Genomic DNA, 44,323 nt, shown 5'->3' on the forward strand with positions numbered 1-44,323 from the left:
CCGAGCGTGCCGAACGTGGTCCCCGACGCCGCGACCACGTCGAACCGCAGGTCGAGCGCGAGCACGCCGACCTTGACGAACGCGTAGCTCGCGCCGGCCTGGGCGCCCGCGCGCAGGCTGGCGTCGCGAAAGCCCGGGCTCCACGCGATCACCATCGCCGGCCCGGCACGCAGCCACAGCCGGTTGACCGGCCACCACTGGGCCGCCATCCCGGTGGCCAGGCCGAGCGCGCCGCCGGTCGCGCCGGTGCCGGCGGCGAGCGTGTGGGTCGCGACCAGGCCCAGCGTCGGGGTCAGCATGCCGCCGAGGTAGACGCCGCCCGACGGCAGCGGCGTGGCGGTGGTGTCCATGCGGCCATGCTAACGGCGAATCCGGTCAAAAATCCAGCCCGGCGGTCAAGTCCCGGACACTTCTGTTTTGATAGCTGGCGGTGGCCAACCGGCGCTGAAGAGGCGACATTTTGACGGTTAAAACAGCCGCCAAACGGCCTTCCGGGCCGCCGCGCGACCCGGTTCCGCCGTTTCACGGCACCACGATCAGGAACAGCCAGGTGGCCAGCATGATCAGATGCACCACGCCCGACAGCAGGGTGGCGCGCCAGTCGCGCAGGAACAGCAGCACGACCAGCACGGCCAGGATCGCGCCGATGATCAGGGCTTCCATCGAGGCGACATAGCTCTCCTCGATGTACTTCACGTTCGAGGTGATTTCCTGGATCTCGATCTCGGGGTGGGCCTTGTCGAGCTTCTCGATCGCCTTGCGGACCTTCTCGGCGGTCTGCACCTCCGAGGCGCCGCGACCGCGCACCATGTTGAAGGTCACCACCTCCTGGCCGTCATAGCGGGCGCGCGAGCGGGGCTCGGCCCAGTGGTCGGTGACCGTGCCGAGGTCGGCCAGGCGCACGGTGCCGCCCGAGGACAGGGGCACGCGAGTCTCGCGCAGCTGCTCGACCGAGCCCGCCGCGCCCAGGGTGCGGATGGCGCGCTCGGAGCCGGAGATCGTCACCCGGCCGCCGGGCAGGTCGGCGTTGGACGAGACCAAGGCCTGGCTGACGGCGGCGGCGGTGACGCCCCGCGCGGCCAGGCGGTCGGGATTGAGGGCGATCTCGATCTCGCGGTCGACGCCGCCCTGGCGATTGACCTGCCGCACGCCCTTGATGGCCAGCAGGGCGCGGCTGACCTCGTTGTCGACGAACCAGCTGCGCTGCTCCGGCGTCAGGGTCGGTGCCTTGACGACATAGGTGATCAGCCCGCCGCCGGTGACGTCGATGCGGTTGACGATCGGCTCCTGCATGTCCTGGGGCAGGGAGCCGCGCAGGTTGGACATGGCGTTGCGCACGTCGTTGGTGACGCGCTCGTGGTCCACCCCCAGCTCGAACTCGATGAAGGTGGTCGAGGCGCCGTCGACGACGGTGGAGTTGATGTGGCGCACCTGGCCAAGGCCGGCGATCGAGTCCTCGATCAGGCGGGTGACCTGGGTCTCCAGCTCGCTGGGGGCGGCGCCGGGGCGCACGGCGGTGACGACGACGAACGGGAAGTCGACGTCGGGATTGTTGTTGATCCGCATGCTCTTGAAGGCGGCGACGCCGGCCAGGGAGAGCAGCAGGAACAGCAGGATGACGGGGATCGGGTTCTTGATCGCCCAGGACGAGATGTTGCGCATCGGGGCGTCCTTTAGCGAGCGGGCTTGGGCGTGGCGGCGCTGATGCGCACCAGATCGCCCTCGCCCAGGAAGCCCGCGCCGTCGACCACCACCCGCTCGCCGGCGTTCACGCCGGTGGCGGCGATGCGGTCGCCGGTGTTGGCCAGGATGGCGATGCGGCGGAAGTGGACCTTCTTGGCGGCGTCGACCACGAACACGCCGGGGCGGTTCTCGCGGTACAGCACCGAAGCCGAGGGCACGACAAGGGCCGGCTGGTCGCCGGCGTCGATCGTGGCGCGGGCGAACATGCCCGGGCGGAAGCCGCCCATCGACGACAGGGCCACGCGGGCCACGCCCATGCGGCTGCTGGTGTTGACCTCGGAGGTGACGATCCGCACGCGGCCGGTCATCTGGCCGACCTGCTCGGAATAGACGGTGGCCGGCATGCCCGCCTTGACGGCGGCGAGGTCGGTCTCGGGGATCTCGGCGTCAAGCTCCAAGCGGCTGTCGCGGACGATGCGGAAGAGCTCCGAGCCGGCGCTGACGATCTGGCCCTTGGTGACGCTGCGGCGGCTGATCAGGCCGCCGACCGGCGCGCGGACCGAGGTCTGAGCCAGGCGCGCGGCGGTCTCGCCCCGGGCGGCCTCGGCGGCGGCGAGGTTCGCCGCAGCCGTGCCCTGCTTGGCGGTGGCGGTGTCCAGCGAAGCCTGGGACAGGTAACCCTTGGCCTGCAGCTCGCGGGCGCGGCCCAGGGCGGCCTGGGCCTCGGCCAGCGTGGCGCGGGCGCTGGCCACGGCGGCCTCCTGCTGGCGCAGCTGGGCGGTGATCAGGGCGTCGTTCAGCTTGACCAGCACCTGGCCGGCCTGGACGACCTGGCCTTCCTCGGCGTTGACCGAGACGGCCGTCAGGCCGCCGGTCTCGGCGCCGACCGGCACCTCTTCCCAGGGCGAGATCGTGCCGGTGGCGTTGATCTGGCGAGCGATCGGTTGGCTGGTCACCACGGCCACGCTGACGGTCGCCGACGCGGCCGGCGTGCTCTTGACCTTCGTGGGCTTCTTGTCGCCGCATCCGGCTAGGGCGATCGCGCTCACCCCCAGGACCAAGACCAGCGCGCTCAAAGTCGGGCGGCGCCCATTGATCCGGTAAAGCACGTTCATCCCCAGCGACAGTTGTTCGTCGTCGGCCTTCTAGCCGACAAACCCCCGGTCGCTGAGTTAATTTGCCGTAAGACGATAAAAACGTTCAAACGCTCGCTGGAGCCGCGCCTTGCGCCGCCGTGGCGCGGGCGAAGGCTGGGCGTTGGCTGACGCGAGTCCAGTAGTCGACGATCGCCGTCGGGAACTCGCCGTCCAGCTTCAGGGCGCGGGCCAGCAGCAGGGCGTAGGCCACCGAGATGTCGGCGCCGGTGAAGCGGTCGGCGGCGACGAAGGCCGATCTTTCCAGGATCGCCTCCAGCCCTTTCAGCCGCGCCAGGAACCAGCGGGCGTAGTCCTCGGCGACCTGCGGCTGGCGGCGCGCCTCGGGTTCGAGCCGCGCGTAGCGCAGCACCAGGGTCTGGGGAAAGGTCAGGGTGGCCTCGCCCTGGACGAGGCCGTTCAGATAGGCGCCGTAGCCAGGCTCGTCGGGCCGAACCGACAGCCGCCCGCCGCCGTGACGCATGGAGAGATACTCGATCATCGCCGCGGACTCGGTCATCCGCGTGTCGCCGTCGACCAGCAGCGGGATCGTCCCCAGCGGGTTCTCGTCCAGATATTCGCGCGCGTGGAAGCGCGGCGGGAACGGCAGGAGCTTGAGATCGTAGGGGATCTCAAGCTCCTCCAGCGCCCATAGCGGCCGGAACGAGCGGGCGTCGCGGCAGTGCCAGAGGGTGATCATGGGGGCTCCGATCCCGTCAAATCAACGAAGCCGTGTCATCCCGGCCGTAGCGAAGCGTAGAGCCGGGACCCAGGGGGTGCGGGAACGCCGCGCTTGCGGCCCCTGGGTCCCGGATAAGCGCTGCGCGCTTTCCGGGATGACACGAATTTATGACCTTGAAGGGACGCTACAGACGCTCGACGATCGTGACGTTCGCCAGACCGCCGCCTTCGCACATGGTCTGCAGGCCGTAGCGCGCGCCGCGGTCCTTCAGGGCGTGGACCAGCGTCGTCATCAGCTTGGCGCCCGAGCCGCCCAGCGGGTGCCCAAGGGCGATGGCGCCGCCGTTGACGTTCAGCTTGGCGGGATCGCCGCCGGTGACCTTCAGCCAGGCGGTCGGCACAGAGGCGAAGGCCTCGTTGACCTCGTAGAGGTCGATGTCGCCGATCTTCATGCCGGCCCGCTCCAGCGCCTTCAGGGTGGCGGGGATCGGGGCCTCCAGCATGATCACCGGGTCGTGGCCGATCACGGTCATGTGGTGGATTCGCGCCAGCGGCTCGACGCCCAGGGCTTTCAGGCCGCGCTCATTGACGATCATCACGCCGGCCGCGCCGTCGCAGATCTGGCTGGAGGTGGCGGCGGTGATGCGGCCGTCTTCGGCCAGCAGCTTCACCGAACCGATCGACTCCATCGAGGCGTCCCAGCGGATGCCCTCGTCGACCTCGTGGCGCTCGGTCTTGCCGTCTTCCAGCTTGACCTCGATCGGCACGATCTCGGCGGCGAACTTGCCGGCCTTGGTGGCGGCCATGGCGCGCTGGTGGCTTTGCAGGGCGTAGGCGTCGAGGTCGGCCCGCGAGAGGTCGTACTTCTTGGCCATCATCTCGGCGCCCATGAACTGGCTGAACTGGACGCCCGGATACTTGTCCTCGATGCGCGGGCTCTTGTAGGTGCCAAAGCCGTTCTTGTAGGGCAGCTGCGAGGACAGGCCCATCGGCACGCGGCTCATGCTCTCGACGCCGGCGGCGATGACGATGTCCATGGCCCCCGACATCACGGTGGCGGCGGCGAAGTGAATGGCCTGCTGCGACGAGCCGCACTGGCGGTCGACCGACGTGCCGGGCACGCTCTCGGGCAGCTTGGAGGCGAGGATGGCGTTGCGGGCGACGTTCAGGCCCTGCTCGCCGACCTGGCCGACGCAGCCCATGATCACGTCCTCGATCAGGGCCGGATCGGCGCCGGTGCGATCGACCAGCGCATCCAGGATGACGCCGCCCAGATCGGCCGGATGCCAGCCCGAGACCTTGCCGCCCTTGCGTCCGCCGGCCGTCCGCGCGGCCGCCACGATATAGGCTTCGCCCATTGGTTTCCTCCTGTTGTTTGGAGGGAGTGAAACAGGCGTTCGAGGCTATGTCAGCGGTGACGCGGCGTCAGGCCGACGACGGCGCGGCAGGGCCCCGCAGAACAGCGCGGCCATGGTCAGGTAGCTGAACACGCCCCCGCCGGCGACCAGGCTGGCGCGGTTGGGGATCCTGGGATCGGCCAGGGTGGCCAGCATCAGGATCAGGCTGAGGGCGTGAAAGCCGCAGGCCCACATCGGCCACCATCGGTTCGATCGCAGGGCGATGAACAGCAGCACCATCATCAGGGCGACGTCGACGAAGAACGCGGCGCTCTGCGGTCCGAACCGCAGTTTGCTGTCATACAGCCACCCGGTGGAGAACCACGCCGCGATCATGGCCGCGGCGGCCAGCCGCTCGGGCCAGCCGCCTCGCCAAAACGCGAAACCGGTTGAAACGAGCAACGCCGCGAGGCTGGCCCACTGATAAGGATGGTTGAGCGCCATCGCGTTAGGTTGGCGTCCTTCCGCCAGATTGCAAAGATCCTCGCCGACCGAAGCCGACGAGGATCATCGTTTAATCGAAGCCCGCAAGCTTCGCTACCTGTGGGCGAACCCGAAGGGTTAGGCGGCGACGGTCAGGCGGCGCTTGGTCTTGGCCATGCCCGCCGGCTTTTCGGGCGCCTGGCCGAACTCGTCGATGTCGTCGAAGCTCACGGCCGAGAGGCCAATGTCGTGCTGGGCCACCGACAGGTGCTTGTGGGTCGTGACGATGCCTTCGCGCGCCGCGGCCAGGGCCTGCATGGTGTTGACGGCCGACATCAGCGCGTCTTGGCCGATCAGCGCCGAGAGGTTCGCCGCCTGGCGGCTGGCGGGCATCAGGGCGGCCAGGGTGGCCGTGGAGGAGAGGGCGGCGTCGATGGCCTTCTCCGCGGCGAACAGGGCCTCCGCCACGGACTGGGCGGCTTGGCGGCGTTCCTTGAGCATGAGCGGTCTCCTTCACGCCGGCGAGACCGGCGCGTTGCCAATGTTGATGGTTGGAGTAGGCGCCCGGCTCCTCGGGCGAGGTCTCTTAGGGCAGCAGGCCTTCGAGTGCGTGGAGCCCCGCCAGGATCGAACCGAACGCGAGCGCGGTCACGATCATCACGGCCGCGATGAAGGCCAACCGGAGCGGGACGCTCAGATGGTTAGGTCGTCCGCTTCCGAGTCCGAAGACGAGAAGTCCGACGGGAACGTCTCGTCCATCACGGCGCTCGCGATGCAGAGGATCTCCCGCATCACCAGCTCGCTGGGCTTGAAGGAAGCTTGCTTGCGCGTGGCCGCCACCAGGTCGTGGACCATGGCCGCGCCACTCGCCGTGGCCGAAAGGCTCATCAACTGGCGCTCGAGCTCGCTCCAGGTGATCAGCGGCAGGGCTTCGGCGGAATTCAGCGCCGGCCAAGTGTTCCGGAAGCTCGCGATGTCCTGGCGCATATAGGTCGCCCGGCCAATCGCCTCTTTCTGATAGGGGGTCAGTTCGGTCACGGAAAGCTCCTTCCTCAGCGAGGTCAGGAGACCGTGAAGAAGGATGTTCGCCTAGCCGCGCCGGATCGGACCCCGACGCGATCGGAGGGGGGGTGACAGGGGTAGGCGGGATCGGGGAGGCGTCCGTCGGGCGGGCCCGATCAAAGACGCGGCGCGCGGCGTCGTAGCGATCGACCGCGCCCAGGCGGCGGCGGGCCTTGTCCAGGTGCCAGTCGACGGTGTGCTTGGAGAGGCCGAGCTCCCGGGCGATCTCCTTGGAGCTCATGTGCCGATCGACCAGGCGCAGGCACTCACGCTCACGCTCGGTGAGACGGTCGAGCGCCTCGACCTGGTCCGTCACAGAGGGATCGCCCTTGTCCATGCCAAGAACTTTAAGGGTCCGACGCCTTTAGGCCAAGCGTCGCCACATTAAACCTTAGCCATAGGGCGGGCGAGTCGTTTTCGAGGCGCTCACCGGTCGCGGCGGGCGGCCTCGGATTCCGTGGCCGGCGAAGCGGCCCGGATCAGCTCCAGCACGTCGACGATGATCTCGCGCATGGCCGCCTGAGCCTTGTCCGCGTCGCGGGCGATGATCGCCTCGGCTACATCCTCGTGCGAGGGGATCGAGGCGGTGCGACCCTTGATGCGGTTGGTGAAGCGGATCGAGATGCGCAGGGCCGTGTTCACCAGCTCGTGCAGCTCGCGATAGAACGGGTTCTTGGTCGCGTCGAGGATGGCGATGTGGAAGGCGATGTCGGCCGACAGCGGGTCGTCCTCGCCGTCGGCGGCCGCCTTCATCCGGCGCAGACCCTTGCGGATCTCTTCCAGCCCCGCCTCGTCGGCGTTGCGCGCGGCCAGCGCCGCGGCGGCCGGCTCGATGCCCAGCCGCATCTCGGTGAAGTCGGCCAGCAGGCGTAGGGAGAACTTGCGCTCCAGCAGCCAGCGCAGCACGTCCGGGTCGAGCATGTTCCACTCGGCTTCCGGCTCGACAACGGTGCCGTGGCGGGGGCGGGCGCTGAGCAGGCCCTTGGCGGTCAGCATCTTGACCGCCTCGCGGGTGACGGTGCGGCTGGCGCCGAACTGCTTGGACAGCTCGCCCTCGGTCGGGAAGCCCACGGCGGCGTATTCGCCGGTGACGATCGCTTGCCCCAGCTGCTCCACCAGGCCGTAGGTCAGGCTCAGGCCAGGCTGGGTGCGCATTGACGGATCTTCTTTCCTCTGGCGGCGGCCGTGAAATGGCCGCTGCTCCCTATGGTGTTCGGGTCCGCCGAACCGCGGAATCTATTGGGGCGAATACAGCCGCGCCGCCCGTTTTCGGCAAGAGCGTTCACGTGGAGGGCAAGGCCAAAATGCGAGGGGACTGTCGTAGCCGATCCCCTTGCGTGCTTGGCCTGGCGTCGTCGCCTCCCCGTCAGGCGCCCCAGGCCGAGACCAGGGCGGCGGCGCGTTCGCCGACCTCCTGGGCCGTGTAGCCCGGCCGGTACAGTTCGCCGCCGACCCCGATGCCCGCGACGCCCGCCGCGCGCCAGGGCTCAAGGTTGGCCGCGCCCACGCCGCCGACGGCGTAGACGAGAATGTCCTTGGGCAGCACGTCCTTGACCGCCTTGATGTGGCCGGGGCCGAACGAGCTGGCCGGATAGAGCTTCAGCGCCTTGGCGCCGGCCTTCACGGCCACGAAGGCTTCCGAGGGCGTGGCGAAGCCCGGCATGGCGGTCAGGCCCAGTTCCACGGCGCGCGCGATCACGGCCGCGTCGGTATTGGGCGTGACGATCAGCTTGCCGCCGACGCCGGCCACCTGGTCCACGACCTCGGGCACCAGCACCGTGCCGGCGCCGCACAGGGCCTGGTCGCCGAAGGCGTCGCACAGCTTGCCGATGCTCTCCAGCGGATCGGGCGAGTTCATCGGCACCTCGATGCCCTTGATCCCGGCGGCGACCAGGGCGGCGGCGATGTCGACGATCTCGGTCGGCTTCACGCCGCGCAGGATGGCCACGATGGGGGGCGGAGCGGCGTGGGTCATAAGCTTCACTTCTCTTGAGATCTGGAGATTGCCGAGAGGCCGGCGAGCACGGCCGCGTCGCCGTCGACGACGGACGCAGCCACGTCGATCTTGGCCAGGGCCTGGACATAGAGGTCGCTGAGCGCGCCCGCGCCGATCACGGTCACGGCGTCCATCGGCCCGAACCAGTCACGGGCGGCGGCGACGTCGGCGCCGATCAAGAGGCCCGACAAATAGCCCATGGCGTCGGCGGGGCTCATGCCGTCCAGCAGCTGGCGGGCGCGGGTCTCGAACATCAGGTGCGGCAAGCGCGCGGCGCCGTGCTCGGCGATGCGCGAGAGGCCCAGGGCGAAGCCCTCGGCCGAACCGTCGGCCTGGCTTCCGCCGCCGGCCGCCAGGGTCGAGTGCTTCTTCAGCAGGGCGAAGGCCTCGCCGACCGGGGCGGTGACGAAGCCGGTGACCTTGCCGTCCTCGACCACGGTCCACTTGTTGTGCGTGCCGGGCAGGACCAGCAGATGGCGGCCGGTCTGCAGGGCCGGGTTCAGCGACAGGGCGCCGAAGACCTGGGTCTCCTCGCCGCGCATCACGTCGGGACCGCCCAGCGGATTCACGCAGGAGAGGCCGGGGACCAGGGTCACCGGCAAGCCGTCGGCCTCGAGCCGGATCGTGCGCTGGGCGATCGCCGCCGGATCGGCCGGGCAGGGGGCGTAGGGCGCCAGGGTCCAGCCGATGCTGGAGCCGACCATGCCGCACAGGATGGCGCCGGAGGGCCTAGCCTCGCGCCAGTCGCCGACCAGGTCGAGGAAGGTCTTTTCGGGGGTGTCGGTCAGGGCCGAGACGCCCGGGCCGTCGCGGCGGTGGATCACGCTCTTGCCCTGGCGCAGCCATAGCCGCAGACGCGAGGTGCCCCAGTCGCCGACGATCACGACATCCTGGTCCATCAGGCTTTGACCTTCGCCGTCGCGCGTCGCCGTCCCGTGTTCCCGTCGCTCATGATCGTCCCTAACGCGGCGCTGATATCGTCCGCTCCGCGTGTGGAATTATAGTACAATATAAGGCCGCGCAATCGCGCTGCATACGACCACTTGGGGTCTGGCCAAGCCGCCTTTGCCCGGCGAGTGTCCCTCAAAGGATTGATAGCGCTATCAAGGCGCTCGGCGAGGGAGAACGCGGATGGGCGCTTGGCGTGTGGCGGCGGTGGTTTCGTGGGGGGCTCTGATGGCCTCGACCTCGGCCCTGGCCCTGGACTTCGAGCGGACCGCCGACGGGGTGATCGTCACGCCCGCGTCCGGGCCGGCCAAGAAGGTCCGGCTGCAGGTCATGGGCGATCGCATCATCCGCGTCACCGCCTCGCCGACCGACGAGATCAAGGCCCCGCCGAGCCTGATGGTGATCGCCGCGCCGAGGACCTCGGGCTTCACGGTGTCGGAGGCCGGCGGCAAGGTCGTGCTGAAGGCCGGCAAGGCCACCGCCGAAGTGGCGCTCAAGGACGGCGCGGTGTCGTTCAAGGACGCCTCGGGCAAGACCGTCCTGGCCGAGCAGGGGCGCTCGGCGTTCAAGCCGCTGAGCATCGACGGCAAGGGCTTCTACGCCGTCAGCCAGAGGTTCAACCCGAACACCGACGAAGGCTTCTATGGCCTGGGCCAGCACCAGAACGGCCAGATGAACTACAACGGCCAGGACGTCGAGCTGGCCCAATACAATCGCGCCATCGCCATCCCGTTCGTCCTGTCGACCCGCAACTACGGCGTCCTCTGGGACAACAACGGGATCACTCGCTTCGGCGACCCGACGCCCTACGCCCTGGCCTCGCGCGACCTGAAGATCTTCGACAAGGCCGGCAAGCCCGGCGGCTTCACTGCCCAGTACTTCGTGAACGGCCAGCCGAGGCTGACCCGCGTCGAGGCGGACGTGAACTATCAGTATCTGAAGGACCTTCCGACCTGGCCGGCCGAGCTGACGGGCGCCGACCAGAAGTCGCTGAAGGGCGCCAGCGTCGTCTGGGAGGGCTTCGTCGAGCCGAAGACCTCCGGCGTCCAGAAGTTCAAGCTGTACTCGTCCAGCTACGCCAAGCTGTGGGTCGACGGCCAGCTGAAGATCGACCGCTGGCGGCAGAACTGGAACCCGTGGTTCCACAACTTCACCGCCCCGATGAAGGCCGGGACGCGCCACAAGGTGCGGATCGAATGGACCCCGGACGACGGCTACATCGCCCTGCTGCACAACGACCCGCTGCCCGCCGCCCAACAGAAGTCGCTGACCCTGACCTCGGACGTCGCCCACGCCGTCGACTACTACTTCGTCTCGGGCGACAACCTGGACCAGGTCGTGTCGGGCTATCGCCAGCTGACCGGCAAGGCGCAAGCGATGCCGCGCTGGGCCTATGGCTTCTGGCAGAGCCGTCAGCGCTACGAGACCCAGGACCAGATCGTCGGCGTGCTCAAGGAATACCGCGACCGCAAGCTGCCGATCGACAATGTCGTGATGGACTGGCGCTACTGGAAGGACGACCAGTGGGGTAGCCACAGGTTCGACGAGACGCGCTTTCCCGATCCTCAGAAGATGCTGGACGACATCCACGGGATGAACGGCCGCTTCATGATCTCGATCTGGCCCAAGTTCTATCCGTGGACCGAACACTTCAAGGAACTCGACGCCAAAGGCCACATGTACAAGCGCAACATCGAGCAGGGCGCCGTGGACTGGGTGGGACCGGGCTATCTGAACTCGTTCTACGACCCCTATTCCAAGGAAGCGCGCGACATCTATTGGCGCCAGGTCAAGGACAGGCTGAAGCGTTACGGCGTCGACGCCTGGTGGATGGACAGCGACGAGCCGGACATGCACTCCAATCTCGACATCCCTGAGCGCACCCTGCGCATGGGGCCGACCGCGATGGGACCGGGCGCGGCGTTCTTCAATTCCTATCCGCTGATCCACACCCAAGGCGTCTTCGAGGGTGAGCATGCGCTCGATCCGAACAAGCGCAGCTTCATCCTGTCGCGCTCAGGGTTCGGCGGCATCCAGCGTCATGGCGTGGCGTTGTGGAGCGGCGATGTCGTGGCCCGCTGGGATGATTTCCGGGACCAAATCTCGGCCGGGGTGAATCTCTCGATGTCGGGCGTGCCCAACTGGACCACCGACATCGGCGGCTTCTCGGTCGAGGATCGCTACACCAACCAGGACCCCAAGCACCTGGAGGAATGGCGCGAGCTGAACCTGCGCTGGTTCCAGTTCGGGGCCTTCTCGCCGCTGTTCCGCAGCCACGGCGAGTTCCCGTACCGCGAGATCTATAACCTCGCGCCGGAGGGCTCGGAGATCTATCAGAGCCTGGCCTGGTACGACGCCCTGCGCTATCGGCTGATGCCCTATACCCAGACCCTGGCGGGCGAGACTTATCACCGCGACGGCAGCATCATGCGCGGCCTGGTCATGGATTTCCCAAGCGATTTGAAGGCGCGCAACGTCGACGACGAGTATCTCTACGGCCCGGCCTTCCTGGTCGCGCCGGTGACCCAGTTCAAGGCCCGCTCGCGCGCGGTCTATCTGCCGGCCGGCGCTGCCTGGTACGACTTCGAGACTGGCCAGCGCCACGCGGGCGGCCAGACGATCAAGGCTCAGGCGCCGCTCGCGCGCATGCCGCTGTTCGTCAAGGCTGGCGCGATCGTGCCGGCCACCGAGGTCCAGCAATATGTCGGCGAGAAGCCCGACGCGCCGATCACCTTCGTCGTCTATACCGGCCAGGACGGCCGTTTCGAGCTCTACGAGGACGACGGCCTGTCGATGGCCTACCAGCGCGGGGCCTACAGCCGCATCCCGGTCAGCTATGACGAGGCCAGCGGCCGCCTGACCATCGGCGCCCGCTCTGGCCGCTACGACGGCATGGTCGAGCGGCGTGTGTTCAAGGTCCGCTTTGTCGGACCGGGCGTGAAATCCGTCGGCTTCGACGCGGCCGACGCGACGATCGACTACGCCGGAGCCCCCGTCGTGATCATGCGCGGTCGGTAGCCAGGGGCTGGCGAGGGAGCCTGTCGGCCTCTTCTTCGTTGGAAGGGGAGGCAAGGAGGCTCTCTCGATGCGTCGTCACCTTCGTTTCCTGTCGGACGCCTGGAAGGCGCTGGTGTTCTTCGTGACCGTCCGCGCGGCGGCCAAGCCCTGCCGCTCGCGCCGCGTTCCGCCCAGGGTCTCGGAAACTTCGCCGGCCCGCGCGGGTCAATTGCTCTGAATCTAAATTAATGTCCTTGCCCTGATTGCATGTATCAAATTGAGACAAATTTGTTACCGAACTGGGCATAGGTTAGGTAAATTTCAAATTCACCCTTAACAAAAAAGTCCGTTTATTTAATTCTTTATCTTACTTCCTTAAACGAAGACGAAAGTATGTTGCTGGATACTTATCGTGGGTAAAACGCCCGCCGGTCGTCAAAAGGACACCGGAACACCTCGAATAGGAGTTGTTTCGTTATGGCGCTGAACAGCATCAACACGAACTCCGGGGCCATGATCGCCCTGCAAAATCTGAACGCCACCAACGCCGAGCTTGGCACCGTCCAACAGCGCATCAACACCGGTAAGAAGGTGGGCAGCGCCAAGGACAACGGCGCCGTCTGGGCCATGTCCAAGACGCAGTCGGCCAACGCCCAATCGCTGAATTCGGTGAAGGACTCGCTGCAGCGCGGTCAGTCCACCATCGACGTCGCGCTCGCCGCCGGCGACACCATCACCGACCTGCTCGGCAAGATGAAGGAAAAGGCCCTGGCCGCTTCCGACACCTCGCTGAACACCGCGTCTTTCAACGCGCTGAAGTCGGACTTTGACTCGCTCTACAAGCAGATCACCAAGGCCGCTACGAACTCCAAGTTCAACGGCGCCAGCCTGGCCACCGGCTCTGTCGCGTCGATGGTCTTCCTCGCCAACTCGGATGGTTCGGGCCTGACGGTCACCGCCCAAACCCTGACCGTTGGCGGTCTGGGCCTGAGCGCCACGCCGACCTTCGCCTCCGCCTCCGCGGCGAAGACGATGATCGCCACCATCGACAAGGCCATCGGCACCGCCACCAACAAGCTGGCCGCGCTCGGCACCGCCTCGATCGGTCTCGACACCCACCTGACCTTCATCGGCAAGCTGCAAGACAGCCTGGACGCCGGTGTGGGCAACCTGGTGGACGCCGACCTGGCCAAGGAAAGCGCCAAGCTGCAGTCGCTGCAAACCAAGCAGCAGCTGGGTATTCAGGCGCTGTCGATCGCGAACTCCTCGAGCTCGTCGATCCTGAGCCTGTTCCGCTAAGACGGATACCCGAGAGCCGGCGTTCGCGCCGGCGCTCATCTGGGGCGAGCCTTCGGGCTCGCCCTTTTTCTTTGCCTGAGGCTTTGGCTTGGCGCGCGTTCGGCGGCGAAACCGCGCACACTTTCGCCTAACGCGCTCTCAGGTCCCGAACTGGGTGAACGGCACGCGGTTGAAGAACCGGCGCTCGGCGCCGCGCGGGTCATCCTCCATGTGGGAGGCGTTGTCGAACACCATCGTCTGGCGGCGCTCCAGCGTATAGGGCTCCCACTTGGGCAGGCTTCCGCCATTCGGATCGCCGGTGCGAGCAAACGCGATGAAGGCGTCGCTCATCGTGTTCGACATGGCGACCGACTCCGGTCCCGTTCCGACGATCGAGCCCTTGGCGTCCAGCGTGCCGAACACCAGGCCGATGTCGATCGTGTGCGGCGCGCCAAAGATCCCGCCCTGGATCGGCGACTTCCAATTGACTTGGTACACATAGGCCGGCGCGCCGGCCCGGGCCCGCTCCTCGGCCTGGATGATCGCGGCCTTCCACGAGCGCCCGGCGGTCGAGGCGGCGAAATAGACGTCGGCCGGCGAATAGGTCGGATAGGTCTGGCGGTAGAACGCCACCACCGTCTCGGGATCGATGTCGATGCGGGCGTTGAACTGGCCCGGCAGCCTGGCGATCACTTCGTCCCAGGTCTGCGGGAAGGCCTTGGCGTCCCAGCCGATGAAACCCTTGGTCTCGTCGTGGGTGTTGCCGCACATCATCGGGACCGACAGGCTCAGCGGCGTGGCGTCGGGGAAGAACGGATGGCGGTTGAGGCTCCGCTCGTCCAGCACCGGACCCATATAGACCCCGCCCGAGGCGGCGATCGGATCGACGGCCTTCAGGCCGGCCAGCATGTCCTGGGCGGGTAGGGCGCGCAGGGCGGCGAGATCCTTGATCCCCAGCGTGTCCAGGAACGCCTTGGCGCGCCGGGTGGCGTTGAACGGACCGCCGACCGTCACCTGCTGGCCGCTCATGGTGGCGGCGCGGTGGAAGAGGCCCTTGGCCGCGGGCATCCCCATCAGGGTCGCGATCTTGGCGCCGCCGCCGGACTGGCCGAACAGCATCACCCGATCGGGATCGCCGCCGAAAGCGGCGATGTTGTCCCGCACCCACTGGAGCGCCAACACCAGGTCCAGCTGGCCGGCGTTGCCGCTGTCGGCGACGCTGGGATCGTTGAACAGGCGGGCCAGATAGAGATAGCCGAAGGCGTTCAGACGGTGGTTGACGGTGACCACCACGACGTCGCCGCGCCTGGCCAGCTTGGTCCCTTCGTACCACGGGCTTGCGCCCGAGCCGCCGTTATAGGCGCCGCCGTGAATGTAGACCATCACCGGCCGCTTGGCGCCGTCGGCAAGACCGTTCTTCCCCGGCTTGGCCGGCGTCCAGACATTGAGGAACAGGCAGTCTTCCGAGAGCGTCTCGCCCTCCTCGCCCTGGCCGGTCTGCATCGAGGCTGCGCCGTAGGCGAGGGCGTCCTTCACGTCGGTCCAGGGCTCGGGTTTGGTCGGCGGCATGAACCGCCGCGTCCCCCCGGTGTCGGCGCCGTAGCGCAGGCCCTTGAAGACGCTGACCTCGCCGTCGACATAGCCGCGCACCCTGCCGTTGGTGGTCCTGACCACGGGCGAGCGCTTCTCGGCCGTGAAGCCAATCGCCGGCAGGGCGGCGTAGGCGGCCACGGCGGCGGCGCCGGTGATCAGGGTGCGGCGGGTGGCGTCCATCGAGTCTCCTCCGGCGGCTTCTAACGAGCTTCCGGCCAGCGGTAGCACATGACACCGGTAGCAATCCATCGACTGTACGCGTCTTACGGCCATTTAACGTGCTCACGGCGGTTTGGCCGGCTAGGAGCCGAGGGAGCTTGAGGGGGATAACGTCGTTATGTTTCAGCGTCTGCGCAACGCCGTCTTGGTCCTCGCCCTCTGCGGCGCGGCCTCGCCCGCCGTCGCCTACGACTCCAAGCCCTGGATCGAGGACGCGCGCCAGATCCGCGCCGCCCTGGGGTCGCGCTATCCGAATATCGACTGGTTGACGGTTGATCGGGGCGTTGACCTGGACGCGGCCTTCAAGGCGGTCGAGGGCGGGCTGGAGAAGGCCAGGTCGGACGCTGAGGCCAAGGCCCTGCTCGACCGCGCGCTCGCCAGTCTCGCCGATGGTCACGTTCAGGTCGACTGGAGCCCCGTCGTGGCGGCGCCTGCGGCCACGGGGCCATCGGTCGCCGCGCCGCCCTGCGCGGACATCCGGCCTCAGCGCCAGCGACCGCCGGTCGCCTCGGGCCTGCCCGGCTGGACGCCGCTGGATACGGGTGAGGGCGCCCGCGAGTTTCCGGGGGGAATTGTCACCGTCGACGGCCGTAAGGTCGGCGTCGTGCAGATCGTGCTCTTCATGGCCGACCGCACGGTCTGCGAGGCCGCCGCCGCCGAGCTGAAGCACCCTCTCGACAAGCCTTGTGACGATGACTGCTCGCGTCGTCTCGACCAGCACATGTATCAGCTGATGAGCGACCGCTTCGCCGCCCGGCTGGAGGCGATGAAGGCCGTCGGCGCCCAGGTGCTGGTGGTCGATCTGGCCGGCAACGGCGGCGGCCGCGAATGGGCCGAGGTCGCCGTGCGTCAGCTGAGCCCGCTGCGCCTGAAGAGCGCTCCGGTCCGCTTTGCGCGCTCGCCTCTGGCCGCCGAGAGCCTGGAGAGCCTGGCCCAGGACATCGAGGCCAATATCGGCGGGGAGAAGGGCGCGACGAAGGCCGCCCTGCTGCGCGAGGCCGCCGACCTGCGCGCCCGCGCCACGGAGGCCCGTCGGGTGTGCGATCCGGGCGCCGACGCGGCCTGTCCGCTGCTGATCGACGCCGGCTACGGCAGCGGCGTCCGCGCGTCGGGCGATCCGGTCGCCCTGGCCGACAAGGCCTGGGGCCATTCGGTCTTTCAGCCCGCCAAGTGGTCGTGGCGCGAAGGCGTCTGGTCCGGACCGTTGATCGTGCTGGTCGACGGCAAGTCCGCCAGCGCCTCGGAAGAGTTCGCCGCCATTATTCAGGATAACAAGGCCGGTGTGATCCTGGGGGCCCCGACCCTGGGCGCGGGGTGCGGCCACGCCACGGGTCTGGGCCCGGTGGTGCTCAAGAACAGCGGCGGTCGCTTGTCGCTACCGGACTGCCTTCGCCTGCGCGCCGATGGCTCCAACGAAATCGGCGGCGTCGAGCCGGATGTGCTGGTCGGTTTCCGGGGGACGGACGGGCCAGCGCTGAAGACCCGCCGCCTGGCGCCGCGCCTGCCGGAGGCGGTGGCGAGGGCCGTGGCGCTGGCCGGGTCTAGAGGGCGCTGACCGCCGCGGCGTGCTCGGCGATCACCGCCAGGGTGGAGGCGTCGGTGTCGAACACCCCATACAGGCCCTGCTCCTCCTGGGGCGGGTCGCCGACAAAGCTCTTGTCGCCAGCCGCGAACCAGGCGTCGGGATGCTGGGCGCGGCCCTCGCCGTTCCAGGCCCAGAAGTTGGTCCCCGCCGTCGGGCCGCCGGCCTTCATGTCCTCCAGCGCCAGGCCGTAGATCGTCCGATAAAAGCGGTCCTTGTCGGCCGTCGCCGAGCCGGGCGCGAAGGCGCGGGCCTCGCGGATCAGGCCGAACTCCTCGATGACCAGCGGCTTGCCCAGCTGGCGGGCGATGGCGATGTGGCGGGCGACATAGTCGCGGCAGCGCGCCTCGCCGGCCTCGTAGGTCGCCGGCTGGTTCTTGGGATCGATCCAGCCCCAGTTATTGGGCCAGACGTGGGCGGTGACATAGTCGATCGTCGTTGGTCGGTGCGCATCGACCACGCAGGCCTCGCTCTCGAGACAGCCCTTCAGGCCCTCGCTGCCGGTGCAGACCAGGTGGCGCGGGTCCAGCGTCTTGATGATCGTGGAGGTGTCGCGGACCCACTGCTGGAAGGCCGCCATGTTGCGCTCGCCGAAGGCGGCGCTTCCGCCCGGGCGGGGCTCGTTGGCCAGCTGCCAGGCCATGATGGTGGGATCATCGCGATAGGCCTTGCCGGTGACGGTGTTCATCCGCCCGACCAGGCCGCGCAGATAACGCAGGAACAGGGCGTTGGCCTTGGCGTCGCCATAGAAGCGCGCCGCGTAGTCGGGGTATTCCGGCCACGGACGAGCTGGGTCGCCTTGCTGGAACCAGGGCCCGTTCCCGACCCAGTTCAGATAGGCCGGCATGCCGCCCGACCAGTCCCAGAAGTTGTTGACGTAGATCACCGCCTTCATGTCGCGCTTGGCCATCTCGGCCAGCAGGACGTCGAGGCCCTTCAGCAGCTCCTGGCGATAGACGCCCGGCTCCTCCTGGAAGGTCGGCGACACCGCGGCCTTGGCCGGCGAGCGCTCGCCCGCGCCCAGTACCCGCAGGTTGGCGACGCCCAGGCTCTTGAGCCGATCCAGCTCGCGCCTCAGCCGCTCAACATCGCCGAACGCCGCCGACGCGCCCAGCCAGGCGCCGTACCAGAGGTTCGCGCCCGCGAAGCGATAGGGCTTGCCGTCGAGCGCGAGGCGGCCGTCGCGGACCGTGACGAAGCCCTTGGCGCTTGGCGCGGGCTTGGCGGCCGCCCCCAGCGCGGGCAGGGCGGCGGCCAGAATGAGGTCACGGCGCGACAGGCGCATGTCGAAGCTCCCCCCTGAAGTCGAGGAAGCTTAGGCCGCGCCCGTCGCGGTTGTGAAGCGCGCCTTGGTCTTACAGGTTCAGCAGCGCCGGATCGCCGCCCTGGGCGGTGATGTTGACGCTGAGCGCCCGCTCGACCGCGAAGCGCAGCAGGGCGTGCGGACCGCCGGCCTTGGGGCCGGTGCCCGACAGGCCCTCGCCGCCGAACGGCTGCACGCCGACGACCGCGCCGGTCATCGAGCGGTTGACGTAGGCGTTGCCGGCCGGGACCAGGCGCTGGACGTCGGCCGCGAAGCTCTCGATCCGCGAGTGGATCCCCAGGGTCAGGCCGTAGCGGCGGGCCGCGAGGGCGCCGGCGACCTGCTCGAGGTCCTCGGGCTTGTAGCGGACGACGTGCAGCACCGGGCCGAACACCTCGCGCTCCAGGAAGTCGGCGGCGGGGATCTCGGCCAGGACCGGCGCGAAGAACGTCCCGCCAGCCGGGGCGGCGAGGGCGTGCAGCACCTTGGCCTCGCGCTTCAGGCGCTCCAGGTGCTTGTCGAGGGCGGTCTTGGCCTCGGCGTCGATGACCGGGCCGACTTCGGTGACGGCCAGGGCCGGATCGCCCAGAACCAGCGCGTCCATCGCGCCCTTCAGGCCCTCGATGATGTGGTCGGCGGTGTCGTGCGGCAGGAACAGCAGGCGTAGGGCCGAGCAGCGCTGGCCGGCCGAGCCGAACGCGCTGACGATCACGTCGTCGATCACCTGTTCGCGCTGAGCCGTCGTGTCGACGAACATGCCGTTGAGGCCGCCGGTCTCGGCGATGAACGGGACGATCGGGCCCTGCCTTTGGGCGAGAGTCTGGTTGATCCGCCAGGCGGTGTCGGTGCCGCCGGTGAAGGCGACGCCGTCCAGGCCCTCGTGCGCGACCAGGGCCGCGCCCACCGTCTCGCCACGACCCGGCAGCAGGGCCAGCAGGCGCGGGTCCAGGCCGGCGGCGTGATAGAGCTTCACGGCCTCATAGGCGATCAGCGGGGTCTGCTCGGCGGGCTTGGCCAGCACCGCGTTGCCGGCCGCGAGGGCGGCGGCGATCTGGCCGGTGAAGATGGCCAGCGGGAAGTTCCATGGGCTGATGCAGACGAAGACGCCGCGGCCAGCCAGACGCAGGCTGTTGGTCTCGCCGACCGGGCCCTTCAGCACGTCGGCGTCGCCGAACTGGTCCTCGGCCAGCACCGCGTAGTAGCGGCAGAAGTCGACGGCCTCGCGGACCTCGGCGATGCCGTCGCTCAGCGTCTTGCCGGCCTCGCGCGCCAGGATGGCGATCAGGCGCTCGATATTGGCCTCCAGCGCGTCGGCCATGGCGCGGAGCACCTGGGCGCGGGCCGCGCCGCCGGCGCGGTCCCAGGCCGGTTGCGCGGCGCGGGCCAGGCGGAACGCCTCGTCGATCTGCGGCAGCTGGGCCTCGGAGACGGCGCCGACCACGCGGCCCTCGTCGGCCGGGGCGATCACCGGCAGCGGCGGCGTGCCGACGGCCAGCTTGCCGCCGACCAGCGGACCGGCCGACAGGGTCTCGGCGTCGATGGCGACGATGGCGGCGGAGAGGCGCTCGCGATCGGCCTTCACCGACAGGTCGAGGCCGGCGCTGTTCTGGCGGCGTGGGCCGTAGACGTGGATCGGCGTCGGGATCTTGGCGTGACGGTCGGGGTGGGCCTCGACCACGTCGATCGGGTCGGTGACGACCTTCTCGACCGGCACCCGCTCGTCGAGCAGGGCGTGGACGAACGAGGTGTTGGCGCCGTTCTCAAGCAGGCGGCGAACGAGGTAGGGCAGTAGGTCCTCGTGACCGCCAACCGGAGCGTAGGCCCGCAGGGTGATGCCATCATAGAGGTCGTCAGCAGCCTTGTAGAGCGCCTCGCCCATGCCATGCAGGCGCTGGTGCTCGATGCGCACGCCGGCGTTCTTGGCCATGCGGACCACGGCCGCCAGGGTGTGGGCGTTGTGGGTGGCGAATTGGGCGTAGAGGCCCGGCGCGGCGTCGATCAGGGCCTTGGCGTTGACCAGGTACGACAGGTCGGTGGCCGGCTTGGTCGTATAGACCGGATAGTCCGGACGGCCGGCGACCTGGGCGCGCTTGATCTCGCTGTCCCAATAGGCGCCCTTGACCAGGCGGACCATCAGACGGCGACCGGTCGCTTCCGACAGGGCGCGGAGGCGGGCGATGACCTCGCCGCAGCGCTTCTGGTAGGCCTGGACGGCCAGGCCGAGGCCGGTCCAGCCGGCGAGCTCGGGCTCGCGGCACAGCTTGTCCAGCAGCTTCAGCGACAGGGCCAGGCGATCGGCCTCTTCGGCGTCGATCGTGAAGTTGATATTGTAGCGGGCGGCGATCAGGGCCAGGCGCAGGGTGCGCGGATAGAGCTCCGCCCACACGCGGTCTTCTTGGGTGGCTTCGTAGCGCGGGCACAGGGCCGACAGCTTGACCGAGACGCCGTGGCCCTTCTCGGGACCGGCGCCGTTCGACAGCTTGCCGACGGTGGTGATCGCGTCGGCATAGGCCTTTTCATAGCGCTCGGCGTCGGCGGCGGTGCGGGCGCCTTCGCCCAGCATATCGAACGAGCACATGGTGTCTTCGTTCGCCGCGCGCTTGATGGCGGCCTCGATCGTGCGGCCGAGGACGAACTGCTCGCCCATGATGCGGATGGCCTGGCCGACGGCGGCGCGGATCACCGGCTCGCCCAGGCGCCCGGCCAGCTTCTTGATGAAGCCGGGCAGGTCCTTCTGGGCCTCGGCGTCGGGCTCGACGATCTTGCCGGTCAGCATCAGGCCCCAGGTCGAGGCGTTGACGAACAGGCTGTCGGAGCCGCCCAGGTGCGAGGCCCAGTCCGCCGAGCCGATCTTCTCGGCGATCAGCTTGTCGCGGGTGTCGTCGTCGGGCGTGCGCAGCAGGGCCTCGGCCAGGCACATCAAGGCGAGACCTTCGCGGGTGCCCAGCGAGAACTCCTGCAGGAAGCTTTCGACCACGCCCTGCTTGCGGACGCTGCGGCGGGCGCCGCGCACCAGCGCCTCGGCCTCGGCGCGGACGGCGGCGCGGTCCTCGCTGGAGAGCGGCGCGGAGGCCAGCAGGTCGGCGATCACGGCGGCTTCGTCGCGATACTTGCCGTCGTCGAGGCTATCCCAATTCATCGCGGGCATGGCGTTCCCTGAGGTTAGAATATCGTCGGTCTATCGCGACTTCCGCCAAAGGTGCTTCGTTTGTTGCGCGGCCGCGCCGTACGCCATTCGGCCAAGGAGCCGAAAATCATCGTCCGCTCCGGCGCGCGGGCGCTCGGCGACGAGGATGCTCTGGAAATGGGGAGGGAGGAAGGGGCGCTGGTCGGGGAGACATGGAGCGCCCCTTCCTCTCTAGCGCGACGCCCGGTTAGGGGGAGAGGGGCGAGCGTCGCGACGTTCCGACGGCAAAGCCGCCCCACCGACGCCCTGAGGAGGAGGGGTTGGCGCGGGTGGGCTGGAACGATCGGGGGTGTAACGCTAAGCTTGTCGAAGGTGCTCCGTTTGTGAGCGCTAATTTTCGAAGCTTCTTCGGCAAAAAGGCGCCATGGCCAGTTCCGCTCTAGACGACACCGATCGCCGACTACTCAGGGTTTTGCAGGCCGACGGACGCATCACCAACGCCGAGTTGGCCAAGCGCTGCAATCTCTCGCCGGCGGCCACGTTCGACCGTGTCCGGCGGCTGAGGGAGCGCGGCTACATCACCGGCTACGCGGCGCTGCTGGATCCGGCCAAGGTCGACCGTGCGCTGCTGATCTTCGTGGAAGTGGTGCTGGAACGGACCACGGGCGAGACCTTCGAGGACTTCGCCGCGGCCGTGCGCCGTGCGCCCGAGGTTTTGGAATGCCACATGGTGGCCGGCGGCTTCGACTATCTGATCAAAGCGCGCGTGAAGGACATGGAGGCCTATCGCGGCTTCCTGGGCGACATCCTGGTCAAGATGCCGGGCGTGCGGGAGACCCGCACCTACGCCGTGCTCGAGGAGGTCAAGAGCACGGTTCAGCTGCCGCTTTAGCGGGAGGCGACGACCGTCGGGCTCGAAACGGGGCGGCCTGAAAGGTCGGTCGGTGCGACCACGGCGGAGACGATGGCGGTCAGGGCCAGCAGGCTGGCGAGCACGATACCGGCCGCCTGGGCGATGGGGTTCGGCGTTTGATCGTTCTTCGAACTCGTGGACATGGTCACCTCTTCCGGCCTTGGCTTCTGCACGCGCGCGGAAACACCGTTAATGTGCAAACGTTTATCGAAGAGGGTTACCAAACGGTAATAAACGCCCGACCCCATCCCCGGATCGGGTCAGGCGTCGGTCTTCAGATTGAAGAGGAGGAAGGGGCGGCTCCCGGGAATGGGGGGAGGAGCGCGCCCCTTCCGTTCGTCACCATCGGGGGGGGGGATGATGGTCGACGAACTTCCCCGGAGGCTGCCGGGGAAGGCCTTGGCTCAGCGAACGGGCGCGCCGCCGCCGAGCGTTTTGTACAGGGTCACCAGGTTGGTGGCCCGATCCAGGCGCGCCGAGATCAGACCCAGCTGGGCCGAGTACAGGGTGCGCTGGGCGTCCAGCAGAGTCAGGGCGCTGTCGACGCCCGCGTCCCGGCGCTGCTGCGACAGGCGCTCGCGATCGGTCGCGGCGGAGACGAGGCGCTCCTGGGCGGCCAGGCGATCGGAGACCGTCTGGCGGATCGACAGGGCGTCGGAGACCTCGCGGAAGGCCGTCTGAACGGTCTTTTCGTAGGTCGCCACCGCGATGTCGCGACCGGCCTTGGCGCTGTTCAGGTTGGCGACATTGGCGCCGCCGGCGAAGATCGGCAGGCTGATCTGGGGCGTGAAGCTCCAGCTGCCGGTCCCGTTCTTGAACAGGTCGTTGAGGTCGCCGCTGGTCGCGCCGGTCGAGCCGGTCAGGCTGATGCGCGGGAAGAAGGCCGCCCGCGCCGCGCCGATATTGGCGTTGGCGCCTTGCAGGCTGTGCTCGGCCGACAGCACGTCCGGACGGCGCGCCAGGACGTCGGACGGCAGGCCGGCCGGCAGGTCGGCCAGGATCTTGGCCGAGGACAGGTCGCCCGAAGGCAGCAGCTCGGCCGGGACCTCGCCGCCGGTCAGCAGCACCAGGGCGTTGCGATCCTGGGCCACCTGGGCGGTGTAGGACGCCACGTCCGAACGGGCGGTCTCGGCCAGGGTCTCGGCGGTGCGCAGATCGAGCAGGGAGCCGACCCCGCCGTCGACCTGGCGACGGGTCAGGGCCAGGGACTCCTCGCGCGTGGCCAGGGTGCTCTCGGCCAGCGCCAGGCGGTCCTGATCGGCCGCGAGCGTCAGCCAGGCGTTGGCCGTCTCGGCGATCAGGCTGATCCGGGTGGCGCGCGCGGTCTCCTCGGTGGCGAAGAAGCTCTGCAGCGCCTGCTGGTTCAGGCTGCGGACGCGGCCGAACAGGTCCAGTTCATAGGCGGTGAAGCCGATGGTGGCGCTATAGGTCTCGGTCTCGATCGCCCGGCCCGTCTGTGAGACCGCGGCCGGCGTGCGGCCGCGCTGCTCGCTGAGCACGCCGTTGATCGACGGGAACAGGGTCGAACGCTGGACGCCGTACTGGGCGCGGGCGCGCTCGATGTTCAGCACCGCCACGCGCAGGTCGCGGTTCTGCTTCAGCGCCAGGTCGACCACGCCTTGCAGGCGGGGATCGACCAGCACCTGGCGCCAGTCGAGGTCGGCGGCCGTCACCGAGCCCGCGGGCTCGGCGGTCGGCGTGGACCAGGTCTGGGCCACCGGCAGGGTCGGGCGCTCGTACTTGGGCGCCAGGGTGCAGGCGCTGACCGCCGTGGAGGCCAGCAGGATCAGGGTGAGATTACGGAACATGATCAGTGGGCCTCCGTCGACGGCGCGTCGCCTTGGGCGACGGCTTGGTCGTGGCCGGGATGCTTGGGTTTGAAGATCTTCTCGACCACCACGAAGAACAGCGGGACGAAGAAGATCGCCAGCAGGGTGGCCGAGATCATGCCGCCGATGACGCCGGTGCCGATCGCGTGCTGGGCGCCGGAGCCGGCCCCATTGGAAATCGCCAAGGGCAGAACGCCGAAGACGAAGGCCAGCGAGGTCATGATGATCGGGCGCAGACGGATGCGGACCGCCTCCAGCGTCGCCTCGACCAGGCCCATGCCCTTCTCGTAGAGGTCCTTGGCGAACTCGACGATCAGGATGGCGTTCTTAGACGCCAGCCCCATGGTCGTCAGCAGGCCGACCTGGAAGTAGATGTCGTTGCTGAGGCCGCGGACGAAGGTCGCCAGCAGCGCGCCGATGACGCCCAGCGGAATGACCATGATGACCGCCAGCGGGATCGACCAGCTCTCATAGAGGGCGGCCAGCAGCAGGAACACGACCAGGATCGAGATGCCGTACAGGGCGGGGGCCTGGTTGCCGGACTCCAGCTCCTGGGCCGACAGGCCCGTCCACTCGTAGCCGACGCCCGGCGGCAGCTTGGCCGCCAGCTTCTCCATCGCGGCGATCGCGTCGCCCGAGCTCTTGCCCGGGGCCGGCGAGCCCTGGATGTTGACCGACGACAGGCCATTATAACGCTCCAGACGCGGCGAGCCGTAGGTCCAGGACGAGGTGGCGAACGCGGGGAACGGGACCATCTGGCCGCTGCCGTTGCGGACGTACCAGCGGTTCAGGTCCTCCGGCGTCATGCGGAACGGCGCGTCGGCCTGGATGTAGACCTTCTTGACCCGGCCGCGGTCGATGAAGTCGTTGACGTACGATCCGCCCCAGGCGGCGCTGAGGGCGCTGTTGATGTCGGCGGTGGTCAGGCCCAGCGCGCCGGCCTTGGCCTGGTCGACCTCGATCTTCAGCTGCGGGGTGTCGTCCTGGCCGTTCGGGCGCACGCCCACCAGGTTCGGATCCTGGGAGGCCATGCCCAGCATCATGTTACGAGCCTGCATCAGAGTCTCGTGACCGACGCCGCCGGTGTCCTGCAGCTGGAAGTCGAAGCCGGACGAGTTGCCCAGTTCCGACACGGCCGGCGGGACGATCGCGAACACCATGGCGTCACGGAACTGACTGAAGGCGCCCATGGCTCGGCCGGCGACGGCGGCCGCCTTGAGCTTGGCCGACTTGCGAACGTCGAAGTCCTTCATGCGGACGAAGGCGAGACCGGCGTTTTGGCCGGCGCCAGCGAAGCTGAAGCCGGAGACGGTGAACACCGACTGCACGGCGTCCTTCTCGCCGATCAGGAAGTGGTCGCGCACCTTGTCGAGGACGGCGAGCGTCTTCTCCTCGGGCGCGCCGGCGGGCAGCTGGACCAGGGTGAACATGGTGCCCTGGTCTTCTTCCGGCAGGAAGGCGCTGGGCAGGCGGACGAACAGCAGGCCCATGGCCACGATGATCGCCGCATAGACGGCCATCCAGCGACCGCTCTTGCCCAGGATCTTGCGCACGCCGCCTTGGTAACGGCCGCTCATGTCGTTGAAGCTGCGGTTGAACCAGCCGAAGAAGCCCGTCTGGTGCTCCTTGTGGCCGGCCTCGACCGGCTTCAGCATCGTGGCGCAGAGGGCGGGGGTTAGGATCAGGGCGACGACCACCGACAGGGCCATGGCCGAGACGATGGTGATCGAGAACTGACGGTAGATCACGCCTTGCGAGCCGCCGAAGAAGGCCATCGGCACGAACACCGCGGCCAGCACCAGGGCGATGCCGATCAGGGCACCGGTGATCTCGTTCATCGACTTGCGGGTGGCTTCCTTGGGCGAAAGGCCTTCCTCGCTCATCACGCGCTCGACGTTCTCGACGACGACGATGGCGTCGTCGACCAGCAGGCCGATGGCCAGCACCAAGCCGAACATGGTCAGGGTGTTGATCGAGTAGCCGAAGGCGGCCAGCACGCCGAAGGTGCCCAGCAGGACGACCGGCACGGCGATGGTCGGGATCAGGGTCGCGCGCCAGTTCTGCAGGAACAGGAACATGACGATGAACACCAGCACGATGGCTTCGATCAGCGTCTTGACCACCTCCTCGATCGACAGCTTCACGAACGGCGTCGAGTCATAGGGCACGACGTACTTGTAGCCGGCCGGGAAGTTCTTCTCGAGCTGGGCCATCTTGGTCTTCACGGCCGCGGCCGTGTCGAGGGCGTTGGCGCCGGGGGCCAGCTTGATGGCGATGCCGGCGGCCGGGTGGCCGTTGAACTTGGCGACCGAGGCGTAGCTTTCCGCGCCGAGTTCGACGCGGGCGACGTCGCCCAGGCGCACGGTGGCGCCGCCGGTGGTGTTCTTCAGGATGATCTGACGGAACTGCTCGGGCGTCTGCAGGCGCGACTGGGCCGTGATCGTGGCGTTCAGGCCCGTGCCTGGCAGGTTGGGCGCGCCGCCCAGCTGACCCGCCGAGACCTGGGCGTTCTGGGCCTTGATCGCGGCCGACACGTCGGCCGGGGTCAGGCTGAAGCTGGCCAGCTTCTGCGGGTCCAGCCAGATGCGCATGGCGTATTGCGAGCCGAACAGCTGGATGTCGCCGACGCCGTCGACGCGGCTGAGCGGGTCCTGGATGTTCGAGGCCAGATAGTCGGCCAGATCGGTGCCGGTGGTCTTGGAGTTCTCGGAATAGAGACCCACGACCATCATGAAGTTACGCGCCGACTTGGCGACCGTCAGGCCTTGCTGCTGCACTTCCTGCGGCAGCAGGGCGGTGGCGGTCTGCAGCTTGTTCTGGACCTGGACCTGGGCGATGTCGATGTCGGTGCCGGCCTTGAAGGTCAGGGTCACCGTGGCCGAACCGGCGCTGTCGCTGGTCGACGACATGTAGTCCAGGCCGTCCAGGCCCTTCATCTTCTGTTCGATGACCTGGGTGACGCTATCCTCGACCGTCTTGGCCGAGGCGCCCGGATAGTTGGCCGAGATCGACACCTGGGGCAGGGCGATGCTGGGATACTGCGCGATGGGCAGGGACGTGATCGCCAGCGCGCCGGCCAGCATGATCACGATGGCGATGACCCACGCGAAGATGGGCCTGTCGATGAAGAAGCGTGAAAGCATCTGAAACTGGCCTTAGCGCTGAGCTTGAGCCGCGGCGGGCGAAGAGCCCGCGGGCACGGCCTTGATCGGCGCGCCGGGGCGCACCTTCATCAGGCCTTCGACGATGACCTTGTCGCCCGGCTGCAAGCCGCTGGTGATGAGCCACTTGTCGCCGACCGTCTGGCCCAGGGTGACCGGGCGGGCCTCCGGGCCCTTGGCGCCGACCAGCATCACCGTCGCGCCGCCCTTCGGATCGCGGCTGATCGCGGTCTGCGGGACCAGGATGCCGCTCGGGGCCACGCCTTGCGTCAGGCTGGCGCGGACGTACATGCCCGGCAGCAGCACGCCGTTCGGGTTCGGGAACACCGCGCGCAGCGTCACCGAGCCGGTGCCCGGATCGACCGTCACGTCCGAGAATTCCAGCGTGCCCGGCGTCGGATAGGTCGAGCCGTCCTCGAGCTTCAGCGTCACGGTCGCCGAGTTCGTCTTGCCCAGCTTGCCGCTGGCGAACTGCTGCTTCAGCTTCAGGAGCTCGGCCGAGGTCTGGGTCAGGTCGACATAGATCTTCGACAGGTCCTGGACCGTCGCCAGGGCCGTGGCCTGGTTGGCGGTGACCAGGGCCCCCGGGGTGACCGCGCTCTTGCCGATGCGGCCGGTGATCGGCGCGGCGACCTTGGTGTAGTTCAGGTTGATCCGGGCGGTGTCGAGCGCGGCCTTCTGGACCGCGACCGCGGCGGCGGTCTGGGCGGCGGCGGCCTGGGCGTCGTCATTGTCCTGCTTGGAGACCGCGCCGCTCTCGACCAGGGTCTTGTAGCGGTCGGCCTTGAGCTTGGCCGACAGGGCCTGGGCCTGGGCCTGGGCCAGCGAGGCCGCGGCGCTGTTGTAGGTGGCCTGATAGGTGGCCGGATCGATCTGATAGAGCGACTGACCCGCGTGGACGATCGCGCCCTCCTCGAACAGGCGCGCCTTGATCACGCCGCCAACCTGCGGGCGGACGTCCGACACCAGGAAGGCCGAGGTCCGGCCGGAGAGTTCCGTGGTCAGGCCCACGGTTTGGGGCTGGGCCACGATGTAGCCGACCTCGGTCGGTCCGCCCATGCCCATGCCGGCGGCGCCGCCCTTCTGGCCGCAGGCGGCGAGGGTGAGGGCGATGGCGGCGAGTCCCACTGCCGTTGCGGCGGCGGTGCGTTGAAAGTGCATATTTGACCCCGGATGCGATGGTCTGGCGAGCTATTGCTCTTGACGAGACCGGCATGATGAACAATTTGAGAATGAACGTTCATTCTCACGCGGGCTGGACATAGGAGCGCGACTAGCGCAAGTCAACCTCCAAACCCGACGCTGAGGCTGCCCTAACGGAAATGTAATGTCGCTTGGGAATTTCAATGGTTGATGACGGTTACTCCGGGCGTCCGTCGCCGGAATCGCGCCGCCAGCAAATCCTGGACGCCGCGTGCGAGCGCGTGCGCCAGTCCGGATTCCACGGCGCCAGCATGGCCGACATCGCCAAGGCCGCGGGCCTCAGCGTCGGCCAGATCTATCGCTACTTCGAGAACAAGGAGGCGATCATCGCCGCCATCGTCGAGCAGGACCTGGCGGAGATGCGCGACAAGTTCGCCGAACTCGAGAGCCAGCCGGGCACGCTGGCGGACGCCATCGACGAGCACCTGCCCGAGAGCATCGACAAGTGCTTCGAACCCGGCCGGGCCGCCCTGGCGCTGGAAGTCATCGCCGAGGCCGCGCGCAATCCCAAGGTCGCCGCCATCGTCCGTTCGGCGGACGACCAGGAGCGGCAGATGGCCAAGTCGCTGATGGCGCGCAGCCGCAAGCCCGAATGGAGCGACGCCGAGTTCCAGGCCCGTTGCGAGGCGATCGGCCTGATCTTCAACGGCCTGCTGATGCGCGGCGTCAACCACCCCGACCTCGATCGCGAAGCCCTCGGCAAGGTGCTGCGCTCGACTGTGCGCCACCTGCTGAGCTGAGGCCTGACGCGCCGGGCGATTGCCAGGCCTTCGCCGATCGGCGATTAGCCGTTCGCTGGAGAGGCGCTGGGGGGCGCATGAACGAGCCGATCAACGATACGCCGCAAGCCGGCCCGCCGACGCTATTCGCGCGCGGCGCCTACATCTCCGGCCTTGACGGCTTGCGCGCCATCGCCGTGCTGTTGGTGATGGTCGGCCACTTCGGCCTCGAGAACGTGGTCCCGGGCATGCTCGGGGTCACCATCTTCTTCTTCATCAGCGGCTTTCTGATCACCACCCTGCTGACGCGGGAAGCTCAGGCCCATGGCGACATCTCGGTTGGCAAGTTCTACATGCGCCGGGCGTTGAGGCTCTATCCGGAACTGCTGCTGCTTGTGGTCCTGGGCGGATCGGCGGGCCTTCTCTACCAGGCGGTGCGGCCGATCGACGTCGCCGCGGCGCTCGGCTACTTCACCAACTATCTCCTGCTCCACGAGGAAGCGACGGGCGGCGCGGTGCGCTGGCCGCAGCTCTGGTCGCTGGCGGTGGAGGAGCACTTCTACCTCACCTTCCCGCTGCTGATGTGGGCGACATGGAGGCGTCCTCGACTGTTCGCCGCCTTGCTGGCGTCGATTTGCGTCGCAACCCTCGCCTGGCGGTTCCATGTCTCCCAGTTCGGCGCCCCCTTCGGCCTGCTCCAGGCCGGCGCAAACCTGCCGTACACGTCGTTGGCGTCGGACGCCCGGATCGACTCGATCGTCTATGGCTGCCTGGCGAGCCTGATGTTCCGGCGGTGGGGCGATCACCTCGCGGCCAAGCCATGGCTGGCGCTGGCGATCGGCGCGGCGGGCGGGGCGGGGCTGCTGCTTTCGCTGGTCTGGCGCGATCCCGCCTTCCGCGAGACCTGGCGCTTCAGCCTGCAGGGGATCGCGCTCGCCGCCGCCTTCGTCGGGCTCTATGCGACGCCGTTGGGGGCCTGGGTTCGCGAGAGGCTGCTCGACCACCCCTTGCCGCGTCGCCTCGGCGTCCTCTCCTACGGCGCCTATCTCTGGCACATGGAGATCGTCGTGGCCTGCGTCGCCTGGGCGGGCTTCCCCGTGGATCTTCCGCCGGTTCAGAAGCTTGCGCTCGTCGTCGGCGGCACGCTGGTCAGCTTCCTGCTGGCCGAGCTCTCGCTGCGCGCCGTCGCGCCCGCGCAGCGCCTGCGGCATCGGCTGTTCGCGCGCTAGACGACAAGATTGTAGAGTTAATTTACCCCCGTCAGGTGAGAGGACTCGACGCGCCCGGCATTACGGTTAAGGTTTCGGTAACGCTCTTCCGCCGATCCCTTGGAGACCTCGCATGTCGGCTCTCTCGTTGGCCCCGGTCTTCAAGCCCGAAGTCGTCACGCCGGTCTTCCCGCCGCGCGACCAAGCCGCGGACATCCTGCTGGAGCGCTTCCGCCGGCACGCGCCCTCATTCCACCTCGACGGGTCCAGCGACTGGAGCGTCTCGGAGGAGACGATCCGGTTCCTCGCCAAGCACGTCCCGGAAAACGCGGCGACCCTCGAGACCGGCGCCGGCCTGTCGACCGCGATGTTCGCCTTGCTGGGCGCGCGCCACACCTGCATCACGCCCGACGCCGGAGAAGTTCGCCGGATCGGGGACTTCTGCCGGGCGGCGGCGATCCCCACCGCCGATCTCGCGTTCGAGATCGACTATTCGGAAAACGCCCTGCCGCGCCTGAAGAAGGAGCCGTTGGACTTCGTGCTGATCGACGGCGGTCACGGTTTCCCGATGCCGATCATCGACTGGTACTACGCAGCCACGCACCTCAAGGAGGGCGGCGTCGTCCTGATCGACGACACGCACCTGTGGTCGGTCTCGATCCTGGTCGACATGCTCAAGACCGACGACGGCTGGGCGCACATGGGCCGCGTGGGACGTCGCACCCACGCCTTCCGCAAGGTCGCGCCGTTCGCCTACAAGGAGTTCTGCTTCCAGCCCTACGTCGTCCGCAAGAGCCGCCTGGCGTCGATCACGACGCGCCTGCTCACGGCGTTCGACCTGTTGCGGACCGGCGACTTCGCCGAGTTCGGCCGGCGGCTGCGGCGAGCCTAACCCTTGCCCGCCGGGAGCTTCAGGCCGCACTTGACCAGTTCGGCCCAAGCCTCTTCGGCGTCATCGGCGAAGTGCAGCAGGTCGAGGTCTTCGGCCGCGATCATGCCGTGCTCGACCAGGCCCTCGAAATTGATGACCGAACGCCAGTAGGCCTCGTCGAACAGCACGATGGGGATCGGTGGCGCCTTGTCGGTCTGGCGCAGGGTCAGGATCTCGAACAGCTCGTCGAAGGTGCCAAAGCCGCCCGGGAACACCACCAGCGCATTGGCGCGCATCGCCAGGTGCATCTTGCGCATGGCGAAGTAGTGGAAGCGGAAGGTCAGCTCCGGCGTGCAATAGGGATTGGGCGTCTGCTCGCGCGGCAGGGTGATGTTGAAGCCGATCGTGGGCGCGCCGGCCTCGTAGGCCCCGCGGTTGGCGGCCTCCATCGCGCCGGGGCCGCCGCCGGTGGCGATGACGTTGTCGCGGACATGGTCGCCGTTCTCGATCTTGGCGCCGCCGCGCTCGGAAACGATGCGGCCGAAGCGCCGGGCCTCCTCGTACCACCGGGCCTGTTCGGGCGGGCCGTCCTGGCGGGTCCGGGCGCTGCCGAACACCACCACGGTCGAGCGTACGCCCCAGCGGCGCAGGGCCTCGTCGGCCTTGGCGAACTCCAGCAGGAACCGCACGCCCCGCATCGAGTCGCCCAGCAGGAAATCCTGGTCCAGCGCCGCCAGCCTATAGGACGGCGAGGTCAGCTGGGCGCGGTTGTCGGGGGCGTCGGTCGGCAGGGGGACTTCGGTCACGAGGAACACTCAAGGTTTGCGTAGCGGCGCAGACTATGACGCAATCCGTCAGCGAGGTTGACCTGGATCAGGGCGAAGACGGCTTCCGGACGCTCATCCTCGTTCAGTTTTCTTGTGGATGGCGCTGTGATGACCCCGACCTTGACCTTCCATGGCGCCGCGGGCTGCGTCACCGGCTTTTGCGCCCGGCTCGTCACCGAGCACGCCACGGTGCTGATCGACTGCGGCATGTTCCAGGGCTCCAAGACGCTGAAGGCGCTGAACTACGAGCCGTTTCCGTTCGACGCCGGCAAGGTCGACGCCGTCCTGCTGACCCACGCCCACATCGACCATTCGGGCCTGTTGCCCAAGCTGATGCTGGCCGGCTTCGAGGGGCCGATCTACGCCACCGCCGCCACGCGCGACCTGGCCGCGGTCATGCTGGTCGACGCCGGCGGCATCCAGGAGAACGAGGTCGAGAGCCTCAACCGCCGCAACCAGCGACGCGGCATTCCGCCGGTCGAGCCGATCTATACGGCGCAGGACGGCAAGGCCGTCGCCGCCCAGTTCCGCAAGGCGAAACTCGGTGAGCCTCTCCAGATCGCGGAGGGGATCACCGCCACCTGGTGGCCCGCCGGTCACATGCTGGGCGCGGCCTCGATCGCGGTGGAGGTCGGCGCGCCCGGCCAGACCAAGACCTTGCTGTTCTCCGGTGACCTGGGGCCGGGCGGCAGCCCGTTCGTCGACGATCCCGACGCGCCGGCGGGCGTCGACCACCTAATCATCGAGTCGACCTATGGCGATCGGGAACGCACCGGCTTCGACAGCGCCTCGCGCCGCCAGCAACTGGCAGAGGAGGTGCGGGCCGCCCATGAAGCGGGCGGCCCGCTGCTGATCCCCGCCTTCGCCGTCGAGCGCAGCCAGGAGCTGCTGGTCGATCTGCTGGAGCTGATGGACGCCGGCGAGGTTCCGAAGGCCGATATCTTCCTGGACTCGCCCCTGGCCATCGAGGCCACCAAGGTGTTCCAGGCGAGGGGCTGGCGGCCGGGCGTCCAGTCCAATCCGTTCGAGGCGCTCAGGCCGTCGAACCACCTGCGGTTCCTGAGCTCGCCGGGCGAGAGCGACGGGCTGGATCGCCTGAGCGGCTGGCACGTCATCCTGGCGGCCAGCGGCATGTGCGACGCCGGCCGCGTGCGCAAGCATCTCAAGCGCCTGCTATGGCAAAAGGAGGCGACCGTCCTGCTGTGCGGCTACCAAGCCACCGGCACCCTGGGCCGCCTGCTGGCCGAGGGTGCGCCGCGCGTCTCGATCCGGGGCGACGAGGTGCGGGTGCGGGCGCGCATCCGCCAGCTGGACGCCTATTCCGGCCACGCCGACGCCCACGGTCTGGTGGCCTGGGCCAAGGCGCGCAAGCCGGTGGCGGGCTCGGTGTTCATCGCCCACGGCGAGCCCGATGCGGCGCAAGGCCTTAAGCGCCGGCTGGCCGAGGCCGGGTTCGCCGAGGATCGCCTGCTGGTCCCCGCGCTGGACGAGACCTTCCTGCTGGGCGAGGGGCCCGCGACCTTGACCGACCAGGCGCCGCCGCGCCTGCCGCCGCGCGCGGCAGGCTCGCTCGACTGGCACAACCAGCGCGCCGCCTTCCAACTGGCCTTGGGCGAGGCGCTCAAGAGCGCCCCCGACGACGCCGACCGCGAGCGCCTGCTGCACGTGCTGAGCGCGGCGCTGGAGGCGTATCGGGGGTAGGGGCTAGTCCCCACAATTTCCGTGTCATCCCGGAAGCCTCGAAGAGGCTATCCGGGACCCAGGGGCGGCGCCCACGGCGTTCCCGCAACCCCTGGGTCCCGGCTCTTCGCTTCGCTACGGCCGGGATGACACGGATTTTGAGCGTGCCGGTTTAGCGATTAATCCAGCGCCCTGTACTTGAACCCCCTAAACCGCGCCGAACCTTTGCCGGCCGCGTAGATCCCTGGCTTCAGCATCAGGAAGCCGCCGCGGACGTTGTGGTGATAGCCGCTGACTTCCATACCCCGGTCGAAGCGCTTCCAGGTCTGGCCGCCCCCTTCTTCACTATTGAGCCCGCTGGTGTGGAAGGCGACGATGTGGCGGGTGTTGCGCAGCCGCATGAGCATCTTTGACCCGTGCGGATTGGCCGGGCGGCCGCGCTCGATGCCGTACTGGTGGGTGACGAAAGCCTTCTCGTCGAAGCCCAGACCGCAATAGAGCTGCCGGTCGTAGAACAGGATCAGGCCGGCGCGGGTCTCGGCATCGACCTCGATCTCGCACTCGATCTCATAGGCCTGGTCGCCATTGACGAAGATCAGCGGCGCGCCGCTGGATGGGGCCTCGCCCGCGCCCTTCAGGGTCAGGACGCCGTTCGCGCGGCTGAGGCGCTGCTGCTCGTTGGGGCCGGGATCGAAGAAGTTCCACTGCACGCCGTACTTGTCCGTGGTGAAGTCGTCCGACAGCGCCATTCCGTGCGGCCCGGGCTTGCCGCCTTTCGGCTTGGGAATGGGCTGGCTGAGATCGCCGCCGCCGACCTCGAACCAGCCGTCGGCGGTCCAGGTCACCGGCGCCAGCAGGGTCTGACGGCCAAGCGTGTAAAAGCCGTTCTCGTAGCCGTGATAGACGGTCCACCAGTCGCCGCCGGGCCCCTCGACCAGGGTGGCGTGGCCGCGCGACCACCATTTCTCGCTGTTGTCGACCGTGCGCACGACCGGGTTGCGCGGATGGTCCTCCCAGGGCCCGGCCAGGGACTTGGCGCGGGCGACGATGACCATGTGGCCGGTCGGCGGGCCGGCGGTGCCGCCGACGGCGGTGATCATGTAGTAGTAGCCGCCCCGCTTCATGACCTTCGGGCCCTCGGGCGAGAAGCCCTCGACGTCCCAGTCGTCGGGGTAGCGCCAGGGATTGTAGACGTGCTCGGGCTGGCCGACGGTCGAGAGGCCGTCGGGCGCCAGCCTGATGCGGTCGCCGCCGGACAGGAACAACCAGCGCTGGCCCGTCTCGTCGACGATGTGGCCAGGGTCGATATAGCGGGGCAGCTTCAGGTCGATCGGCTCGGACCACGGGCCATCGATCCTGTCGGCCCAGATCACGTAGCTGGTGTTGTTGTTCGGCTTCTTGGCCGGCAGGTAGATGTAGTAGCGGCCCTTATGCTTGCAGAGCTCGGGCGCCCAGATCGAGCCGACATTGGTCTTCAGCGTGGTGGTGACCGGCGTCCAGTTCACCAGGTCGCGGCTGTGCCAGATCAGCAGGCCCGGATAGGCGTCGAACGAGCTGTGGGTCATGTAGTAGTCGTCGCCGTCCTTCAGGATCGACGGGTCGGGATGGTCGCCGGCCAGGATCGGATTGAGGAAGGTCCCGTCGCCGAGGTCGGCCTTGCGCTGGCCCTCGATCCCCTTGGCCCAGGTCGGGCCTGAGGTCGGCTTGGCGGGCAGGGCTCCCATCTGCGCCGCTTCCCCAGACGCAGGGATCGCGGCCAGGCCGGCGCCGGTCAGCAGCGAGCCCAGCGCGCCGCGGCGATTGATGTTGGCCATGGTTTCTCTCCCGAACGCGACTTGTCTTGTTGAGCGTAGGCTAGCGGGTGAGCTGGCTTTGTCCACCGGTGTCATTCGGGTTCGAGGCATAAGAAAACGCCCGGAAGCGCAGGCTTCCGGGCGTTGAGTACTCTAGATCCTTCCCTAGCGGGGAAGGATTGCCGGTTAGCCCTCCATCGCTTCCAGTTCGCGGCCACGGGTCTCGTGGATCAGCTTCTGGACCAGGAAGAACGAGATCACGGCGCTGACGGCGTAGAAGCCGTAGGTCGCCGGCAGGCTGGCCTTGGCCATGGCCGGGAAGCTGAACGAGATGGCGAAGTTGGCCATCCACTGGGCGAAGCCGGCGACGGCCAGGGCCGAGCCGCGCATCTGGTTCGGGAACATCTCGCCCAGCATCACCCACATGACCGGACCCCAGGAGAGGTTGAAGAAGATCACGTAGAGATTGGCGGCGACCAGGGCGATCGGGCCGACGCTGCCGTCCAGGTGCAGGGCGCCGTTGACGGTGGTGGCGGTCGAGAAGCACCAGGTCAGGACGCCCAGGGTCACGGCCATGCCGACCGAGCCGATCAGCAGCAGCGGCTTGCGGCCGATACGGTCGATCAGGGCGATGGCGGCCAGGCAGGCCAGGATCGACAGCGCGCCCGACAGGATGTTGATCTTCAGGCTGTCGTCCTCGGTGAAGCCCACCGACTGCCACAGCACCGAGCCGTAGTAGAAGACGATGTTGATGCCAACCAGCTGCTGGAACACGGCGAGCACGAGACCGGCCCACAGGATCGGCCGGATCTTCTTGCTGACCGGATCCAGCAGGTCCGAGAACTTCGGCTTGTGGTCGGCGCTCAGCGAGGCGCGGATCTCGGCGACCTTGGCCGCGCCGGCGCCCGCGCCGAACAGGCGCGAGAGGATGGCTTCGGCCTTGGCGTCCTGGCCCTTGGCGACCAGGTAGCGGGGGCTCTCCGGAATGCCCAGCAGGCACAGGAAGAAGACGCCGGCCGGGATGACCTGCATCCAGAACATCCAGCGCCAGGCCGGCAGGCCCAGCCAGAAGTCGGCCGTCGAGCTGCCGGCGGTGTGGGCCAGCGCGTAGTTGGCCACGAAGGCGCCGGTCAGGCCGGTGATGATCATGATCTGCTGCACGGACGACAGGCGGCCGCGGATGTTCGCGGGGGTGACTTCCGAGATGTAGACCGGGCACAGCACGCTGGCCGCGCCGACGCCCAGGCCGCCGATCAGGCGGAAGATCACGAAGATGGTCGAGGTGTGCGCGGCCCCGGTGCCGAGCGCGCTGATGATGAACAGCACGGCCGAGATGATCATCACGGTGCGGCGGCCCCAGACGTCGGCCAGGCGGCCCGCCGCGAACGCGCCGATGGCGCAGCCGATCAGAATGGCTGCCACGTTCAGGCCGGTGCCGAACTCGGTGAGCTTGAAGGCGCTGTTCAGGCCCTCTTGCGTGCCGTTGATGACGCCGCTGTCGTAGCCGAACATGAAGCCGCCGATCGTGGCGACCGCGACGATCGCGGCGACGAAGGCCATGTTCACCTTCGTCCCGTCAGCGCTCATGCCCGCGCTGGGGCCGGCGTTGGATACACTTGCCACAGGTTTCCTCCCATTGAGCCTTCTTGGGCCCGTTGACGCCCCTACGACCCCTTAAGGGTCTCTGGTTGGCGCGACCTTAGTGTTACCGGTATCAGCACGCAAGCGCAGGTTCTGGCGACCGTTTGCTGGCGCATGGGACTCACCTCCGACGCCATCGATAGCAGCCGAGCCAACATTGCGGAAAAGACATTTGTGTCGGCGGTGGAACAGGGGTCTAAGGGCGAGGTATTAGATTTTACAGATGTACGTTTTGTAATCTTCGGCCCGCCCCTGCCCGGCGCGCCGCCGGTCTTGTGGGGACGATCTTGCGCTTGAAGTACGCCTTGCTCGCGGCGGTCGCCGTGCTGTCGCCGACCTTGGTCCAGGCCCAGACCGCGCCCACGCCCGCCGCGCCCAAACCGGCGGCCAAGGACGCCCCCACGGCGGTCGAGGGGGTGACAATCACCTCGGACTCGACGGCGATGCGCGCCTCGATCGACCGTCGCAGCTACAGCGTCGCCAACGACCTCTCGGCCAAGACTGGCTCGGTCGCCGACGCCTTGCGCAACATCCCATCGGTCGAGGTCGACGTGCAGGGCAATGTCAGCCTGCGCGGGGACTCGAACGTCACGATCATGATCGACGGCAAGCCCAGCAGCCAGTTCACGGGCGAGGGCAAGGGCGACGCCCTGCAGTCGATGCCCGCCGACCAGATCGACCGCGTCGAGGTGATGACCAATCCGTCGGCGGCCTACCGCCCCGACGGGACGGCCGGGATCATCAATCTGATCACCAAGAGGACCCAGAAGCCGGGGACCAGCGGCACGGCGCGCTTCAATGTCGACACCCTGGGACGCCACAATGGCGGGATCAGCGCCACGCGCCGCGCCGGCAAGCTGACCCTGACCGGCGACGCCAGCTATCGTCACGAGAAGCAGGAAGGCCGTCAGCTGATCGAGCGCTCGACGCTCGATGCGGCCAGCGGCGGCTATCGCGTCAGCACCCAGGCCTCCGACGCCGACAACACGGGCGGCATGACCAATCTGCGCGGCGCGCTCGACTATGACCTCGACAAGAGCAACCGCCTGAGCGGCGAGCTGCGCTTCCGCCGGATGGACTTCAACTCGGACGTCCGGGAGACCTACGCGGCGCGTGCCGCCTCTGGGGCGCCGTCGCGCGCCTACGTCCGCGATCTCTTGGGCGAGATGCGTCGCGACACCGGCGCGGCCAGCGCGGATTGGCGTCGCCAGTTCAAGGGCGCGGATCACACCCTGACCACGCACGTGGAGTACGAGATCACCGACTTCACGCGCGACTTCGACGCCTTGACCCGCAACACGCCGGGCGTCGACCAGTACGAACGCGTGGGCATGGATGTCTTCCAGAACCGCGCCAATCTGAAGGTCGACTACAGCAAGCCGCTGCCCAAGGACGTCAAGCTGAAGACCGGCCTCGACTTCGAGCTGGCCAGCAACGCCTACAAGAACCGCGGCGCCTCGGGCCCGACGGCGGGCGGGCTGATCGTCGATCCGAACCGCACCAACGTCTACGACTACGACCAGGACGCCTACGCGGCCTATGTCACCTACGAGCGGCCGTTCGGCGACTTCACGGTCCAGGGCGGTTTGCGCGCTGAGCAGGTGCAGATCGACGTCAACGACGTGACGCACGGCGCCACGGCTCAGAACGATTATTTCCGCGTCTACCCGACCCTGCACACCGGCTACACGCTGAGCCAGAACCAGACGCTCAGCGCCAATTATAGCCGCCGCGTCCAGCGTCCCGGCGCCCAGGACCTGCACCCCTATCGGGTCTATCTGGACCCCTTCAACTATCGGCAGGGCAACCCCAACCTGAAGCCCCAGATCACCGACTCCTACGAGCTGGGCTGGCAGTACAGGAAGGGCCAAGCCTACTATCTGGCGACGGCCTATTTCCGCGACACGCGCGACAGTGTGACGGACGTCGTCAGCGACTTGGGCGGCGGCGTTTTCCTGACCTCGAAGGCCAACCTCGGCAAGAGCCGCGCGGGCGGGCTGGAGCTGGTCGCCAACGGACGCCTGTCGCCGAAGCTGACCTATAACCTCAGCGGCAACCTGTTCTGGAACGAGATCGACGCGGCCAATCTGGGCTTTTCCGGCACGCGCTCGGGCACGGCGCTGTCGGGCCGCGCGAACCTGAACTGGCAGGCCACGCCCAAGGACTTCTTCCAGCTGAACGCTTTCACTTCGGGCAAGCGCTTGACGCCGCAGGGCTATCGCGAGCCGTTCAAGATGGTGAACCTGGGCTATCGCCGGAAGGTCAACGACAAGCTGTCGTTCGTCATGACCGCCCAGGACGTGCTGGACGACTTCAGCGAGGTCACGGTCGTCGACACGCCCGCCCTGCGCGACCGCACGCGCCGCTCGGCCAATGTCCGCTCGGTGTTCTTCGGCTTCAGCTATGCCTTCGGCGCAGGCAAGCCGCGGCCCGAGCAGTTCGACTTCAACGCGGGCGGGCCGAACTAGGCGTCGGCGCTATCCTCGCCAGCGGCGCGGACGCCCAGCCGCCGCTCGGCCTCCTCGACGCCGGCCTCGACGTCGGCGTCGAGATAGAGCGCGCCCGCTTCGCGCCAGAGGTCGGTCGCGGCTTGCCCCAGCGCTTCCCGCGCCAAGGCGCTGAGCCGCAGGGCGTTGGCGAGGTCGAGGTCCGTTGCCTCGGAGCTGGCGCGATAGAGGGCGACTGCCTCGTCGGCGGCGGTCCGCGCCGCTTCGGCCTCTCCCGCCTCGCGATCCAGGTCCGAGACATGCCGCAGGGCGTGGGCCAGGGGAACGGCGGCGCCGACCTCCCGCGCCTTGCCGGCGGCCTTGGCGTAGAGGTCGCGCGCCTGGTCGGGATGGCCGGCGGTCCTGGCCTGCTGGGCGGCGACGAAGAGCGGTTCGAAGTCTTGCAAGGCGGCGTCCTCCGGACGGCATCCTGGCAAGCCGTTCGCGCCAAGACCAGAGGCCAAGAAGAAAGCCCCCGGATCGCTCCGAGGGCTTCTATCGTCAGTGGTTGTGCCGGGGCAGCTTGGACGCCAGGTCCTGGTACTTGACCGCGAACTCCAGCACCCCGCCGGTCTCGAGCTGGCCGGTGTGGGCGCGGTAGATCTCCTGCCAGGGCGTCATGGTCGCCGGGACGGCCGGAATGCCTTCCTTCTTGCGCTCGGCGATCGTCGCCTCGTCCACCAGGGCGTCGCAGCGACCGGTGTTGATGTCGATGCGGATCGTATCGCCGGTGCGCAGCCACGAGAGCCCGCCGCCCACCGCGCTCTCGGGCGAGGCGTTCAGGATCGAGGGGCTGTCGGCGGTGCCCGACTGGCGGCCGTCGCCGAGGGTCGGCAGGCTCATGATGCCCTTCTTCAGCAGGTGATCCGGCGGCTGCATGTTCACGACCTCGGCCGAGCCCGGCCAGCCGATCGGACCGGCGCCGCGGATCACCAGGATGCAGCGCTCGTCGATCTCCAGGGCCGGATCGTTGATCCGCTTGTGGTAGTCGTCTGACCCGTCGAACACGATGGCGCGAGCCTCGAAGACGCCTTCCTTGCCGGGCTCCGACAGGTAGCGCTTGCGGAACTCCTCGCCGATCACGCTGGACTTCATGATCGCGAAGTCGAACAGGTTGCCCTTCAGCACCAGGAAGCCGGCCTTTTCGGCCAGCGGCTGGTGGTAGGGGAAGATCACCTCGCGGTCGGTCGTCTCGCGGCCCTGCAGGTTCTCGCCCATGGTCTTGCCGGTGACGGTCAGGACGTCGCCGTGCAGGCGGCCTTGCTGCAGGAGCTCCCAAAGCACCGCCGGCGCGCCGCCGGCCCGGTGGAAGCGCTCGCCCAGATACTTGCCGGCCGGCTGCATGTTGACGATCAGTGGGATGTCGTAGGCCGCGCGCCAGTCGTCGGCGGTGATCTCGACGCCGGCGTGACGGGCCATGGCCACGATATGCGGCTGGGCGTTGGTCGAGCCGCCCGCCGCCGCCACCAGGGCGATGGCGTTCTGGAAGGCCTTCTTGGTGAGGATGTCGAGCGGTTTGACGTCCTCATAGGCCAGGTCGACGATCCGCTGGCCGGTCTTGTAGGCCATCTGGCCGCGTTCGCGGTACGGGGCGGGAATCGCCGCGCAGCCGGTCAGCGACAGGCCCAGCGCCTCGGCCACGGCGTTCATGGTCGAGGCCGTGCCCATGGTGTTGCAGTGGCCCGCCGACGGCGCCGAGCTGGCGGCGCGGTCGATGAACTCTTCCTCGGTGATCTCGCCGGCCGCCAGCTTGCGGCGCGAGCGCCAGATCACCGTGCCCGAGCCGACCAGCTCGCCCTCGTGCCAGCCGTCCAGCATCGGACCGCCCGACAGCACGATGGCCGGGATATTGACCGTGGTGGCGGCCATGATGCCCGCCGGGGTGGTCTTGTCGCAGCCGGTGGTCAGCACCACGGCGTCGATCGGATAGCCGTGCAGGGTCTCGACGAGACCGAGATAGGAGAGGTTCCGGTCCAGCGCCGCCGTCGGGCGACGGCAGTTCTCGAAGATCGGATGGACCGGAAACTCCATGGGGATGCCCCCGGCGTCGCGGATCCCGTCCCGAATCCGCGTCACCAGGTCCAGGTGGATGCGGTTGCAGGGCGAGATGTCGCTGCCGGTCTGGGCGATGCCGATGATCGGCTTGCCGCTTCGCAGCTCCTCCGGCGTGATCCCGTAGTTCATGAAGCGCTCCAGGTAGAGCGCGGTCATGTCGATGTGGTCGGGGTTATCGAACCAATCGCGGGACCGGAACCGGCGGGGCGTGCGTTCAGGCAAGGCGAACCTCGTGTTGGGGCTGGCCCGCGACATTGACCCCGACGGCGAACAGGCCGCCGGCCAGCGGATACTGGGCCAGGGTTTCGTCGCTGAGGCCCTTGCGGGCGGTGGTGAAGAACAGGGTCTTCAGGTCCGGCCCGCCGAAGCAGACCTTGGTGACGTTGGGGGCGGGAAGGTCGATCTTGCCGACGATCTCGCCGGCCGGCGAGACGCGGATGACGCCAAAGCCGCCCCACAGAGCGATCCACAGGCATCCCTCGGAATCGACGACCGTGCCGTCGGGATAGATATCGTCGCCCAGCTTGACGTGGACGAAGGCGCGCTTGTTCGACAGCGCGCCGTCCTCGGCCAGGTCATAGGCCCAGATGGTCTTTTCCAGGGTGTCGGTGTGGTAGAAGGTCTTGCCGTCCGGCGAGACGCAGGGCCCGTTGGTGATGCAGACGCCCTTGTCCATCCGCGCCACGCCCTCGGCGTCCATGCGGTAGAGCGAGCCGCTCTTGTTCTCTTCGCCATCGTGCATGGTGCCGAACCACAGCCGGCCGTTGGCGTCGACCGTCGCGTCGTTGGGGCGGTTGTCGAGGGCGGCGTCCTCGACCTCGATCAGCGAGCGAAAGCCGAACGCGGGGTGGAAGCGGTGAATGCCCGTCTTCAGGCCGACGACAAAGCCGCCAGCGTCGGCGATCGGCGCCAGGAAGGTGACCTGGTCGGGGGCGTCGAAGCTGAGATGCTCGCCCGTCGCCGGGCTGTAGTTGTGAATCTTGCGCTGCTTGATGTCGACGAACCACAGGGTGTCGCGGTGCCAGATCGGGCCTTCGCCCAGCGTGGCCTTCAGATCCCAGACGCAGGTGACTTCAGCGGTCATATCAGCCTCTTCAAATCCCTCCCCCTCGATGGGGAGGGTAGGGTGGGGGTGAATAGGACATCGGCGGCCGAACCGCCACATCACCCCCATCCCCAACCCTTCCCCCATCAAGGGGGAAGGGAGCAAGCCCTAGCGCCAGCCGGCGTCGATCCAGTACTCGTGACCGGTGCAGAGCGAGGCGTCGTCCGAGGCCAGGAACAGCACCAGCGAGGCGACGTGATCCGGCAGGATGCGGCCCTTCAGGCACTGGGCGGCCACGATCTGGGCCTCGCCTTCCGGCGTGTACCACTTCTCCTGGCGCTTGGTCTTGACGTTGCCCGGCACCACGCAGGTGACGCGGATGTCGTCGGGGCCCAGCTCGCGGGCCAGGGCGCGGGTCATGCCCTCGATGCCGGCCTTGGCGGTTTCGTAGAGGACAAGGTCCTCCAGGCCCAGGTGCCAGCTGATCGAGCCGAAGTTGATGATGGCGCCGCCGCCGCGCTTCTTCATGCCGCCGGCCACGGCCTGGGCCGCGAACACCATGTGGCGCAGGTTCACGCCGATGCGGTTGTCCCAGTAGGCGGGCGTCAGGTCGGCCAGGCTGTGCCGGTCGTCGTTGCCGGCGTTGTTGACCAGCACGTCGACGTCGCCGATCTCGGCGAAGGTCGCCTTCAGCGCGTCGATGTCCATCAGGTCGCAGCGCTTGTAGACCGGCGCGATGGCCGCGTCCTTCGACAACTCGGCGACCAGGGCTTGCGAGTCCGCGTCGACGATGTCGAGGAAGATCACCTCGGCGCCCTGGCGCACGAAGCCGGCGACGAGGCCGGCGCCGATGCCCGAGCCGCCGCCGGTCACCAGTGCGACCTTCTGTGCCCTGCTCTGGTCAGTCATGACTCTCCTCTATATCTGTGGGGGCTGAACCATCTGTGGGGGCTGAAACTCGGCGGGGTGCGCGCAGTCCGAGGACCCGGCGGCCGGCGTCGAGGAGCTGTGCGTGCAGTTCGTCGCGGTCGAGGTTGGCGAAGCCCGGGGTGGAGGCTCCTGCGATGCCGGCCAGCGCGACGGCGGCCTTGACGGGACCGCCCGGGCCGGGGTTGACCGCCGCCAGCACCGCCATCTGCCGGTCGCGGGTCACCTTGGCCAGGATCGACGCCGCCGCGATGGAATAGGAATGCGCGTCGCCGTCGACGATGGTCTCTGCCGGACAGCCGAGTTGCGGCGGCGCCCGATTGCCGTCGACGAGCACCATGCACGGCGGCTCGGCGAGCGCCTGGACCGACTCGGCGCGGCTCACGTCGGTGACGATCGGCAGCGCCTCGACGCCGAGCGCCGCCTCGACATCGCCCTCGCCCTCGACCCCATGGCCATCCACGGCTGGGGCTGCCGCATGCGCGCCTTCCAGGCCTGGCGGGCACAGCGCGTCAGCAGGTGGCGGCGCTGGGGGTCGGCCAG

The 44,323-nt window shown here is 68.3% G+C and carries 33 protein-coding genes and 5 pseudogenes; 11 read left to right on the forward strand and 27 right to left on the reverse strand.

From position 1 onward, the window contains the following. The 4 genes and pseudogenes from Q0379_RS02350 to Q0379_RS02365 form a co-directional block, all read right to left on the reverse strand. Nucleotides 1-350 (reverse strand): annotated as a pseudogene (locus Q0379_RS02350) (hypothetical protein); the annotation flags it as partial. Nucleotides 351-525: 175 nt separating this feature from the next. Further along, a pseudogene (locus Q0379_RS02355) lies at nt 526-1,662 on the reverse strand (efflux RND transporter permease subunit); the annotation flags it as partial. Between the two features lie 11 nt (nt 1,663-1,673). Further along, entirely contained in the window at nt 1,674-2,759 is a 1,086-nt protein-coding gene (locus Q0379_RS02360; protein WP_299003879.1) for an efflux RND transporter periplasmic adaptor subunit, read from the reverse strand. A 124-nt stretch (nt 2,760-2,883) separates the two neighbouring features. Further along, the gene (locus Q0379_RS02365) at nt 2,884-3,516 is read right to left on the reverse strand and encodes a glutathione S-transferase family protein (RefSeq protein WP_299003881.1); all 633 of its coding nucleotides are present in this window, start codon (nt 3,514-3,516) and stop codon (nt 2,884-2,886) included. A 33-nt stretch (nt 3,517-3,549) separates the two neighbouring features. Between Q0379_RS02365 and Q0379_RS02370 the strand changes: the two are divergent. Continuing rightward, nucleotides 3,550-3,630 (forward strand): annotated as a pseudogene (locus Q0379_RS02370) (hypothetical protein); the annotation flags it as partial. 52 nt (nt 3,631-3,682) lie between these two features. Here the strand turns inward: Q0379_RS02370 and Q0379_RS02375 are convergent. The 8 genes and pseudogenes from Q0379_RS02375 to Q0379_RS02410 form a co-directional block, all read right to left on the reverse strand. Next, the gene (locus Q0379_RS02375; protein WP_299003883.1) at nt 3,683-4,855 is read right to left on the reverse strand and encodes an acetyl-CoA C-acetyltransferase; all 1,173 of its coding nucleotides are present in this window, start codon (nt 4,853-4,855) and stop codon (nt 3,683-3,685) included. Nucleotides 4,856-4,900: 45 nt separating this feature from the next. Continuing rightward, entirely contained in the window at nt 4,901-5,338 is a 438-nt protein-coding gene (locus Q0379_RS02380; protein ID WP_299003885.1) for a hypothetical protein, read from the reverse strand. 117 nt (nt 5,339-5,455) lie between these two features. Then, nucleotides 5,456-5,818: a hypothetical protein gene (locus Q0379_RS02385; RefSeq protein WP_366519288.1), complete on the reverse strand. Its 363-nt coding sequence runs from the start codon at nt 5,816-5,818 to the stop codon at nt 5,456-5,458. A 192-nt stretch (nt 5,819-6,010) separates the two neighbouring features. Next, nucleotides 6,011-6,304: a hypothetical protein gene (locus Q0379_RS02390; protein WP_231732139.1), complete on the reverse strand. Its 294-nt coding sequence runs from the start codon at nt 6,302-6,304 to the stop codon at nt 6,011-6,013. 214 nt (nt 6,305-6,518) lie between these two features. Next, nucleotides 6,519-6,716, reverse strand: a pseudogene (locus Q0379_RS02395) (helix-turn-helix transcriptional regulator); the annotation flags it as partial. An 89-nt stretch (nt 6,717-6,805) separates the two neighbouring features. Next, nucleotides 6,806-7,534: a FadR/GntR family transcriptional regulator gene (locus tag Q0379_RS02400; protein WP_299003887.1), complete on the reverse strand. Its 729-nt coding sequence runs from the start codon at nt 7,532-7,534 to the stop codon at nt 6,806-6,808. 211 nt (nt 7,535-7,745) lie between these two features. After that, the gene (locus Q0379_RS02405) at nt 7,746-8,354 is read right to left on the reverse strand and encodes a 2-dehydro-3-deoxy-6-phosphogalactonate aldolase (protein WP_299003889.1); all 609 of its coding nucleotides are present in this window, start codon (nt 8,352-8,354) and stop codon (nt 7,746-7,748) included. 5 nt (nt 8,355-8,359) lie between these two features. After that, nucleotides 8,360-9,274, reverse strand: a complete 915-nt coding sequence (locus tag Q0379_RS02410) for a 2-dehydro-3-deoxygalactonokinase (protein ID WP_299003891.1) — start codon at nt 9,272-9,274, stop codon at nt 8,360-8,362. Between the two features lie 232 nt (nt 9,275-9,506). Here Q0379_RS02410 and Q0379_RS02415 point away from each other — a divergent pair, with 232 nt between their 5' ends. The 3 genes from Q0379_RS02415 to Q0379_RS02425 all read left to right on the forward strand — a co-directional run bounded on the left by Q0379_RS02415 (nt 9,507) and on the right by Q0379_RS02425 (nt 13,619). Beyond that, nucleotides 9,507-12,341, forward strand: coding sequence for a TIM-barrel domain-containing protein (locus tag Q0379_RS02415; RefSeq protein WP_299003893.1), 2,835 nt, complete (start codon nt 9,507-9,509; stop codon nt 12,339-12,341). Between the two features lie 67 nt (nt 12,342-12,408). Further along, nucleotides 12,409-12,558, forward strand: coding sequence for a hypothetical protein (locus Q0379_RS02420; protein ID WP_299003895.1), 150 nt, complete (start codon nt 12,409-12,411; stop codon nt 12,556-12,558). A gap of 239 nt (nt 12,559-12,797) precedes the next feature. Further along, on the forward strand, nt 12,798-13,619 hold the full coding sequence (locus tag Q0379_RS02425; RefSeq protein WP_066682074.1) for a flagellin: 822 nt from the start codon (nt 12,798-12,800) through the stop codon (nt 13,617-13,619). 138 nt (nt 13,620-13,757) lie between these two features. On the opposite strand, the gene Q0379_RS02430 is transcribed toward Q0379_RS02425, so the two are convergent. Further along, the gene (locus Q0379_RS02430) at nt 13,758-15,371 is read right to left on the reverse strand and encodes a carboxylesterase/lipase family protein (RefSeq protein WP_299003898.1); all 1,614 of its coding nucleotides are present in this window, start codon (nt 15,369-15,371) and stop codon (nt 13,758-13,760) included. Nucleotides 15,372-15,528: 157 nt separating this feature from the next. Between Q0379_RS02430 and Q0379_RS02435 the strand changes: the two genes are divergently transcribed. After that, the gene (locus Q0379_RS02435) at nt 15,529-16,965 is read left to right on the forward strand and encodes a S41 family peptidase (protein ID WP_299003900.1); all 1,437 of its coding nucleotides are present in this window, start codon (nt 15,529-15,531) and stop codon (nt 16,963-16,965) included. On the opposite strand, the gene Q0379_RS02440 is transcribed toward Q0379_RS02435, so the two are convergent. Continuing rightward, entirely contained in the window at nt 16,952-18,277 is a 1,326-nt protein-coding gene (locus Q0379_RS02440) for a cellulase family glycosylhydrolase (RefSeq protein WP_299003902.1), read from the reverse strand. The genes Q0379_RS02435 and Q0379_RS02440 overlap by 14 nt on opposite strands. A 70-nt stretch (nt 18,278-18,347) precedes the next feature. Further along, entirely contained in the window at nt 18,348-21,434 is a 3,087-nt protein-coding gene (gene putA / locus Q0379_RS02445; RefSeq protein ID WP_299003936.1) for a bifunctional proline dehydrogenase/L-glutamate gamma-semialdehyde dehydrogenase PutA, read from the reverse strand. A 412-nt stretch (nt 21,435-21,846) separates the two neighbouring features. Between putA and Q0379_RS02450 the strand changes: the two genes are divergently transcribed. Further along, nucleotides 21,847-22,314, forward strand: coding sequence for an Lrp/AsnC ligand binding domain-containing protein (locus Q0379_RS02450; RefSeq protein WP_299003904.1), 468 nt, complete (start codon nt 21,847-21,849; stop codon nt 22,312-22,314). On the opposite strand, the gene Q0379_RS02455 is transcribed toward Q0379_RS02450, so the two are convergent. The 4 genes from Q0379_RS02455 to Q0379_RS02470 all read right to left on the reverse strand — a co-directional run bounded on the left by Q0379_RS02455 (nt 22,311) and on the right by Q0379_RS02470 (nt 28,486). Next, nucleotides 22,311-22,478 carry a hypothetical protein gene (locus Q0379_RS02455; RefSeq protein WP_299003906.1) on the reverse strand — a complete coding sequence of 56 codons (168 nt, stop codon included), beginning with the start codon at nt 22,476-22,478 and terminating at the stop codon, nt 22,311-22,313. The genes Q0379_RS02450 and Q0379_RS02455 overlap by 4 nt on opposite strands. Before the next feature lie 261 nt (nt 22,479-22,739). Beyond that, on the reverse strand, nt 22,740-24,143 hold the full coding sequence (locus Q0379_RS02460; RefSeq protein WP_299003908.1) for an efflux transporter outer membrane subunit: 1,404 nt from the start codon (nt 24,141-24,143) through the stop codon (nt 22,740-22,742). A gap of 2 nt (nt 24,144-24,145) precedes the next feature. Continuing rightward, entirely contained in the window at nt 24,146-27,307 is a 3,162-nt protein-coding gene (locus Q0379_RS02465; protein WP_299003910.1) for an efflux RND transporter permease subunit, read from the reverse strand. A 12-nt stretch (nt 27,308-27,319) separates the two neighbouring features. Beyond that, the gene (locus tag Q0379_RS02470; protein WP_299003912.1) at nt 27,320-28,486 is read right to left on the reverse strand and encodes an efflux RND transporter periplasmic adaptor subunit; all 1,167 of its coding nucleotides are present in this window, start codon (nt 28,484-28,486) and stop codon (nt 27,320-27,322) included. Between the two features lie 185 nt (nt 28,487-28,671). Between Q0379_RS02470 and Q0379_RS02475 the strand changes: the two genes are divergently transcribed. The 3 genes from Q0379_RS02475 to Q0379_RS02485 all read left to right on the forward strand — a co-directional run bounded on the left by Q0379_RS02475 (nt 28,672) and on the right by Q0379_RS02485 (nt 31,347). Then, on the forward strand, nt 28,672-29,268 hold the full coding sequence (locus Q0379_RS02475) for a TetR/AcrR family transcriptional regulator (RefSeq protein WP_299003914.1): 597 nt from the start codon (nt 28,672-28,674) through the stop codon (nt 29,266-29,268). Between the two features lie 77 nt (nt 29,269-29,345). Next, nucleotides 29,346-30,476 carry an acyltransferase gene (locus Q0379_RS02480; RefSeq protein ID WP_299003916.1) on the forward strand — a complete coding sequence of 377 codons (1,131 nt, stop codon included), beginning with the start codon at nt 29,346-29,348 and terminating at the stop codon, nt 30,474-30,476. Nucleotides 30,477-30,588: 112 nt separating this feature from the next. After that, the gene (locus tag Q0379_RS02485) at nt 30,589-31,347 is read left to right on the forward strand and encodes a class I SAM-dependent methyltransferase (RefSeq protein ID WP_299003918.1); all 759 of its coding nucleotides are present in this window, start codon (nt 30,589-30,591) and stop codon (nt 31,345-31,347) included. Here Q0379_RS02485 and Q0379_RS02490 read toward each other — a convergent pair. Continuing rightward, nucleotides 31,344-32,117 carry a TIGR00730 family Rossman fold protein gene (locus tag Q0379_RS02490; RefSeq protein ID WP_299003938.1) on the reverse strand — a complete coding sequence of 258 codons (774 nt, stop codon included), beginning with the start codon at nt 32,115-32,117 and terminating at the stop codon, nt 31,344-31,346. The two genes, Q0379_RS02485 and Q0379_RS02490, sit on opposite strands and share 4 nt — an antisense overlap. A 144-nt stretch (nt 32,118-32,261) precedes the next feature. Between Q0379_RS02490 and Q0379_RS02495 the strand changes: the two genes are divergently transcribed. After that, a complete protein-coding gene (locus tag Q0379_RS02495; protein WP_299003920.1) occupies nt 32,262-33,854 on the forward strand; it encodes an MBL fold metallo-hydrolase in 1,593 nt (530 codons plus the stop codon). 158 nt (nt 33,855-34,012) lie between these two features. Here Q0379_RS02495 and Q0379_RS02500 read toward each other — a convergent pair whose 3' ends face one another. Next, complete coding sequence (locus Q0379_RS02500; protein WP_299003922.1) at nt 34,013-35,647, reverse strand: family 43 glycosylhydrolase; 1,635 nt, start codon at nt 35,645-35,647, stop codon at nt 34,013-34,015. Nucleotides 35,648-35,812: 165 nt separating this feature from the next. Further along, nucleotides 35,813-37,249: a sugar porter family MFS transporter gene (locus Q0379_RS02505; RefSeq protein ID WP_299003923.1), complete on the reverse strand. Its 1,437-nt coding sequence runs from the start codon at nt 37,247-37,249 to the stop codon at nt 35,813-35,815. Between the two features lie 311 nt (nt 37,250-37,560). Here Q0379_RS02505 and Q0379_RS02510 point away from each other — a divergent pair, with 311 nt between their 5' ends. Continuing rightward, complete coding sequence (locus Q0379_RS02510; RefSeq protein WP_299003925.1) at nt 37,561-39,735, forward strand: outer membrane beta-barrel family protein; 2,175 nt, start codon at nt 37,561-37,563, stop codon at nt 39,733-39,735. Here Q0379_RS02510 and Q0379_RS02515 read toward each other — a convergent pair. The 5 genes and pseudogenes from Q0379_RS02515 to Q0379_RS02535 form a co-directional block, all read right to left on the reverse strand. After that, nucleotides 39,732-40,160, reverse strand: coding sequence for a hypothetical protein (locus Q0379_RS02515; protein WP_299003927.1), 429 nt, complete (start codon nt 40,158-40,160; stop codon nt 39,732-39,734). The two genes, Q0379_RS02510 and Q0379_RS02515, sit on opposite strands and share 4 nt — an antisense overlap. A 94-nt stretch (nt 40,161-40,254) precedes the next feature. Further along, nucleotides 40,255-42,030 (reverse strand): xylonate dehydratase XylD, encoded by a 1,776-nt coding sequence (xylD, locus tag Q0379_RS02520; protein ID WP_299003929.1) that lies wholly within the window; start codon nt 42,028-42,030, stop codon nt 40,255-40,257. Then, complete coding sequence (locus Q0379_RS02525; protein ID WP_299003930.1) at nt 42,023-42,892, reverse strand: SMP-30/gluconolactonase/LRE family protein; 870 nt, start codon at nt 42,890-42,892, stop codon at nt 42,023-42,025. The genes xylD and Q0379_RS02525 overlap by 8 nt, the downstream gene beginning before the upstream one ends. A gap of 129 nt (nt 42,893-43,021) precedes the next feature. Further along, a complete protein-coding gene (gene xylB, locus Q0379_RS02530; RefSeq protein ID WP_299003932.1) occupies nt 43,022-43,762 on the reverse strand; it encodes a D-xylose 1-dehydrogenase in 741 nt (246 codons plus the stop codon). Further along, a pseudogene (locus Q0379_RS02535) lies at nt 43,755-44,323 on the reverse strand (hypothetical protein); the annotation flags it as partial. The pseudogene Q0379_RS02535 and the gene xylB, both read right to left, overlap by 8 nt.

This window comes from uncultured Caulobacter sp., assembly GCF_937900395.1.
In the GTDB taxonomy this organism is placed as follows: domain Bacteria; phylum Pseudomonadota; class Alphaproteobacteria; order Caulobacterales; family Caulobacteraceae; genus Caulobacter.

Coding starts and splice junctions, on each gene's coding strand:
- putA (WP_299003936.1), bottom strand. CDS start 21,434: ATGAATTGGGATAGCCTCGACGACGGCAAGTATCGCGACGAAGCCGCC.
- Q0379_RS02455 (WP_299003906.1), bottom strand. CDS start 22,478: ATGTCCACGAGTTCGAAGAACGATCAAACGCCGAACCCCATCGCCCAG.
- Q0379_RS02495 (WP_299003920.1), top strand. CDS start 32,262: ATGACCCCGACCTTGACCTTCCATGGCGCCGCGGGCTGCGTCACCGGC.
- Q0379_RS02470 (WP_299003912.1), bottom strand. CDS start 28,486: ATGCACTTTCAACGCACCGCCGCCGCAACGGCAGTGGGACTCGCCGCC.
- Q0379_RS02425 (WP_066682074.1), top strand. CDS start 12,798: ATGGCGCTGAACAGCATCAACACGAACTCCGGGGCCATGATCGCCCTG.
- Q0379_RS02410 (WP_299003891.1), bottom strand. CDS start 9,274: ATGGACCAGGATGTCGTGATCGTCGGCGACTGGGGCACCTCGCGTCTG.
- Q0379_RS02365 (WP_299003881.1), bottom strand. CDS start 3,516: ATGATCACCCTCTGGCACTGCCGCGACGCCCGCTCGTTCCGGCCGCTA.
- Q0379_RS02435 (WP_299003900.1), top strand. CDS start 15,529: ATGTTTCAGCGTCTGCGCAACGCCGTCTTGGTCCTCGCCCTCTGCGGC.
- Q0379_RS02415 (WP_299003893.1), top strand. CDS start 9,507: ATGGGCGCTTGGCGTGTGGCGGCGGTGGTTTCGTGGGGGGCTCTGATG.
- Q0379_RS02385 (WP_366519288.1), bottom strand. CDS start 5,818: ATGCTCAAGGAACGCCGCCAAGCCGCCCAGTCCGTGGCGGAGGCCCTG.
- Q0379_RS02390 (WP_231732139.1), bottom strand. CDS start 6,304: ATGCGCCAGGACATCGCGAGCTTCCGGAACACTTGGCCGGCGCTGAAT.
- Q0379_RS02440 (WP_299003902.1), bottom strand. CDS start 18,277: ATGCGCCTGTCGCGCCGTGACCTCATTCTGGCCGCCGCCCTGCCCGCG.
- Q0379_RS02450 (WP_299003904.1), top strand. CDS start 21,847: ATGGCCAGTTCCGCTCTAGACGACACCGATCGCCGACTACTCAGGGTT.
- Q0379_RS02480 (WP_299003916.1), top strand. CDS start 29,346: ATGAACGAGCCGATCAACGATACGCCGCAAGCCGGCCCGCCGACGCTA.
- Q0379_RS02525 (WP_299003930.1), bottom strand. CDS start 42,892: ATGACCGCTGAAGTCACCTGCGTCTGGGATCTGAAGGCCACGCTGGGC.
- Q0379_RS02465 (WP_299003910.1), bottom strand. CDS start 27,307: ATGCTTTCACGCTTCTTCATCGACAGGCCCATCTTCGCGTGGGTCATC.
- Q0379_RS02380 (WP_299003885.1), bottom strand. CDS start 5,338: ATGGCGCTCAACCATCCTTATCAGTGGGCCAGCCTCGCGGCGTTGCTC.
- Q0379_RS02430 (WP_299003898.1), bottom strand. CDS start 15,371: ATGGACGCCACCCGCCGCACCCTGATCACCGGCGCCGCCGCCGTGGCC.
- Q0379_RS02485 (WP_299003918.1), top strand. CDS start 30,589: ATGTCGGCTCTCTCGTTGGCCCCGGTCTTCAAGCCCGAAGTCGTCACG.
- Q0379_RS02375 (WP_299003883.1), bottom strand. CDS start 4,855: ATGGGCGAAGCCTATATCGTGGCGGCCGCGCGGACGGCCGGCGGACGC.
- Q0379_RS02500 (WP_299003922.1), bottom strand. CDS start 35,647: ATGGCCAACATCAATCGCCGCGGCGCGCTGGGCTCGCTGCTGACCGGC.
- Q0379_RS02460 (WP_299003908.1), bottom strand. CDS start 24,143: ATGTTCCGTAATCTCACCCTGATCCTGCTGGCCTCCACGGCGGTCAGC.
- Q0379_RS02400 (WP_299003887.1), bottom strand. CDS start 7,534: ATGCGCACCCAGCCTGGCCTGAGCCTGACCTACGGCCTGGTGGAGCAG.
- Q0379_RS02475 (WP_299003914.1), top strand. CDS start 28,672: ATGGTTGATGACGGTTACTCCGGGCGTCCGTCGCCGGAATCGCGCCGC.
- xylB (WP_299003932.1), bottom strand. CDS start 43,762: ATGACTGACCAGAGCAGGGCACAGAAGGTCGCACTGGTGACCGGCGGC.
- Q0379_RS02420 (WP_299003895.1), top strand. CDS start 12,409: ATGCGTCGTCACCTTCGTTTCCTGTCGGACGCCTGGAAGGCGCTGGTG.
- Q0379_RS02405 (WP_299003889.1), bottom strand. CDS start 8,354: ATGACCCACGCCGCTCCGCCCCCCATCGTGGCCATCCTGCGCGGCGTG.